Raw genomic sequence first — 55,503 nt, 5'->3', positions numbered from 1 at the left:
CGTCAGCGGGACAAAAAGCGCCGTACATGGCTGCGCACCGGGGTGCAGTTGTTCTTCTTTGTGTCCATGCCGGGCGCATTCGTGGCCGGGTTTTCCGGGGTAAAACAGATCTTTCTGCACATCGGTGCAGGCGAGGTGCTCTCTGTGGACAGCTTCACACTTTCCCTGCTGGGGCTGTGCGGCTTCACCCTGCTTTTCGACCGTTTTTTCTGTGGGTACGCCTGCGCCTTCGGCAGCTTGGGCGATGCCGTCTGGGCGCTTTCCGGGCTTATTCAAAAAAAGCTGTTCCACCGCAAAAAGCAGCTCCGTCTGCCGGAGCGGGCGGTGCTTTTGGGGCAGAAGGTCAAATATCTGCTGCTGGCATGGCTGGTAGCACTGTATGTGACCCGGCAGGAAAAGATGCTGACCGGCGCAAGCCCGTGGGAGGTGTTTTCCCGCCTGACGGCTCTGCATCTGCCGCCGGAGGGCTTTGGTGTGGGCATCGGGCTGCTTGTGCTCATTTTGCTGGGTATGACGGTGCAGCCCCGGTTCTTCTGTCAGTTCCTCTGCCCCATGGGAGCGGTGTTTGCCCTGCTGCCAGTGCTGCCATTTGCGCGGCTGCACCGGCAGAGCGACGGCTGCATCCCGGGCTGCAATGCCTGTAAACAGCAGTGCCCGGTGTGCCTGAAGCTGGAGGAAACCAGCCTGCGCAGCGGGGAATGCATCGCCTGTGAAGCCTGCGTTGGCACCTGCCCCAAGCAGAACATCCACCGGTGGGATACCACCTTGTGCAAGCGTCTATGGCTGCCGGTGCTGGGTAAAGCGCTGCTCTTCTTCCTGCTGGGCTGCTGGCTAGGCTTTTGCCGATTCATCTGAACTAAAAAAGGAGGCTGCTGCGCAGGCTGATGCCAAGGGTGGAAAGGTTATGCAGCATGGCGCTGGTGGCAGGGGGAAAGGACATTTTCCCACTTCTCCGCTCTTATTCGGTAACAGCCCAGACCCGCGCAGGCAGACCAGTTGCCCCTTCAATGCGGGGATAAGAAACGATGACTACCGCACCGGCAGGCTGAACTTTATCCAGATTTGCAAGCACCTCCACCTGCAGCTTGTCGTTGTCCAGAACATAGCGCTCGCAGGCAAGGTCGCCCTTTTCCTCCGCCACCGCAGAGGAATCGGTATCCAGCGTTTCGTGGCCGTTGGCGGCGGCATTGCGCACCTTGTAGATATACTCCAATGCTTCCAGCGACCAGCCGGGAGCATTTTCTTTGCCCTCTGCGTCGATGCCGGACAGCGCATCCATATCCGGCCACTTCTTATACCAGTCGCTGCGCAGAGCCACCAACGCACCATCCGGGATAGGACCGTACTTTGCTTCATAGGCCTTGATGTCCTCCACCGTCACAGCATAGCGGGGGTCTTTCTTGGCCTGCTCAGAAATATCGATGACCACCAACGGGAAAATCAGGTCGTTCACATCAAACTTTTCGGACAGCGCTTTGCCCTTGATGAAGTGACCCGGGAAGTCGATATGGGTACCGAACTGTCCGGGGAATTTGAAGGTCTGGATCAGGCATTCCAGTTCCGGCTTGCCCCAGTCCCACACGGTCTTTGCCAGCTCCACAGAGCCTTCCGGGATGCCGGACCAGTAGGGGCTTTCGTTGTTCAGCGAGTGAGAAAGTTCCACCCAGCGATATTTTTTAGCATTCTTCAGTGCGTTCCACAGTTTATAATCAGCCATTGTCGGTTCTCCTTTTATTGTGACGATGTATGTTCGGGCACTTCTCCCAGACAACGGCATCTTCCTGTTTTTTCTCAGTCTGTCTGCCGGGAATTTGTCTGGGAGCAGCGCATTCGCCCGGGTAGTCTGTGCCGGGCATCTGCTGTATGTTTCATCTGTCTGCGCTCCCTTCCTTGTGTTGGGGATAGTATAAACCCATTTTCGCACCATGTCAATAGGTTTATTCTTTCAAAGACTTCCCGGGCAAACGACAGGTCAGCAAACCGTTCGCCCTTGCAATAACGTTTCGTCATCCCCTTTCCCTTTTATCGCAGCTCTTCCAGCAGGGCGGTGCACCCCTCCAGCACATCCTGCCATGGCAAACAAACAAGATCTTCTTCATCTTACTCTCCCAGCACCTCGCCCAGTGCCAGAACAGCGTTGCGGACGCACTCCGGGCACGGGCACAGCGGTGCGCCGTTCTCTATCCCCTTCAGATCCTTGCAGATGGTAGCACCGCACTTTTCCTGAAAGTTTTGCAGCAGTTCCTTAGAAATGCGGGGTGTGCGCTTGCCGTCGGTGACGATGCCCGCCACCATCACAGCGCCGATCAGTGCGCCGCAGGTGCTCTCCATGCAGCCCATGCCGGCGGCATAGCCTGCGCCCAGCTTCATCAGGGTGTCGGCATCCACCGGCAGCTTGTCCTCAAATGCCTTCAGCACCGCCTGTGCACAGTTGCACTGTCCAGTAGCTTTCCATGCGGCAGCCTGTGCTGCCCGTTCTTCGATGTTCATTTTAAAGTCCTCTTTCTTTGATGAATCGTAGTTTATTCGACATTATCATAAAATTCCTGTAACACTGTTGCCAATTCCTCCGGAGATTCTATGTTTGCTTCATGACCTGCTTTCAGAAGTTCATGGAAGTGGGAATCGCTCAAATAACTGGCAAGTTCCTTTGAGGCTTTTTTGTTTGCGTTGTCCTTTTCCCCACAAACGATCAATGCCGGACAGGACACCTTACATAATGAATCCCTGAAATCCAATTCCGTCATCGTACCGCACAAGCTAATCACATCTGCTTTCTTGAATCCAAATTGCTTGAACATTGTATTCGGCATAAAGCGAAACAGCATATTCTGGAACTTCAATAGCTTTTCAGGCATTTTATATTGTGCTGCAATTAGCACCAGTGCCTTTACTTTATTCGGATGGTCTATCGCATAATTAAGTGCCAGAACAGCACCCAAGGAAAGCCCGCACAAGACGATTTCATCATGTTCCTTATCACACTCTCCTGAGAATGCAGCATACAGTTCCCCATAAGTGGCCGCTTTGTCCTCCAGCATCTCTGCCAAACTCAAGCAGACGCTGCTGTCCGAGACCTTCGTTTCTTTTATTACTCTGTCCCAACTGTCTGGTTTTTGTCCCAACCCATGTAAGTACAAAAACTTCATCTAATTTCCGCTCTCCTTCACACGTCCTGCTGCTTCCTTTCCAGTGCTTCAAAGTGATACCGGGGCTTGCCTTTGCTCTTTTTGCCGTACTCGATGGCTTCTTTGGGGCAGTGGCAGATGCACGCCATGCAATGGGTGCAGTTTTTGCCCCAGACCGGCTTTCCGTTTTCCAAACGGATGTTGTTCAAGGGGCACAACTCCACGCACTTACCGCAGCCGATGCAGGCGTCCGTTGCCCGGAAGGCATCGGCTTTTACAAAGAAGCGATAGAACACCGGGTTCACCGGGCCGCTCATAAAGCGGTCGTAGAGGTTCTCTCTCGGCGGAGGAAATTCCTGCCCGGCCTTGAGCTGCGCCAGCACCTTCTGAAGCGCAGGCTCTGCCTGCTCCACGATGCTCCGTGCCTGCTCCTTTTGAGGTGCATTGAACATGGCAATATAGTTTTCCGGCATGATGATCTGGGCTGTGCCCATATACTGCAGCTGCTTTTGCGCTGCAAGCTGCCGGTTATAGCCTGCCGCATTGCCAATTTCGCTGCCGCAATCCATCACAAACCAGATACGCTCTGCCCTGGTCAGCGCGGTCTTGCCCAGCCACTCCGACACCACCCGGGGGATACGCCATGCGTAGGTAGGCGTGACCAGCACCACGTCACGCCCGGTCTGCACCGGGGCGGTATTCCCTGCCTTGATGCAGGCGTTCAGGTCGTAAAGCGGCATCTCCAACCCTTCGGCAATGCGCCGCGCCAGATACCGGCTGTTGCCGGTTCCCGTAAAATAAAGTACCATGGCTGCTCCCTCATTTTGTGTTTTTCAGTTACCTGTCTGCCCAGCAAGCTGGAACTTATCGGGGCGAGGCCCCTCCATCTTGCTGCCGCAAGACCGTTCGGTCGCTTGAAAGCCCCACTGGGGCTTTCATTGTTCTGCTTCGCTCCACAAACGCGAACTTGTCGGGGCGAGGCCCCTCCATCTTGCTACGCAAGACTGTTCTGTCACTTAAAAGCCCCACTGGGGCTTTCATTGTTCCGCTTCGCTCCACAAACGCGAATTGTTTACTTCTTCGTCTTAGGCGCAATAAGCAACATGACTGTCACAAGAATATATAAACCATACAGTAACCAAGTAATGGTATTGTTCCAAGGAAAACTCATTTCTGGATGGTTCAATGCAAACACTATAAATGCAATAGCTATAATCAGCATTATTAAACCGAGAATCCTTGATATACGCTTTTTCATGCAAAGCACTTCCTTGTCAAACTGGAATTGTTAATCTTGAACTGGTCCTATAATGCCAAATGCTATTGCATCAATAAAAAGCACGAACGCTATCACACAAACAATTAAAATAGTTGCAATGACTTTAATAACAAGTTGTTGATATTGTCTTAAATTACTCTTACTAACAATCCTTAAGACAAAAATCAAAGCAACGAGGATGATAAAAGAAATAATATTATAAAGAACCACTGTTTTCATCTATGTGTCCTTCTTTTTTATATCAATTCCGAGTTGCCGCTCTCCGTATGCCATAGTCTCCGCACGCAAAAAGCCCTTTGCGGCAAGGTGTGTGCTTACACCTCACCCGCAAACTTCATGCCCCAGCTCATGCGGGTGTCGTACATCAGGCGGGTCAAGGCAAGGCTGTCCTGCGGGGTGTAGCGGTCGCTGCCGGTGCGCCCCAGTTTGACGCAGCGGCTTGCTTCCCGGATCTCGTACTCAAAGCCGTTGATGTCCACCGGGCAGCGGATGACCTCCGGCTCTTTGCCCTCCACTTCCAGCGTCATGGTCTCGGCGTGCTGGAAATCCGGCAGGAAAATACTGCCCTTGGTGCCAACGATGCGGGCGTTGCGCTCCAGCTCCTGCCCGATGGTCTGGACAGACTCCGCCTTGCAGCCGCCGGGATAGGTCAGCACAAGGCGGCTGTAATCGTCGGTGCCGTACTCGTTGATGTGCACCTCTTTGGTTTCCACCTTCTCCGGGTCCTGTCCGGTCAGGATGCGCAGAAAGCCCAGATTGTAGATGCCGATATCCAGCAGCGCACCGCCGCCCAGACCGGAATCAAACTTGCGATCCTTCCGGGCACCGGAGGCAACAAAGCCGTACTGACAGGTGATCTGCTTCAGCTCCCCGATGGTGCCCGCCGCAAGAATCTCGCGCAGGCGGTCGTACAGCGGCAGCAGCCAGATCCAGAATGCCTCCATGAGAAAGAGGTGCTTTTCCTCTGCCAGACGGTACAGCTCCCGTGCCTGCTCCGGGCTGATGGTAAAGGGCTTTTCGCACAAAACATGCTTGCCCTGCTCCAAGCAGAGCTTGCAGTTTTCGTAGTGCAGGGTGTTGGGGGTGGCGATATAGATGGCCTCCACCTCCGGGTCGGCGGCAAGGGCTTCGTAGGAGTCATAGCAGCGGGGGATGCCGTACTGCTGCGCAAACGCCTGTGCGCTTTCCATGTGCCGTGACCCCACGGCAACAATCTGCTCCCCCTCTGCGCCCATCTGTTCCACCGTAGACGCAAACTTTTTGGCAATGGTGCCGGTCGCTAAAATTCCCCACTTCATAACGGTACCTCCCATTTTATGGCTTTGGGTCCAGTATACCATGATTTTCCCTTGTGGAAAAGCTTCCGAAAAACAAAAATGCCCCCGGAGGGCTTGTTCCAACTCTCCGGGGACGATTCTATTCACCGGTATCATCCCTCTGGCTGCACGCCAAAACAGGCTCCTGCAAGCGTTTAACCACTGGCAGGAGCCTGTTTATTTCTTAAAGTTTCGTCATCCACAGACCATGCAGGTTGCAGTAGGCGTAGACCGCCACCGGCTTTTCGCTGCCCAGCTCAAACACCGCCTTGGGTGCCTGCCCGGGGGTAAGATAGCGGAGCTGTCCGCCGTTTTCGGTCTCCACAAAGAGCCACTGGATGTGGTGCACATCCACCATGGGGTGCTCCACCGCACCCACCGTAACCGTGAGGGTGCTGCCGGAAAGCTCTGCCACCGGCAGATGCTTTTCGCCGCTGGCTTCCACCGTGTTGGGGAGCAGTTCCTTCATCTTTTCGCCGCAGCAGACCAGCGGAACGCCTGCGTTGTGGATGGTGGTGACCAGGTTGCCACAGTGCTCACAGATATAAAACTTTGCCTTCATATTCAAATCCTCCATCGGAATGTTGTTGGTGTTTCCTGTGGCTATATGATAACATTTCCTAGTTATATTTTCTGTGACTGGATCACGTAAGACAGCCTTGTGCTATGGGAATGCCCCTCAGCTTCCCATGCCGAGGAGCACCAGCACGACCACCACCGCAATGGCGATGAGGCAGCCGCAGCCGCTTCCGTCTCCACCACTGCCGCCACCATTGTTGTGGCCGCCGCCACCGCCACCAGACGAACCGCCGAAGTTGCGGTTGAAAGCCGTCATGTATTGGGCATAGCCCGTGTCGCCTTTGCCGAAATAGCCGTAATCACCGTTTGCCATGGTGTTTTCCTCCGTCTGAAGTGTGTTTTGCTTCTTCTGAGGTCATTTTACCGGAAGAGGTATCCAATAAACCTCTCTTTCAGTATTTTTTGCCGTCTCATTCTTCCCCGATGCCCAGATACGCATCAATGTCCATGATACCCTCCCCGCTGACCTCCACCAGATCTTCAAAGGGCACCACGGTGTCGCCCACCTGCAGGGTGCGGAACACCGGATCGATGCGGTCTGCTTTTCCGGTCAGGGTGAGGTAGCTGCCCACTGCGGGAACCTCCGGGTGAGCGGTATCCTCCTTGAAGTACCGCACCGTGATGGTTATGCCCTTGGTGACCTGCATCAGCCGATCGGACAGAGCTGACATTTCTTCCTCGGTCAAAATGCGCTTGGTCACCCGCTCGGTGCGCTGCTTTTCTGCGGCAAGCTGCTCGTCATAGCCCCGCAGCGGAGAGAAGGGCGAGAAGATCTTAGCCCGGTTCTGTAAAGTCATGCGGGGGTGCTTGCGGAGGGATTCTTCGGTCCGGGGGCGCTCCATCTCTAGGATGTCCCCGTACTTTTTGGCAGTCTCCAGTCCGATCTTACTATTTTTGTAGTTTTCCATCCGAACCTCCTGCGCTGTGCCCACCGATCTGTGCGTTGCGCTGGCGCATGGTGGCACCCTCTTCGTAGCTGCTGGCTTTCAGCACGGCGTTTTTGCCGTACTTGTTCTTGATGCCCAGCATGGCTTGCTGGAGTTTTTTCTCCTTTTCCAGCTTCTTGGTGTCGGTGAAAAAGTCCACCTGATAGATGCCCTCGTCCGGCGTGACCTTGTTGGCGTTGATGGTAATGCGCCGCACCGTCAGCGCCGGGTCGGTGATGCGCTCAAACAGCTTTGCGCTTTCGTTGATGAGGGTGCTGCCCAGATTGGTGGGCGCATCAAACCGGATAGTGCCGTGAGCTGCCTTGGGGATGGTTCTGCCGTAGCGGTCGGTCTGGGTCAGACCACGATAACCGCCCTTGTCCACGTTCTCCCGGTCGTAGCCTATCTCCAAGGTGATGGATTCCGTCACCAGCTTCTTTTCGGTGAGCCGGAACATCAAGATTTCTGCCATTTCCCGGACAATGAGTTTTGCTTTATCATACGGATAAGGAGTGGAAAGCACCTGTCCCTCGCTGATGCTGTTGGTGCTGGGCTTGTAGCTTTTGATTTGCTCTATGCCGCAGGGCTCGTAGCCCCATGCGTGGTCAATAAGGATTTCTGCATCTACGCCGAAAATCTCGTACAGACGATCCTCTCCGTGGATGGAAAACCGTGCCAAATCCCCCATGGTGTAGATGCCGTGGGCTTCCAGCCGTTTGACGGTGCCGGGGCCAGTCATCCAGAAATCCGTCAGCGGGCGGTGGTTCCACAGCAGATACCGATAGGACTGCTCGTCCAGCTCCGCAATGCGAACACCATCCTTGTCCGCCGGGATATGCTTTGCCACAATATCCATGGCCAGCTTTGCAAGGTAGAGGTTGGTGCCGATGCCTGCCGTTGCGGTGATACCGGTGTTGTACAGCACCTCCCGCACCATGGTCATGGCAAGCTCGTGGGCGCTCATGTGATAATAGGGCAGATAGCCCGTCACATCAATGAAAACCTCGTCGATGGAGTAGGGGTAGATATCCGCCGGGGACACATATTTGAGGTAGGTCTTGTAGATTTGAGTGGAAACGTCCAGATACCGCTGCATCCGGGGCGGCGCAACGATGTAGCTCAGCCCCAGCGCCGGGTCTGCGTTCAGGGCACTGGCATCAAAAGAGGTGCTGGCAAAGTGGTATCTGCCGTCCTCTCCCCGGACCGCCTTTTTCTGCCGGATGGCAGTCTGCAGCCGCTGGGCGTTGACCTCTTTCACCCGCTGAACGGCTTCAAACAGCCGTGCTCTGCCGGGTATCTTGTAGGCCTTCAGGGAGGGCGACACCGCAAGGCAGATGGTCTTTTCGGTGCGGGATGCGTCTGCCACCACGAGATTGGTGGTCAGAGGGTCCAGATGGCGGTCTACGCACTCCACCGAGGCATAGAAGCTTTTCAGGTCGATTGCCAGATAGGTGCGCGGCGCTGCCATACTTCAGCCCTCCTTTGCAAAAGCAACAACTATTTATCTTATTATAATAAATCTTTACGCTGTTTTCAAGATGGAATGGCTATTTTATCTGTGATATAGACAACAAAAAAGAGTGGCAGCATTTCAAGCTGAAACGCTGTCACTCTGTAGGAACTGCGTAATGACTGACGATTATCCTTCTACTTTGACCGTAGCACGATCGCACTTTGCGTTTTCATCCGCATCCAGCGTGATATGCACAAAATGTTCCGGCTTATCATAATCCTTTGTCTCGCCGTCATCGGTATAGTATTCATAGGATGCACCATCGGGAGCATAGGCAAGCAGGCGCAGATCTGCAAAGTCCACATCGGCAACGCTCTGGATCTTTTTGCCGTCCTTGGCAAGGGGCAGAAGGTGTCCCTTGCGCATAAAGAACACCACTTCATCCAGCTCCACCGGAATGTAATGATGGCCTGCCGGCAGCACGCTGGTTTCCATGCGGTTGCTTTCGCTGCACTTTACCCGCACCTGCAGCATCTCCTCCGGCAGATAAACATACCGACCTCGGGCATTTTGCTCATATACCGGGGCGATCAACAGGCTTTCACCGATCATCACCTCATCCTCTACCCGGCGGGCAAAGTCGTCCTCCGGGAAGGCGAACGCCAACGGCATACAGTACATGCCGTCGTGCAGGGCAGCTTTCATGTACTCGCTGTAAATGTAGGGCAGCAGCAGGTAGCGCAGTTGTAAAATACCGGCAAAGGCAGCCTTGTTCTTAAAGCGGTAGGGCTCCTGCCGGCGGGTGCCGTCGGCAGAGTGGTTCCGCAGCAGCGGAGAGAAGATGCCCAAGCCGTACCAGCGCAGCACCAGATCCTCCGTGGTATTGCTGCCAAAGCCGCCAATGTCGGGGCCTTCGTACAGGAAGCCGCACATATTCAGGGAGGGCATCATGTGCAGCGCAAGCAGAATGTGGCTCCACCAAGAATGGTTGTCGCCAGTCCAGATGCCGCCATACCGGTGCATCCCGATGCAGGCCGAACGGGAGTATATCAAAATGCGCTTGTCCGGCTCCAGCCGCTCGAAAGCCTCACCTGCCGCACGGGTCATGTTATAACCAAAAAGATTATGTACCTTGTCGTGCCGCATACGCCCCTGTTTGGTGTTGTGGTAGAACAGCTTATAATCGTTTTCGTTGTTGGAAAGCCCTGCCACCATGCCGGTAAAAGCACCAAAGCTGGAAATATCCAGGTTTTGCTTGCTGTATTTCTCAATTTGAGCAAAGGTCTTTTTCAGTCTTTCTTCTGCGTAGAAGATAGCAGGCTCGTTCATATCATTCCAGAAGCCCTCGATCCCCTGATCCAGCAGAACTTTATATTGACTGCCAAACCAAGCACGGGCTTCCGGGTTGAGCATATCAGGGAAGTGTACCCGTCCCGGCCACACACCGGCTACAAAGGGGGTGCCATCCTGATTCGTGCAGAAGTAGCCGTTTTTCACGCCCTCCTCGTACACATCATATCCATCTTCGACCTTGACTGCTGCATCGATGATGGGGACAAGATGAATGCCCTGCGCTTTCATCTCGGCGGCAAAGTCCGCAAAGCGCGGGAAGCGCTGCGCATCCACCGTAAAGTCCTTGTAACGCTCCATGTAATCGATATCCAGAACCACAGCGTCCAGCGGCATATGATTGGCACGGTAATTTGCCACCACCTCGCGGACCTCGTCCTCGTTCATGTAGCTCCAGCGGCTCTGGGCGTTGCCAAAAGCCCATTTGGGCGGAATATAACTGCGCCCCACCAACTGGCGGAACTGGCGCACAATATCGGTCAGGCTCTCGCCCTCAATGATGTAGAGATCGTAATTTTCCTCGGCCACCGTGATGCGTAAGGTATCCAGGTCGGTGTAGCCGCAGTCAAAGGTGACCTTGCCCGGGTAGTCAATAAAAAAGCCAAATGTATCCTTGCCGGACACGATCATAAAATTATAAGCACCGTACAGCGAGGATTTGCCCTCGGTATGGTTGCCGTCATCGGAGCATTTGCTTTCGTACACCCACCCGCGCTTGTTGATACCACGGACGTTTTCGCCAAGACCATACAGGACATCCTGCGGTTCCATGGCATAGGAGAAGCCATCCGGCTCCTTGGTCAGATAGGGTATCGTTTCCATCATGGGCAAAAAAGAACCCACTACACTTTCGGTATCAAACGGTTGACCGTATTGCTTTTTGTAGATCATAGTAAAATATCTCTCCTTTGTTTTTTGAATCGCATGCTGATCCTGTCGAGATAAAAATTTTCTTTAAATCCAAACGATGCAAAATCATCTCGCCCGATGCACCGCGAAACGAAACACCACCATTATGATAGATCGTCTCCCGTATGGCCTGAAATGCATTTTTTCCCAGCCTTACCGTATCGGAAGTGTAGATTTCATCTGTAAGCCTTCTATCGAATTTCCTTTTCATCCTCGTAGAGTTTTGATTCTGCCGCGCACTTCAATTCTGGTATGTCTTTTATGGTCAACTGGCATACTGATTTTTGATCAAGCTTGTACAGCATAGCTAGTATAGTATACTTGCGCAGCATTTCGATTTCAAGCGCTAATTGGCATTGGCTGTGTAAAAAAGAGAGGCCAATCTGCGTAAAAATTTGCGCAAGTTGATCCCTGTGCTTTTTCACAATCCGGCTATCAGTATAGACAGTCATCTTGCGATGCGGTATACTCGAACCAGATCAACATTTTCAGGAGGAAAATCATGGCGGGAGAAAACAACAAGGTCGTTATTGTTACCGGCGGAAGCTCCGGCATCGGACGGTGCACGGCATCCGCTCTGAAAGAGAATGGCTGCATCGTCTATGAGTTCAGCCGCAGAAATATCCCTATGGAGGGTGTTACCCATCTGTCTGTCGATGTGACCGATGAAGATGCGGTCAACGCCGCTGTGCAGCAGGTCATCCAAAAAGAGACCAAAATTGATGCAGTGATCAACTGTGCAGGCTTTGGCATTTCCGGTGCGGTGGAGTTTACGTCCATGGAGCAAGCCAAAGCGCAGTTTGATGTGAACTTTTTCGGGACAGTCACTGTAAATAAAGCAGTTCTCCCCTTCATGCGCCATCAAGGGAAGGGGCATATTGTGAACATCAGCTCTGTTGCTGCCGTAGCGCACATTCCGTTCCAGACCTTCTACTCTGCAAGCAAAGCCGCCGTTTCTTCTTACTCTTACGCTCTGGCAAACGAAGTCAAGCCCTACGGCATCCATGTTACCGTCGTAGAATTGGGTGACATCTGCACCGGATTTACAAAAGCACGTCAGAAAAGCATTCTCGGCGATGAAGAATACGGCGGGCGCATCTCCCGGAGCGTCAGTCAGATGGAGCACGACGAACAAAACGGCATGGACCCGGCACGCATTGGACGGTACATCGCCGGTATTGTGGAGAAAAAGAACCCGGCAGTCGTTTATGTTGCCGGTGCACAGTATAAATTCCTGAGCCTTTTGTGCAAGCTCCTGCCTGCCGCAGCACGAGGAAAGATCGTGGGGAAAATATATGGGTAACAGGCGCATTGCTCCGCAAAGCTGCTATATCCGTATTTTGTAAACAACGAAGCAGAGCTGCTCTCCCCGGAGTCCGGAAAAAAGGCAAGCCCTCCTTCATAAATTACAGTAACCGTTTATGATACTATGGGGAGGGGTCGGCATGTTTTTATCTCTTCTGCAATTTTTTGCCACAAAGTTTCTGGTTTTGGCGCTTCATCTGGAAAGCGGCAGCTTTCCGCGGCCCCTCTCTGCCCGGGAGGAAACCGAAGCCTTTTCCGCACTGCGTGCCGGTGACCTTGCCGCACGGGAAAAACTGATCCGGCACAATCTGCGTCTGGTGGCACACATCGTAAAAAAATACTACGCCCTGCCCGGCGATCAGGACGACCTTATTTCCATCGGCACCATCGGCCTGATGAAAGCAGTGGATACTTTCGACTCTGCCCGTCGGGCACGCTTTTCCACCTACGCCAGCCGGTGCATTGAAAATGCTATCCTCTCCCCGGCGCACTTTCAGATGGAAAAGAGAACCCACTCATTTTTCAAAGCAGCGCAAATGCGTCAAAATGGGTTTTCTGGGCTCAGGAAAGCGGTCACCTTTTTCTACTTCAAAAGGTATCATGTGAGGGTTGTGGTCTAACCCCTCTATACATCTTGCAGGTAACTTTGGCAGGCCCCCGCACTACCGTAGAGGCGCAGGCGTTCTACCGTATGTACCACTCTTACGCCGGCATCCCGGACCCCTGGGACCGTCTGCGTTGGTGCCGCTATGGTCTTGACCTGCTGCAAAAAGAGGTTGCTGCCATGGTGGGCATGGAGGAATGGCTCTATCGGGATCTGGAAAGCGGCGCATTTCACCGCAGCTTCACGCCCGAACTTGCGGACAAGCTCGCCGCCCTTTACGGCATCCCGGTGGAGGATATTCTGGACGACTACACCCTGTTTCTGCACCGGGGCGGAGGAGCCTTCCTCCGCAGATACCGGGAGGCAAAAGGCTGGAACCGTCAGCAACTTGCCGACCACGCAAAGGTCAGCCGGACAAGCATCCGCTGCTGGGAGAGTGGACAAAAGACCATCAGTCAGAAGTGCTTTTGCCATCTGGTGGAAAACCTTGGTTCCGATTTTCCATCTATGCTTCGCATGTGAGGTATGGTAATTTTTCTCCGGTCAAACGAAAAAGCTCGTCTGCAAGCCACGATATGTGGCAGCGCAGACGGGCTTTCGTTATGGAATCATTCTGTTTCAATTATTCTGATATTTGCTCTGACTTACATGGCGTTCCGTAAAACACGCAGTCGTTCTTCAAACGTTGCTTTCCATGCCGGATGCTCGGAGAATACGGTGTGCTCCACCTGACGGACTTGGTTCAGTCCGATGTTCCGCACCGCTTCCACTGCAGCATCTTTTTGGCTCAGATGGCGTTTTCCCACGGTCAGACAGTTTGCGCCTTCTGGCGTGTCGTACTGCTGAAACGCCCGGTTGAAGTCCATCAGGTCATGCAGACGGATGGGCTGATTGGTTTCGTTGTCTACCAGCAGACCCCAATTTTCCCAATGACGGTCAGTATTGCCCACCAGATAATCCAGAATGTTCATCATATAGTAGCCGGGAGCATCCAGCTCTAAGATCTTATCCAGCGTATTCCAATCACGGTTCGTGCAGTAGACGTCATAGGCTGCATAGGTCACAAGACTGTATCGCTGAGATGTCATGATTTTGCTGATAGAAACCGGCTCATTTTCAAACATTCCCTGCTCATACAGTATCTGATGGCAGTCAAAGCACCGGCAGATTTTGCTTGCCAGCACTTCACGTTCCACCGCATCCCTGCCGCCATCCTTGTAAAGATAGAATCCATCCTCTTTGCGCACCCATGCTTTGGGGTACAAGCCGCCCGTAGACAGGTCATTTGCCAGAAGATGGGCGTTTGTCACCGTCATTTGGTGCCCCCGCAGCGCAATATCCACAAGCGCATTGCTTAAGGAGTGTGCAAAAAGGTTGATATCCTCGAATCGAATCTTCTCGTTTTCTTCTTTCACCCAGAACACATCCAGCAAAGACAGACAATGGTAGGATAACGCAATCTGTGCTCGTTCCCTGTCCGTAACGCTCTGAGATGCACCGATACTGTTCAGGATTTCCTTGGCGTAGGTGCGATCCAACGTCAACATCCGGGAGGCGCACCAATAGTAAAAGTTCGTTACATTATTGATGCGCTCGTCAAAATCATCCGATTCCACCAGAACCAGATCATAGGGCATGAAATCCTCGAGGCAGATCCTGCATTCCCCTGTCGTGCTGAGTTGTGCCACACAGCTTTCCCGGTGCATGATCTCGTAAAACATGGTTTTCATCCCTCCCTGCGTTCTGTGTCTTGCTCTGTATTTATATTACCTTCTTTTTTCACGGGACGCAAGAGCTTTTACTTTTCAAAAAGCTTTTTCTGCTGCTCCATCAGGACGGTTTCGATACGCTCTTTCAGCAAAAAGTGAAACTGTTTTGAGTGTTATGCAATGCCATAGGATACCATATTGGCTGCCAGCAATCAACAGCTTTGTTGTGTCAGCCGCATTTCAAAAGACTTATGTAGCACAAAAAGCCCCACGCTCAACACTGCCTCTGAATCTGACCGTCTCTGGTCAGAGCAGAAAAGCATATGTTGAGCGTGGGGCTTTGTTTATCGGCTCGGCTGCCAGCCGGGCTTTTGGTGTTCCTTGGGTTTGTAAGTTCCTTTGGTAGTATCGATCACCGCCTGCAGCAATTCGAGCTTCTGCCATGTGGGGCAGTTCAGACGGTCGATTTTTTCGATCACATAGTTGGCGTGGGCGGTTGCGACCCGTTTTCCGAGTTCGTCCCATCCCTCTTTCGTTTTGGGGTAATGTACCACCACTTCAATGGGGGCACTCTTTCGCATGGCTCACTCACCTCCGATTACATCACTATCACCTCATTTTTACGGGTTACTGGTTGTCCGCTATTCGCTGCGGTTTCCGCTCAGAACATTCAGAGCCAGACTGACCAGCAAAGCCATATCAATGCGGAGCATTTCAGCCTTGCTGGCATAGCCCATAAAGCGTTCGATGCGGGATTTATCGATCGTGAAGATCTGCTCCAGAAGAATCATGGACGGTTCTTCAAAGGCCGGGTTGAAATCCACCAGCACATGGGTGGGCTGGTTTTTCTTCTTTTCCGTCCGGGTGGTAACAGTTGCAACGATCAATGTAGGCGAATGACGGTTTCCAATGTTGTTCTGCAGAACTACCACAGGGCGTTTCCCGCCCTGTTCCGAGCCGATATGCGGCTCCATGTCTGCATAGTAGATGTCCCCTCTGAGATATCTCCAATTGTTCGGTAACATAAAAATCCCCGTGGAATGAAACGCCCTCATAGCCAAGAAGATTTACGAATCCTCTCAACTATGAGGGCATTGTTTTTATTCGTGCGGTTCCATGGTCAGATTATGCTGCAAAATTCAAGTGAGTCACTTTTTCTTTACCATTGAGCTTCTGATAACATCCAAAATGGTCCGATCCGCCGGGAGCCACGGAACGGAATCAATGTCATCTTTTGTCAGCCATCGTGCAGCTTCCGCTTCTTTCAGCACAAGCTCGCCGGAAACCACTTCACACCAGAAGCAGTCCATGGAAAGACGAAACGCCGGATAATCGTACTCGATTGTACCAATTAAATCCTCCACGGCGATTTCCGTGTCCAGTTCTTCTTCGATTTCCCGCTTCAGAGCCTTCTGCGGGGTTTCGCCCGGCTCGATTTTGCCGCCCGGAAACTCCCACTGGCCTTTATAGTCGCCATAACCGCGGGCAGTGGCGTAGATTTTGCGCTTTTCCTGCATGGAGTCGCAGATCACAGCGGCCACAACACGAATCGTTTTCATAACGTTCTCCTTTTGGATTCATTAGGCCGACCGTCAGAAGTCCCACCGACACGATAGAACACCCTGTTTCCTGCTTTTCTTGCAGTAACCAGCCCCATCTCATGGAATTTCATCACAAACGTCCGAATGGTTGCATACGCAGCGTTTCGGAAATCCTTTTCCAGCTGCTTTGTGGTAAACTCCTCTGCACCATAAGCAGACAGAACATACTCCCAGAGCAGCCGTTCTTTTTCTGTGATTTTTCCTTCCGCAAGAGCAGTTTGATATACCTCAAGATCAGTTTTCGGCGGGACTGCATCCACCTGCAGGCGGTTATAGACCTCATTGCAGAAGTAGAACAGAAAGGGAGTCACATCCGTATAGCCGGAAATCAGAGCATTTCTCTCCACGCGTTCGTAGGCTTTGTAATATGCCTCCTTGTTTTCAGCGATGTATCGGGAAAACGGCGTGAACAGTGCCGCAGGATAGCCCTGCTGAACAAGATACCAGAGGTGGAATAGCCGTGCAGTGCGTCCATTCCCGTCAAAATAGGGGTGGTAGTATGCAAAAGCAAAGTGCAGAATGGCAGCCTTATGCAGCTCATTGATGCCGTCATTGGCATTCGCAAAATCGACAAGACATTTCATGGCACCGGGAAGCCGCTCTGCTGGAAGTCCCGGTCTGGGTTCTTCACCGCCCACAATAAAAACCTCGCCATGCCGATAAAAGTGGTTTGGCAGTAATCGCTCTTCATCCGGGAGATAATCCCCTGTGCTGATCTGATATAGGTGATGCAGATTCTCCTCGGTGATCCTATTCTGACGATTCGCGATAAACTCCAGTCCGCGCTTCATACCATAGATGCGGGCTTCTTGTTCATCACGAGGGGCATAACCATCGAGGATATAACGGATACTGCTGCGGGTCGAGCGGATACTTTCAATTTGAAAAGTAGCATAAATTTCCTCGGTCATCGCCGACAAACCGAAGTTTTGTCCACTGACAGGGACAGAGAGCAACTGCTTCATACCATTTGTTGAAATTTGCGCGAGGTTCGGCAGGTAAAACAGCTTATTTCCAGAAAAATCAGTCAACGGCAGAGGCTGCGCAAAGTTTTGCCGCAGCAATTCGGCAAATTCTTTGACGCTGACAGTCGAGTACTTGTATTCCATCCGATTGAGTTCAAACAAATGCTTATCTGAAAGCATTTTGGCAAACTGTGCCCCATCCATTCTGTCCACCTCGCAGTTGATACTTATTGATACTATATAGTATCAATATATCGATTCTTTATAAAAAAGTCAACCGAAACAGGCCGAACCAACTTTTTTCCATACTCTCCGTCAAAATTCCCGTGGTTCCGTCACGGATCACATCTCCATCGGCTTATTCCCCACTTCGTCCAGATACGCATTCAAAAATTCCGCTGCAAGGCTGTTGGGACGGATGTTTTCTCTGGCTTCCTGTGGGGTGAACCACTTGCAGCGGTCCACTTCGTGGTTGATATGCAGCGCCTTTGCGGTTCTGACGAAAGCCGTAAAGTTGCACATCAGCGTGTTAGACGGCTCAAAAAACTTGGTACGGTTGAATCGGAGGTGCTCTACTTCCAACCCGGTTTCTTCCCGGACTTCCCGTACCACGGCGTGTTCTTCTGCCTCACCGCGGTTCACATATCCAGCCACCAGAATATAAGAGGGCTTGCCGTACTGCTGGATGAGCAGAATTTTCCCGGTCTCCTCATCCACAACAATCATGCTGACTGCCACATTGTACATCGGGAACCGGTATTGCTGGCATTTCGGGCAATAAGGCACAATGCCCTCTTCTTCCAGTTCTTTTTCAATCAATGCCGTACCGCATTCAAAGCAATGCTTCTGAATCATTTTTACACTCCAAACACTGTTTTCGTCAGCCGGATACCTGCTGCCGTCTTCATCGTATGTTCCATAAAGGTTCGGATTTCCTGCTGGTCGTACCCGCTTTCGGACGCATTGACGATATAATCTGCCTCAATCAGAATCTGATAGTCAATGCCGTCGATCTGCGCCGGACTATGGTGGTGCCCTACCAGATAGGCCACCCGGTCGATCTGTGCCGCTGTCATGCCGGTATCCGCCAAGAACTCCCGCACCAGCGGGGCACCCTCCTGCTCCTGATATTTACCATTGGTGTTGCCGTACTTTTTGCGGCAGAGCGGGCAGGCGATATCGTGGGTGATGGCCGCCACCTCCAGAATAAACTTCGTGTCTGCGTCCAGCCCCTCCAGCTCACCAATGGTTTTGGCATAGGTCCACACACAGCTCAGGTGCGTGATGTCATGGATATTCCCTTCGGAAAAGGCGATCATCTTTTCCATGATCTGTGCAATGGTCATCATTTGTTTTCACTCCCGTTTTTAATACTTAAATGTTCACCTTGATAAACGCGAATTTATTCTTCAAATTTTTTATGACACTTTGGACATTCTTTAGGGATCGGCCTATAACCAACAAGCGAGCAACCGCAATAAGGACATTTCATCATGGTGAGATGATATACAATACCACCAACAACAACCATTGCACCGATTAGCAGGCATAGGTTTACTCTGTACTCCTTTGCCGTCATTGCTCCTATTACTGCGAGCAATATTCCTATCATCAAAATGATCCAAGAAATGGCAGCCTGCTTTTGTGGGCTATTGTTTTTCATATAATCACACCCCTCGTCAAGTTCCGATTCATAAAATCCCCGTCAGCGCCACTGCAACCAGAAGGGACGGCAGCAGGTTTGCCACCTTGATGGTTCTTGGCCATACCAGATTGATGCCCACACAAAAAATCAGAATATTTCCTACCAGCGATAGATTGTTCAGCACAGCGTCCGTCATAAAGCCGGACAGCACTACCGCAAGAGCCGTCATGGCACCTTGCAGCACTGCCACCGGAATAAATGAAAACACGCAGCCCTTGCCCATGGAGGATGCCATGATGAGCACAATGATAAAGTCCAGAATCGCTTTTGCTACCAGCGTGGAATGGTCGCCGTAGATGCCATCCTGAATGGAGCCGATGACGGCCATGGCCCCGATGCTCACCGTCAGGGATGCCGACACGAAGCCGTTGACGAACTGGTTGTCGCCGTCACTGCCAGTCTTGTGTTTGAGCCACTCGCCAAAGCGTTCAAACTGTGCATCCAGATCAATAAGTTCACCCAGCAGCGCACCCAACGCCAGCGATAGAATCATGACCATAGAGCCACCGGTGCTCAAAGTTCCGTCTGGCCTAACCGTTAGTATCTTGGAGAGCGTTCCCGCCGCTCCCAGAAACACCACGGAAAAGCCCGTGGCTTTGATGATTGTATCCTGATAGCGCTCTTTCAGAAAGCGTTTGAACAGAATACCCAGCACACCGCCTATCACAATGGCCAGCGCATTGATGATCGTTCCCAATCCCCGCATTTTCGTTTTTCCCTTGCTTACTGATTCCTGTATTTGTTTAAGACTTCATCCGGGATATGACAGTAGCTGCAGTCTTCCGGGTACCGCTCCAGATGGTGCTGATGCTCCTCTGCACTCCGGACGTAATTCGTCAGCGGCAGCACTTCCACAACGATTTTATCCCGGTCCTTCCGGCTGTCAATAAAGGCTCTTGCTTCTTCCAGATGTCCGGGATTTGTGCTGTAAAGCCCCGTGCGATACTTTTTTCCAACATCAACGCCCTGTTTGTTCAGGCTGTACGGGTCGATGATTTCAAACAGATGCTCCATAAGCTCTGTAACACTGGTACATTTCTCATCAAAGACCACTTTAACGCACTCTGCGTATCCATCATACGGGCCGTCCAGCGTGTTTGTTGTTCCGTTGGCTCTCCCGGCTTCGGTCGTCCGTACACCGGGCACCGTGTCAAAAAAATGCTGGACGCCCCAAAGGCACCCGCCTGCAATGTATACCGTTTCCATACTCTTGACTTTCCTTTTTTTACTGGTACAGTTTGCATCCATGCTCTGTACTCCTTACGGTTTCCTTGCTAGCTGCAAATCGATCCATCATACCAACTCACAAAAAGTGCTTCCGCACCATTGCAGAGTAATTATCATATTGTTGAAAGCCATATCGCTCATAAAATGGGATCATTTTAGGATCAGACGGCATAACTTTCACATACAGAAGATTTTGATAGAAACTCATGATCCGTTTCATCAGCTCATCTCCAATGTACTGTCCCTGATAAGCAGGGTCCACCAAAAGATAATGCAAAAATGCGACTGTTTCTCCATCATCAAGCGCGCGAACCAGCCCGACCAGCTTATCACCATCCCACGCAGAAATAACTTGTGTGGAATTGTGCATCGCACGGACAAGTTTTTCGGGATAATTGCCGGATTCCCAGTGAACGGATAAAAACAGTTTCTGCAATTCATCGGCCGTGAAATCTTTTGTTTATTTATACTCGATTTCCATGATGCACCCCTTTATAACTTCCACAAATGCGAAGTTGTCTTACTTCTTGTCATTGAAGTAGATGATAAAAGCACCCATTACTGCAATAGCAATGAGCAATCCAAACTCAACCCAATTACCTAAAAGTTCAAGTCCTACGACCGTACCTAAATAACCAACAATCAATGTAACGATTGCTGCCAAAATCGCTTTACCCATATAATCACACTCCTTTGTCAAATTCCGATTTATCAAATAAGAATTTCCGTCAATTTTTCTCTTGATGCGGCTCGCTTCTAAGAGTAGGAACGAACTGTTCTGTTGCCGGAGACGGACCATTCAGGTCGATCTCCGGCAGTATTTTTGTTATCGCCTATTAAAAAACAGCCGGAACGACTTTCTGCTGCGCTACATCGATGATGCCGTATGTATTCAGTCTGAGTTTGGGAATGACCGGAAGGCTGACGAAGGCGAGGGTCATAAAGATGCCGATATCTTCCGCTACACCATGTGCCTTGAGGGCATCGTTCAGCGTCTGCATTTTCGCCGCAACGCTCTCTGCGCTTTCGGTGCTCATCAATCCGGCCACCGGAAGCGCAAGTTCTGCCACGACCTGTCCATCTGCCACAAACGCAAGTCCGCCTTTGTTTTTCCGCACAGTGTTGCCGGCCAGCATCATATCGGTATCGTTGTCCCCTGCCACGATCAGGTTATGGGAATCATGTGCGATGCTCGATGCAACGGCTCCGCATTTCAGGCTGAAGTTTCCTAAAAAGCCAATGCCCACATGGCCGGAGTGATGATGCCGCTCAAAAACGGCGAGTTTTACGATGTTGTGTTCCGGGTCCACACCGGGAGCTTTGCCCGGATGCCGTTGGAACGGGATGATTTTTTCCTCCGTAAGCAGCTCGCCCCGGTTCAGGCAGATGACACGCTCCTGCTCCCCGCTTTCCCGAAGTTCCAGGTCCTGCAGTGTGATCTCATCCAGATCAAAGGAATCCATAACGTGGGAAAATCTCACACGGTCGATGTCAAGCGGTGCGGGTTTCAGCGTTTTTCCGTGCTCGGCCACCAGCGTGCCATTCTTGTAAACCTGTTCGACCGTAAAGGATTCAAAATCCGATACTACAATGAGGTCGGCAGCATACCCCGGTGCCACGGCACCGTGCTGCTTGAATCCAAAATACTGTGCCGGAACCAGCGTCGCCATTTTGACAGCCACTGCCGGGTCCGCCCCCAGCCGGATCGCTTTACGGATGTTGGAATCGATGTGTCCGCTGTCCAGCAGGTCACCGGGGTGCTTATCATCCGTCACCAGCATGCAACGGCTGCAATAGGGCTCCCGGAACAGCGGCATCAGGGCCTCCATATTTTGGGCAGCCGTTCCTTCCCGGATCATGATATATTGTCCGAGCCGGAATTTTTCCATGGCTTCCTCAATGTTGGAGCACTCGTGATCGGACTGAACGCCTGCCGCAATATAAGCATTCAGGTCCTTAGCGCTCAAGAGCGGTGCGTGTCCATCCACAATCTTTCCTGCTTCGGTACAGTCGCTGATTTTCTGCAGGATCTTCGGGTCACAGCGCACCGTTCCATAGGCGTTCATCAGTTCCGCAAGCCCCAGCACGCGGGGATCGCCGTAGTAAGGCCGGAGCTGTTCTGCGTTCAGCACCGCGCCGGATTCATCCAGATCCGTAGCCGGAACACAGGAGGGCAGCATGAAATAAACCGAAAGGGTCAGATTTTTTGTCGTTTCCAGCATAAAATCCAAGCCTTCCAGCCCCGCAACGTTCGAGATCTCGTGTGGGTCTGTGACCACCGCAGTGGTACCGTGGGGCAGCACCGCCTGCTCGAAAGCCGGACCACAGAGCATGGAGCTTTCGATGTGGATATGCCCATCGATCAGGCCCGGGCAGACATATTTGCCGTGCAGATCAACTTCTTTCCGGCCATGATACGTGCCCACGCCCACGATTGAATTTCCGCTGATGGCAATATCAGCGGTGTCGATCTCATCGGTAAACACATTGACAATTCTGGCATTTTTCAAAACCAGATCGGCCAAAGCATCTCCTCTGCCTGCCGAGATCCGGCGTTTCAGTTCATCGGACTGCATAGAAACATCTCCTCTCTCTGAAGTTCGATTTTCTCACCTGTGGATTGGTTCTGACCTTATTCTACCACGCCTTGCCGCTGCGGAAAAGATGTCGGGAAACAAAAATGGCCCCGGAGGGCTTGTTACAACTCTCCGGGGCCACCTTATGTGCGTTGTGCCTTGGCGCAGACCGTCAGCACTCCACTGCCACCTTGATCACGCCGTCCCGTTTCTTTTCAAACAGCTCGTAGCCCTCTGCGATCCGGCGCAGGGGGTAGGTGTGGGTGATGAGCGGTTCGGTATCGATCTTGCCTTCTGCGATGAGACGCAGCGTTTCTTCACAATCGCAGCCGTCCACGCCGCCGGTCTTAAAGGTGAGGTTTTTGCCGTACATTTCCGGCAGCGGCAGGGTCTGTGCCTTATCGTACAGCGCCACCACCGTCACAACGGCGTTGGGCCGTGCACACTCCCATGCCAGCCGGAAGGTGGAGTCTGCCCCTGCCACCTCCAGCACCACATCGGCCCCGCCGTGGTCGCTGTGGGCACGCACAAAGGCGGCGCAGTCCTCCGGCTGCACGGTGAGCACCTGCGGGTAGTGCCGACGGATGAACTGCAGGCGGCTTGCGTCCTTTTCACAAACGATGATGCGCTTGGGGCTGTGCAGCATGACGCACAGCAGCGTGCAGATGCCGGTCGGCCCTGCACCGAGGATCAGCACGGTATCCTCGGGGGTGATTTCCGAGATGCGTGCCGCCCAAAAGCCGGTGGCCAGCACATCGCCCACCAGCAGCGCCTGCCGATCGGTAACGCCGTCCGGGATCTTGTTCAGTCCCTGATCCGCAAAGGGCACCCGGACATACTCGGCCTGCCCACCATCGATGCGGCAGCCCAGCGCCCAGCCGCCGTTTTGATCGGTGCAGTTGTTCACGAAGCCTTTTTTGCAGAAAAAGCACTCTCCGCAGAAGGTTTCCACGTTCACCGTCACCCGGTCGCCGGGTTTCACATTGGTCACCGCACTGCCCACTTCTTCTACGATGCCCACCATCTCATGCCCTACCGTGATGCCGGGCACCGCCCGGGGCACGCTGCCGTGCTTGATGTGCAGGTCGCTGGAGCAGATGCTGGCAAGCGTCACCTTTACAATGGCGTCCCGCTCGTGCTGCAGCACCGGCTTTGGTTTTTCCATCAGTTCAAATTTGCCCTCGGAAACATAGGTATAGGTCAGCATCCTTTTTCCTCCATGCACTTTGATCTTTCCGGACTTGAGTATACCACGCAGCTATGGCAAAGAGCAAGCCGCAAAAGGCCCGCCCTTTGCGGCAGCTCTCCGCCGATCAGATCTTGGGCTGATACTGCATGCTGGATACATTGTAAATGGTAACAAAAGCCTTGGGGTCTTCCCGGTTGATAAAGTTCATCAGCTTCTGATATTCGCTCTTGTCCACGATGGTAATGATCTCGTTGTGCTTTTCCAGATTGTATGCACCGATGGCCTCGTACATGGTCGCACCGCTGTGCAGGTCATGGAGGATGAACTGACGCAGCGCCTCCTCTTTTTCGGTGATGATGCAGACGCGGCGTTTGATGCTGTTATCAAAGATGAAATGGTCCAGCACGATGCCGTTGAAGTAAGTACCGAGGATACTCAGCACCACGGTCTTTTTATCGTAGACCAGGGCCGCGGAAAGCGCCACACACATTCCCGACAGAGACATGGCTTTTCCCAATTCCATGTGCAGGTACTTGTTCATGATCTTTGCCACGATATCCAGCCCGCCGGAGGATGCATTGCGGTTGAACAAAATACTCAGCCCGATGCTGACCACCAGAATATAGCACAGCACGTCCAGCTCCTGACTGCCGGTCATCGAGCTGAACTCCGGGAACAGCTTTTCAAACAGCCCCAGAAACACCGGCAGCAGCACACTGGTGTATACGGTCTTTGCGCCAAATTCTCTGCCGCAGGTAAAGAACCCGATGATGAGAAGCACGACGTTCAGGATCATCGTAATGACCGACAAGGGCAGCGGCACAAAATTGGACAGCACGATGCCAAGGCCGGAAATGCTGCTGACAGATGTATGGCTCGGCACCAGAAAAAAGAAAACGCCCGCCGCAATGATCGCCACCGCCCCGGTCAGGACTGCCGTCTCCCTCAAGACTGCGCCGGTCTTTCCTTTTACATCACTCATCTTTGTCCCCCTAAAATCAAATTTGTTTCACCGATCTCCTCATCTTTGTCGATGCGGACAAGGAGCTTACCGCCAAAGCGTTTGTATTCCATAGTGAAGTACCTCCATAAATTCCGAGTTGCTGTTCTCAGTATACCATGATTTTCCCTTGCGGAAAAGATAGCGAAACAAAAATGCCCCCGGAGGGCTTGTTGCGGCTCTCCGGGGGCATCTTATGTGCGTTGTGCCTTGGCGCACACGGTCGGCATTTACTCGATCTCAATCAGGTTCGGGTTCTCAGGCAAAGCCTTCGTCTGCTGAGGAGCAGGCAGCTCGATGTGCAGGACACCATCCTCGAACTTTGCGTGGATGTCTTCCTTCTTCACATCGCCCACGTAGAAACTGCGCGCGCAGGTGCCGGAGAAGGATTCGCGCCGCAGATAGCGGCCCTTCTTATCCTTTTCGTCGTTGCTGTGGCTGCGCACTGCCTGAATGGTCAGGTAGCCGTCGTTCAGATCCATCTGAACGTCTTCCTTCTTGCAGCCCGGCAGGTCAACCGCTACTTCGTAGCCGTTGTCCGTCTGTTTGACATCGGTCTTCATCATGTTTGCACCACGCTTACCAAAGGTATCACGAGCCTCACGGTTCATCATACGTTCCAGTGCAGCGTCATTCCAGAACGGATCGAAGAAATCATCGAACAGGTTTTCATGGAAAACAGTCGGCATAAGCATAAATCATTCCTCCAATCCCGGCGTTCGGGTCGGGGCAAAAAATCTGAAGCGTCCATTCAGAAGGGCTTTCCGGGGAGCCTAGCGGCTCTCCTTTTGCCCTTCCTCCTGAGCACGCCACTGTTATAGCACCGTTAATTAGCAGTGTCAATAGAAGAGCGCTAAAATTCATAAAAGAATAATACTTTTATAAAATCCTATGCAATCTTTTCAAAATTCAGTCGCATCATCGCATTTTATATCATCTTGGCAATCATGAAGCACAACAGTTCATATGCTTCCCGGATATCCTCCGGCAGACGTTTCAAAGTCTCGTCCCGCAGTTCCTGCGGCATCCCGTAAAAAGCTTCGGCAATGCCGCCGGTGATGCAGGCAAGGGTGTCGCTGTCGCCGCCCAGAGAGACCGCATTGCGAAGTGCATCCTCAAAACTGACGCTTTCCAGAAAAGCATTGATTGCTTCCGGCACAGTTTCCTGACAGGTCTCCACATGATGATAAGTCGGCCGAATTTCATCGCAGGTACGGTTCAGGTCATAACCGAAGGTCTGCTCCACATATTGTTTGATTTCCGGCTTGCCGTGGCCGGTACGGGCCAGAAAAATCACTGCCGCCGTGGCCTGCGCGCCTTTGATGCCCTCCGGGTGGTTGTGGGTGACTTCAGCGGTCACTTTTGCCATTTCCAGCGTTTTGTCCAGCGTATCGAACAGCCAGCCCGCTGCCGACACCCGCATAGCCGAGCCGTTGCCGAAACTACCATAGGGCTTCGGATTTTCTGCGTGCAGCCACCGGCGGAACATCCCGCCGTAACCGGCATGGGGATATTCACGGCCCCAGAACCGCATTTCATGCTGCACTGCACAAAATGTTCTCTCCGGCAGACCCTTTCCGTCAATCAGACCAACTGCCACCGCAACGGTCATGACCGTATCATCGGTGAAGTGCGATTTCTCGCTCAGCAGCGGAAAATCCTTGTGCTTGTAATTGTTGTGGTCAAATTCATAGGGACTGCCCACGATGTCACCCAAGATTGCTCCTAACATGGCTGTTTCCTCCCTTACCTATGATCGCTTTCGTTGGCAAAAGGATACCACAAACCGGAGGGCAAAAGGTCAACGGGCAGGCGACAAATCACGCACCCAACAACTCCTGATCCCATTGGAACAAAAGGGTGTTGACCTGATTGATATTATAAATTTTCTGTTCCAGACAGTACCGCACGATCCAGTCCCGTTTGGAGCCGTCGGAGAAGGCATAGCCTGCGCTTTTGAGCAGGTCGATGGTTTCATCTTCGGACAGGTGCAGCCCAACCGCAAAGGCCAGCACCGTTTTCTTTTTGGGGTTGTAGTCGCGATTGCACTGAATTTTGGAGAAATGCTGCCGGGAGATGTTGGACTGCTTGTACACGGTGGAGTCTTTCAGCCCCCGCTCATCAATGAGCCGCAGCAGTCGGGTGGTGAAGCTCTCGCCAAGGTTGTCCATCAGGCTTTCCAGACTGCGGGCTGTCCTGGGTGCCGCGGCGGGTGCCGGAACTGCACCCAGCATTGGCAGTGCGGTATCTTCTTCCAGAAGCCTCCGCCGCTCTGACAATTCCCTGCGCCGACGGCCAAATCCGTAGCTTTCATCGTTCTGTGCTACATAGTGGTCGTCAATGTACTCCTCCACCGAGGCGAACAGCTTCCTGCTCACGGCCAGCGAGCCCCGGTCGTAAAGCACCAGATACACGGTCAGGTCGTGCTCCATGACGTACTGTGTGATGGTGTCCACCGCAATGCGGAAGGCCTGTTCTTTGGGGTAGCCATAGTTTCCGCTGGACAGCAGCGGGAAAGCCACGCTCTCGCAGTGGTACTCTGCGGCTAATTTCAGTGCCGAGTGGTAGGCACTGGCTAATTGTTCTGCTTCGCCGAACCCGCCGCCGTGCCACGCCGGGCAGACTGCATGGAAAACATATTTTGCGGGCAGACCGAACGCCGGGGTACACACGGCTCTGCCCAAATCGCAGCGGCCGATGGCTTCACAGGCGGCGGTCAGCTCCTGCTCCCCTGCCGCCTGATAGATGGCGCGGCTGGTGCCGCTGCCCTGCAAAAGGTTCCGGTTGGCCGGGTTGACAATGGCATCCGCCGCCACTTTGGTGATGTCATTGCGGATCATCAGAAACGGCATATCATCCATCCCTTTACATCAAGTTTCGCCTTTGAAATCAGAGAGAATCATAGTATTGATGTATTTTCTCGGCCATCAGTTCCCGACGCCTTTGTAGAAAATCCTGATAGTCGCCAATCTCCATGCTTTCAAATCCGTCTGGAATACAATTCTGTTTAAGATTTTCAGCCAGCCTATCTTGTTCTATGATTCCACCATAAACAGGCTTTTTCGTATTGCATTGCCCTATCACTTCAGTCATATAGTGGGCTGGCGAACTATCTTTAATTTTAATGTTGATTTCCTGTTGAATAAAAGCATAATTCGCAATTTGATTGTATTGTGCTTGCACAATTCCATTTTTTATCAAGTAATTTTTCGGGAACAAATGGTGAATATCGCCTCTGTTTTCCAACATGGACTCAATATCAATTTCCATCGACAAAAAGCCTTTATCGTGTGCCTTGACCTGTGCCACAAGGAACATATTAAAATATGGACTGCTCGCAACCGATGTGTTCAGCCGTTGAACAAGATTTACCTTCCAGTACGCCTCAGATAATTCGCCTGCCTCTGTGATATTCAGGTACTGCATCGGATCATCATAAGCAAAGAATTTCTTAATGTCGTAATCAAATGCAGACTCTGGCGAGCCAGAAGAATATCTTCCCGTCAAAATAGACAAAGCCAGCCACTTGCGTACAATCTTTTCAATTTGATTACTATCCACTTTTCGTTCACGAAGTGCAAGAAAAAGCGCATAGCCAAAGTTCAAAACATTTTGTGAACGAATCAGCGATTTTTTCACAATTCCCGCTGAGCGCACAATCATCAAATACCGTTCGTAATTTGTCTGATTCACCGCTTGCAGAACTGCCTCATGTAATTGATTGAACGACCTTTCTTCTATTTCGATCTTAAATTCACGCGTTTCAAAATCTCGACCTGAAAGCAAGCTAACCAAATCTGCTAGCTTTCCTCGCTTGAATTTATATGTAAATGCAACACGAAGAATATCCGTATAACATGTGCGATAAATCGGTGCATTCTTTGCAGCTGCCCACTTTATAGCTTCAAATTCCGGTCTCGCCGCAAATTCAGCATCATTTTTCTTGATTTCTTTCAAATCCTCCGGAGACTCCAACAAATGACAGAAGTAATCAATTGTTTTTCGGGTCACATTTCCATTATATATTTCATTCGAAGAAATCTTAGACATTGCAAAATCTGCTTGCGACAGAACCACACCCTTAGAATTGATTCGAATAAAAATTTCCGTTACACTGTCAATATCCAAATCTTCTGCCAGCGTAATAACACCAATGCTATTATTTTGTATTGCCCTCAACCGATTGATTGTGTCATTGATTTCCTGTGCTTTGTCCATAATTCCGTTTTTCTGGCAATATTCCATCACAAAAGAAAAAGAACCAAAGGACACATCCAGCACTTTTGCAATATCCGGAATCCATTTACTGCTTTTTTGATTTGCGGAATTTGCCACTTCAAATATTTCGTCAATGGGGTTAAACGCAATACAGACCCGTTTCCATTTATAGTGGCTGTCTAAAACCTCCTGTCCCACAATTGCAGCCGCCATAGCAGTAATACGCTGTTGCCCGTCGATCAGAACTTTTTTCCCTATTGCAACTGTTCCGTCTTTCAACTTTACACTTGGATTTTGCCATACGATAATATATCCGACCGGAAAGCCCTTATAGAGCGAATCCATCAAATCACGCACTTGCGTTGCGTCCCATACAAATGGACGTTGCATTTCCGGAATCGCAATATTACCGGATTTTATATCCGCCAAAAGCACATCCACCGTATAATTATTCACGCTATATCGTGCCATAGTCAAATTCCCTTCTATTGTATCATCCTGGAATTCTATCTAAAGTTGTTTTCATACAAAGCGTTATTAAATTTTATTTAATCTTATCACATCCGATGGGGCGGTGCAAGGGGTGCTCTTGTTTCCTGTCCGCGCAGCTATTATAATAGGTACAGAAAGAAGGTGAGCTTCCTGCACGACATCTGGAATCCATGGCACGGCTGCGTCAAGTGCAGTGAGGGCTGCCAGAACTGCTACATGTATTTTCTCGACCGGATGCGGGACCAGAACGGAGCCGAGATCTACAAAACCAAAAACGGCTTTTCTTATCCACTCCAGAAAGACCGCACCGGACACTACAAAATCCAGAGTGGTGAGCAGATCCGGGTCTGCATGACCTCGGATTTCTTCTTGGAAGAAGCCGACCCGTGGCGGGTTGAGGCGTGGGACATCATGCGCCAGCGCAGCGATGTGGTGTTTTTTCTGCTCACCAAACGGCCGCAGCGGGTACGGGAGTGCCTGCCGCCGGACTGGGGCAGCGGTTGGGACAACATCTTTTTCAACGTCACCTGCGAGAATCAGCGCCGCGCCGATGAGCGCATTCCCATCCTGTTTGACCTGCCCTTCAAGCACAAGGGCATCATGTGCGCGCCCTTCATCGGGCCAGTAAGCATCCGGCAGTACCTTACCGCCGGGCAAATCGAGCAGGTCATCTGCGGCGGCGAAAACTACGATGGTGCCCGCCCCTGCAATTTTGATTGGGTCAAGTCTCTCCGGCAGGAATGCGTGGATGCCAATGTGACCTTCTGCTTTATCGAGACCGGCACCGTGTTCATCAAGGACGGCAGGCGCTACCACCTGCCAAACAAGCAGCTGCAAAGCCGAATGGCCTGTAAATCCGGCATGAATTTTCAGGGCAGGCCCATTCATTTTGACCTCGTGGACGACTGGGGTTACCCCATCCCGCAGGAAGATCTCTATGTGCCTCATTTCCGCGCAAACTGCGAGACCTGCGGCAGCAAGTTGATCTGCAACGGCTGCAGCGATTGCGGAAAATGCTTATAAAATAAAGGAGTTCTATGAAGAACCAGAAGAAAAAATCGTTTCCCCTCAGAGTGTTCCTCTGCCTGCTGGCTGTTTTACTGGCCGTCTGAATCGCATTCGGCATTTACGTCAGCGACTACTACCACGCAGACCCCGCCGCCGAGGACGCGCTGGCGGCATGGATGAATCTTCAATAAAAAGCAAAAATATCCCGACCATTTTCCTGTATGTCACAGGAGAATGGCCGGGACTATTTTTATTATTCCGCGAACCAGCACTCAATACAAATGGAACTTATGGCTGATCTGGTGTGCAATTTCATCCGGCAGCGGGCGGAAACCGATGCAGGTCAGGGTCATGCCCTCGCCGTTTTCATCAAATTCTTCCGGTTCCAGCTCGGTGTGGCAGGCATCCCGGATGAGGAAAAAATCACGGTTTTCCACAAGCCCCAATTCCTCGGCAATTGTCTTTGCTTTCAGCAGTTGATTGCGGTTCTTTGCCCCGCAGATAGTTTTGGTAAAAGAGCCATCGAACCATTCTTCATAGGTTGCTTTCTCCAACATGATTTCTGCCCGATAGCCGGTAATTTCTCCGTCTTTCTCAATGGGTTCCACGCCCTGTCCCATGCCGATGGGGTCGGTGAGGAACGCCAGCGAAGCGTGGCAGCACTGCGCCGCCAGCTTACCGGGAGACATCTGCAGGTCTTTTCGGGCAATGATGAGTTGACGCATTTTCTCTCCTTCTTACGACAGCTTGATCTTCAAATCTGCCAACAGATTCACCGCTTCCGGCAGCGAAAATTTCGCATCCTTCAGGCGGCTGCCCAGAATGTCCACCTTATAGCCTGTAGCATCCCGGAAATCCGCCTTGCGCAGATCACACTGGTAGAACTCCGTTTCGTGAAGTTCTACACCCTTGAAATTCGCCAGCTGCATCTCGCATTTGGCAAACATGGAGCCGACAATTTCGTTGCCGTCCGAAAAGTCGAAGCGGTTAAAGTTCATTTCGGTGAAAGTGTTATATTTCAGACTGCACTCTTTCAGCGTGTGGATAGGGTCCGGGAAGGCACCGTTGGACATCAGCGGTGCCCACTCAATTTCATTCAGGCGGCAGTCCTCAAAATCCAGCGACTGCACCGAAGAATGCGTGCTGCGCAGACCTGTGATCTCACACCGCACGAATTTGCACTCGTTCAGCGTGGTATGATCCAGTTCGCACTTGGTAAAAGAGCAATCCGCAAATACGCAATCGGTAAAGTCGCAATCCTCAAAAGCCTCCTCGGTGAACGACAGGTCAGCAAACCGTTCACCCTCACAATAACGCTCTGTCATAAAATTCTCCTGTCAGCGTAGTTCTTCCAGCAGAGCCGTGCAACCTTCCAGCACATCCTGCCAGGTAGCCTCAAAATCCCCGGTATACCACGGGTCGGCCACATCGCCGGGGCGACGGGTATGATCCATCAGCAGAGACACTTTATGCTCCGGGTCGCCGCCCACAAAGCGCGCCATATTGCGCAGGTTGTTGTGATCCATGGCGATCAGGTAATCGTAGGTTTCGTAATCTCTCCGGGTCATCTGTCGGGCGGTTTTACCCTCGCAGGAGATGCCGTGCTCGGCCAGCTTCCGCCGGGTGGGCGGATAGACCGGGTTGCCGATCTCCTCGGTGCTGGTGGCGGCGGATGCGATTTCAAACTGGTCGGAAAGCCCGGCTTTGGCCACCAAGTCTTTCATTACAAATTCGGCCATTGGGCTGCGGCAAATGTTCCCATGGCAGATGAAAAGCACTTTCGTCATGTCAAAATATTTCCTTATATCGTATCATTTTGAATTTTGCACACATGCGCGCAAAATTCAGTTCTGCTTCAAGAACTCCCGCAGCACATCCTCTGGGCGGGGTGTATGGTTCGGGTACTTTTCCCGCAGCGGTGCGGCGGCACCATCCATAATGTAGGGCACACCCACAATGTCCAGCATCGACACATCGTTATAATTGTCACCAAAAGCCATCACATCGGCAAGGGCGATGTCCAGAGTCTTGCAGATGCTGCGCACACCGATGCCCTTGTTGGCAAAGGTGGTGTCGATCCAGTACGGCCCTGCCACAGCGCAGTTCGCCTCTTTCCATCGTGGGACAAACCGTTCCGTGTAAGATTCTACGCCTTCGTGCAGATACACCGATACTTTTGTGATCTCCTCCGGCACCTCGGAAGGGTCATGGATGATTTGATAATTGTTCCCGATGAACTGAATACGCTTGAGCATTCCCAGACCCCGCTCCATCAGGTATGCAGTATTCTGGCCGGAAAGCATCACTTCGCCCTGCCCGTCGCTGCGGGTCCACAGGTCGTTGGCGATTTCTTCGGCCAGCGCGCGCGGCATCGGGTTCTTGGCGATGCACTGTTCGTCTTTATAGATCACGCCGCCGTTCTCACAAAGAAACACACAGCAGTCTGCCACCGGTGCAAAGAGCTTGCGCAGGCTGGTATACTGCCGGCCGGATGCCGGGCAGAACAAAATACCGCGCCGATGCAGCTCCCGTATCTGTTCAAAGATCTCGCCTTCCAGCCCTTTCCTGCCGTATTGCAGCAGCGTACCGTCAATATCGCTGCAAATCAGTCTGATTGACATTTTCCGTCCTCATTTTTCAAGATAATTTTAGGCAATTCACCGGCATCCAGAACACGGATGCCTTCGTCCATCAGCATCTTGGCAAAAACACCCTGTCCGGGAATCTTTGTCCCGGAAAACGTTCCGTCGTAGATTTCCTTCACGCCGCAGCTGGGACTGCGGGATTGCAGGATGGCAAGCTCCACCCCATTTTCTTTTGCGATGGCAAGGGCTTTCGCTGCACCTGCCCGGAACTCCCGGTCCACATTGATGCCCTCTTTGTTCGTGACAACACCCTGCACGATTTCCGCCGGGCACCGCGGTGTGGGCAGGCCGCCCAAAACCTCCGGGCAGACCGGAACCACCTGATGCCCCCGCGCAAAATCACAGACCGCCTGATTGTAATTGTTTCCGCCGCTGTATTTGCAGTTTTCGCCCAGCAGGCAGGCGCTGACCAGAATCTTCATTGTTGCGCGCTCCGTTTTTTCAGATACTGAATCTTTTCCCTATTCTACCACGCTTTTGGGCATTGAAAAAGAGGATTTTGCTTTTCCTATCCCCATACCGGGAGGTCCGCCGTAATCTTTTCTAATTCCTGTGCAAGAAACGTCAGTCTTTCCCTCAGATGGTTGTTATGCGGTGCATCTCCGTTCAGCAGATAGTCCATTCTGACATTCAGGCAGGACGAAAGATCCTGCAGCAACTCAATCGAGCAGCAGCGGCTTCCCGTTTCAACTTTTGCAAGATAACCAGCCGGTTTTGGTTTCTCTTAACACCAAATATTCGCCAATCCTTATATCTCCAGAGCAAAGATTTGAGATCGTTGGAAAAGTTTTGAACTAAAAAGATGGGAGGAGTTTTCGTGGATACGATCAAGCGTGTTCAGGATTTGATGCAAGTGCGTGATATGACTCTATGTGTGTTGGCAAAGAAATGCGGAATATCGTACTCCACGATTCAAACCACCGCCCGTCGGGGGAGGGCAGTTAAGCGTAGAGACGATTGAAAGAATTTGTCAGGGTTTAGGAATTACATTAAAAGACTTCTTCGATTCCTCTTACCTGTAAATATGACAGCAAAAAAACTCCCCGGCATCCTTCTTGGAAGGAATGCCGGGGAGGCATTCAATGTTTTATGGGCTCAGTTGTCCGGTATCAGCCGCTGACGAAGTACTTATCAGTGCAGCTCCGGCCAGTAAGCCTTGTTGGCAACGATCATATCGTCCAAGATCTTCTTGGCGACCAGCAGGCTGGGCACGGTCTTGGACAGAGTAAAGGCCATCAGTGCCTTCTCGTAGGAGTGCTCCACAGCGGCATCCACGATCAGCTTCTCCACAGCCTCCTGCTGCTCGATCAGACCCTTGTAGAAGGTGGGAATCTCGCCCACACGCACGGGTTCCGGGCCGCGGTCGGTGATGTAAGCGGGAATCTCCACCATGGCGTCGGAGGGCAGGTTCTCCACAGCGCCGTTGTTCTCCACCATGACCAGATAGCGCTTGCGCAGGTCGAAGGCAAGGCTCATGGCAACGTCCACGATGAACTCGCCGTGCACACCGCCGAAGAACTTGGTCAGGTCTACGTCCTTACCGGCACGATAATCTGCCACAGCATCAAAGATGCGCTTCTCGCGGCCTTCCATGACCTCGTTGGCACGGGTGTGGTTGGGATCGCTGCTCTTTACAACTTCATCGCCCAGCAGGTAGTACTGCATATAGGTGTTGGGCAGATAGTCATGGAAAGCAGAGCAGATGTTCTTGGCGTTTGCGTAGGTGTGCAGCCAGGACGGATCGCTGTGCAGCACATCGCTCTTGGCGTTCTGGGGCATATAGCCGTGCTCTGCTACATAGCTCTTGAGCTTCTCGGTCACATCCTCGCCGTTCAGGCGCACCTTGGTGAACCAGCCGAAGTGGTTCAGACCAAAGTAGTCCACTTCCAGATCATGACGGTCGCACTCCAGAATCTCGGCCATGTTGCGCTCGATGGCAACCGGCATATCGCAGATGTTCAGGATACGAGCCTTCGGGCGCAGACGGAAGGTTGCCTTTGCCACGATGGCAGCGGGGTTGGAGTAGTTGACGATCCAGTAGGTGGGCTTTGCGTACTTTTCGCAGTAATCGATCAGCTCCACCATGGGGTAGATAGTACGCAGGCCGTAAGCCAGACCGCCGGGGCCGCAGGTCTCCTGACCCACAACGCCGTACTTCAGCGGGATCTTCTCGTCCTGCTCACGCATAGCGTACAGGCCGACACGCATCTGTGCAAAGATGAAGTCGGCATCGGTCATGGCAACTTCCGGGTCGGTGGTCAGGGTCAGCTTCAGTTCCGGGTCGAACATTTCCACCACATGGCGGACGATGACACCCACAGCCTCCTGACGCTCTGCGTTGTTATCGTAGAGCACCAGCTCATTCAGCTTGAAGCGATCCTTCTGCACCAGCAGGCTCTTGACGATGCCGGGGGTATAAGTGCTGCCGCCGCCGGCGATGACCAGTTTGAACGTTTTCATAAGGCAAGCCTCCTATTATAATGTTTTTTGTATGATGAATAAAAGCGGATATCTTATTCTGCGCGACCAAGGTAGCTGTCCACGATGGCACGCATCTTTCCCACTTTGGGGCCGTAAATGATCTGGATGTTGTTGCCCTTTACCACAAGACCTGCGGAGCCGGTGGGCTTGAACCACTCCTTGTCCTTGACCAGAGCGGCATCCTTGACCTGCACTCGCAGACGGGTCATGCAGTTATCGGTGTTCAGGATGTTCTCTGCACCGCCCAGTCCTTCCACGATATGGGCTGCGGTCTGTGCATCGTTTGCGCTGGCAGCAGTCTTTTCGGCTGCGCCGCTGCGGATCTGTTGCTTGACAGCAGCTGCGTTTGCAGCAAGGTCGGTGACTTCTTCGCCGTCCTCACGGCCGGGGGTTTTGAGGTTCATCTTCACGATGAGGAAGCGGAAAACGAGGTACATTACCACGATCTCCACCAGACCCACCAGCACATACAGCGGCCAGCGGGTGCGACCGATACCGGCAGGCAGGTTCAACACCAGAAAATCAATGATGCCGTTGGTGGCGCAGACCCGGATGCCCACAAGGTAAACGATCATCTGGAACAGACCGTCCAGAACCGAGTACACCAGCCACAGCGCGGGAGCTGCAAACAGGAAGGTGAATTCCAGCGGCTCGGTCACGCCCACCAGACAGGCGGTAAGGGTAGCCGGGATGATCTGTGCCTTGGTGGCGGCCTTCTTCTCCTTTTTGGCGGTGGAGATGAAAGCCATTGCCACGCCGATCACGCCGAAGGTCTTCATCAGACCGTAGGTCAGAAAACGTGCGGAATCCCGCATCATTGCCACGCTGGGGTCACTGAGCAGGGCAAGGAACACAGGCTTTGCGCCAACGATCTGCTCACCGCCGATGATCATGCTGTCGCCCAGTGCGGAGTAGAGGAAGGGCGACCAGACCAGATGATGCAGACCCGTGGGGATCAGCACGCGGTTCAAGAAGCCGTACAGGAACACACCGAACGCGCCTGCACTTGCCATGACACCGGTCAGGGCGTTGATACCCGCCGCAGCCACAGGCCAGACGTAGCTGGCAACCACCGCCATGACCAGAACGATGGGCAGCAGCACCACAAAGACGAACTTGCTGTTGCCGTACATGGCCATGGCACCTTCAAACTCGGTGTCGATGAAGCGGTTGTGGACCAGCGCCACCACCACGCCAAGGATCATGCCCAGAAATACGCCCATGTCAGTAACGTGATAGCCGAGGCAGATGGTCTGACCGGTGCCGTACAAAGCGCTTGCCGTATCACCGGCGATGGTCAGTCCTGCCACATCCAGCCAGCGGGAATTGGCTGCCAGCCAGACCAGATAGCTGACCAGTGCCAGAAATGCCGCATCTGCCTTGCGCTTTTTGGCAAGGCTCATTGCGATGCCCACGCAGAACAGGATACCCAGATTGCCAATGACTGCTCCAACGCCGCCATTGATGAATTTGCCGAGGGTCCAGACAACACCGCCCTCTGTCACCAGTGCCGTGTTGCTCATGACCGAAGAAATCGCCTGCAGCATACCCGCAATGGGCAGGAACAGAACGGGGCCCATCAGAGCTCTGGAAAAGCTCTGCATAGCATCCATAACTTTTTGTTTCATTGGTGTTCTCCTAACGTTCCATGAATCTCTCTTTTCAAATTGTCTCTTCGTTTCGGGGGTGCACCTTACCGTTTCGATGGCTTGATTATATCACTCTGCACAAAAAAATCTACCGAATTGGACTTTTTTTGAACTTGTTTGCAAAAGCTGAAACATGTTTCGCTTTCATGTTGGATACATCGAAATGTTTATTGACAAAACACTCGATTCAGCGTATACTTTATGGAATCAAGCTGTTCTTTGATTCGAAAATCGGAGTAAAATATGAAACACGACCTTTACAAACTGGCAGATCAGCACCATCTGAATGCCAACGAGCAGCAGCTTTTGCAGGCGGTGCTGGAAACCGCAAAAAACGGCGGTCAGTGCAGCGTGCGAGAGTTTGCAGCGCAGAATTATACCTCCCCGGCGGCCGTGATCCGGCTGAGCAAAAAGATGGGCTATACCGGCTACACCGATATGGTCTACCGCATCGGTTTTCTGATCCAGAACGAGATCGATAACAAAAACCACGCCTCCGACATTACCGCCTTTATCGGGGATATCCCCGAAGAAAAAATGCACAGCTTTGTGGAGCTGCTCCACGAAAACCGGCAAAAGCCCATTCTTGTGACCGGCACCGGGTTCTGTGCCCCTTTGCAGGAATTTATGGTGCGGAAGCTGCTGGTTCTGGGCTACTGCGCCATCGGCTCCAACAGCTATGAGGTCTACGAAAGCGGTGCACTGAATGCCGGGCTGGTCATTGCCATCAGCAAGAGTGGAAAGACTGGCACCATCCTGAAGCCGGTACAGGATTCCTTTGCACAGCACCGGAGCATCATTGCCTTTGTGGGTGCCGACAATTCTCCCATCGCCCGCTGTGCAGACCCTGCCTTTGTGCTGCTGGACGACAAGATGCTGGACGACCGGAACCTTACCGCCAACTATTTCTATGCGCGCGTGCTTATCACCTTTGAATACCTCATGGATCTTGTTCTGGAGAAGGACGAGCATCCGAACGGAAAAGAAGGGCAGTGAGCGGTTTTCACGCCTGAGAATACGGTCTCTCCTTTCCAATGCCATCAGAAAAGCCGCCCCGGCTAAACCCGGAGCGGCTTTTCTGGTGCAGATATAAAAAGCTAATTATTCAATTTTGACCCGGTGTCCAGAAAACTGGGTACACATTATTTCAAGCTGAAACGCTGTCACTCTGTAGGAACTGCGTAATGTCTGACGATTATCCTTCTACTTTGACCGTAGCACGATTGCTCTTTGCGTTTCCATCCGCATCCAGCGTGATCTGCACAAAATGTTCCGGCTTGTCGTAATCCTTTGTCTCGCCGTCATCGGTAAGAAACTCTGACATTGGCTGGAGCAATTGGGGCTTCAGCCTTATTTTCAATCCAATAGCTGCGGTTGTGCAGCTATTTCAATACAAAATCCTTGAAACGTGATGTTCCTGCTTGCCCAGATACAGCTCCACGATCATTCGTCCGTTTTCGGTGTTGCAGAGGTCCTCTTTGCAATAGCCGCAGAGCTTTCCGTCCGCCTGTGCCACATAGCGGCGCAGCGGCTGCTGAAGCTCCTGCGGGATGCTGCTCCATGGAATGACATAGCTCATGCCCGTATCCCCCACATCCACGATACAGGCCCGTTCACTGTCCTCATCGGACAAAATCAGGTTCACCAGAAACACATCCGCAAACGGTGCCCCCTGATACTCTGCCTTTTGCCGTCTGCGCTCCGTCCGAAGCTCATCCAGCGCTTGATTCAGGTCATTCTCAGGCAGTGTGGATTTATACAGCAGGATATGCAGTTTCTGCTCCGCCGCTTCACTGTCATTCTGACCGTTGGCCGAGAGTTCTACATCTGCATGGATGGCGCAAATTTGTTTCTGCATCGCAGTGCGCAGAGTTTCCAGTTTCTGCTGCCGTTCTGCTTCCAATTGCTGTGCGGACTTTTGATGTACTTCTTTGGCTTCTGACTGTTGCGCAGCATGCTCCTGCTTGGGCTCTGGCTTAGGCTTTGACCATTCGCTGTGCTTTTCTGCGTCAGCCTCCGAAACGTTTTGCCCTAGTACAGTCGGCACCGACACGCTTTTGGCACCGCTTTGTGCTGCCGATGCTTTCTGTGCCGCAGAAGGACGCTCCGTTCTCTTTGGTTTTACCGACCACATTGCACCTGTGCCCGTGTTTTTCGCTTCCGGCCTTGGTGTTTTCACTTCAGGAGCAGAATTCTTGACACTTGCCGGTCGAGCCTGTGTCTGCATCTGCCAGAAATCGCCGCCGGTGCGCTGATAATAGGACGTCTCCGCTCGTTTCCGGCTGCTGCGCACACCTTCACAGATCCACGAAAAAATCAGGTAGCGCTCCAATGTGTTCCAAAAGCTGCTGCGCCGATGGTAGGGTTTATGCCGTCCACGGGACGCATACACAATCACTGACAAGCATCCGAAGAACAGAAAACCTGCCGCAAAACCGATCCCTGTAAACAGCTTTTTGAAAAAGCCCATCTCTCACACCTCTTCCGGTTACAGCCTTGCCTGATACACCCGCTCCGTCCGGGCATCAAAGCAGCAGAAAATCACCTGCATGGCGTAATCCGCATGATCTTCCAGCCACTGCGCCACCGTTTTAACTGCAATCGCTGTGGCATCCTCCAGCGGGTAGCCATACACACCGGTCGAAATTGCCGGGAACGCAATGCTGTGGACGTCATGCTCTTTGGCAAGGTCCAGCGAATTGCGGTAACAGTCCGCCAGCTGCGCGGCATCCTCTGCTGTGCCGGAATAAATCGGCCCCACTGTATGAATGATATACTTTGCTTTCAACCGGTAGCCCTTAGTGATTTTTGCTTCTCCGGTGCGGCAGCCGTGCAGCGTGCGACACTCCGCCAACAATTCCGGCCCTGCTGCCCGGTGGATGGCACCATCCACACCGCCGCCACCCAGCAGACTGCGATTGGCCGCATTCACGATGCCGTCACAGTCCAGTTTGGTAATATCACCCTGCACCACTTGAATCTGATTTTTTACTTTTTCAGAAATCATTGTAAACACCTCACTTTTTGAGCAGCTCCAGCGCCTTGTCCATGGGCACACAATCGGCATAGCGGTCCGGCCAGAGGAATTCATTGTAATAGTGGTAGCTCTGCTCCCCTGTCATGTACTCGTTGTCCTGCGTGGAATTTGCATAGGCAGGAACGATCATGTGCAGGCCATGCTCAAAGCCCGCCTCCACCGTTGCATTGATGCAGAAGTCGGTCATGATACCGCAGACCATCACATCTTTTTCGCCCTTTTCCGTCAGATATTCCAGCAGGCCGCTTTCTTTTTTGAACGCACTGCATACAGTCTTGACGAACCGTTTTTCAGTCAGCAGTGGCGCAAACCCGGAATAGACCTCGAATTCATCGTCCCCGATGGAGAAACCGGTGCCGGGCCCATCGTCATGCTGGACATAGACGACCTCGATTCCCTGTTCGCGGGCAGTCCGGATTAGTTTTCTGATGTTGCTGACAAACGTTTCAAACGCGTACAGGCGTTCATCCACGATACCTTTTTGTGTATCCACAATCAGTAAAACCATGTGTAAGCCCTCCTGTTTTTCTTTGATTTCATGCTATCATAGACCGCCGTTTTCTACAAGCAGATTCGAAAAATCCCCACAGGGAAAACCTGTGTTTCACCTGCAGGGATTGATTCAGCCATCCAAGACGATCAGGATCAGCACCACAACCACTGCAATAGCGATCAGGCAGCCGCATCCGCTGCCGTCCCCGCCGCCACCGCCATTGTTGTTGTGGTTTCCGCCGCCACCACCGCCGCCGGACGAACCGCCGAAGTTGCGGTTGAACGCCGTCATGTACTGGGCATAAGCTGCATCTGTCTGGCGATCCTATTCGTGATCCTTGGAATCGGCATCAACCTGTGACAGTGCATTTCTCACATCCCTATTTACTTCTTCCAAAGCCTGTCTGATGGGTTTGTTATGGCTTCCCATCGCCGCAGCAGTCCACAGGCGGTTTTGAAAGATAAATCTCCTTCATTTTCATTTTCTGCTTAACGGCAGCAATAAAAAAGACCCCCGCAGCGTATGATTTGACGCCGCGGGGTTTCTCAATTGTTCGGTTTGTATTGCAGCACCTTCTGGGAGAACGTCCGATCGAAGAACTGGATGAAGGGCCCAAGGCAGAACGCACAGATCAAGGTGCCAAGGCCCACAAGGCCACCCAGCAGCCAGCACAGCAGGGCGCTGAGCGCATCGGTGAAGATGCGACACCCGAAGTACGGGCAGGGTGTGTAGTCCCGCAGACCGAGGGAAAGGTAATCGTAGGGCGCGATGCCGAGGTCGGCGGTCTGGTAGAGCGAAGCGCCCAGCGCCGTGACCAGCACCGCCGCGATGACCCACGCCAACTGCACCGCCAGCGACGGCGCGTCGCCGAAGTGGGCGTGAATGGGGTCATAGAACGCCGTGACGATGTACCCGATGCAGATGCCGTTGACGAAGGTGCCAAGGCCGATGTACTTGCGCCCGAACCAGAATTCCAGCAGGAAAAACAGGATGTTCGTGCACAGGTTCTGGGTGCCCAGCGAGATGCCGAGCAGCTCCGCCAGCCGCATGTTCAGGGCGCTGATGGAGTCGTTGCCGAGGTGGGACTGCTTGAAAAGCGCAATGCCAAGGGCGATGATGACGATGCCCGCCACCATGCCCACCACCCGCCGGGCAGTCGGTTTGCGCAATGCGGTGCCGTTCATAGGGGATTCTCCTTTAGCGTTTCTTTTCCCCTATTATACGCCTACTTTGGGCGGGAGACAAACTATTTATGGAAAGATACAACGATATACGGGGGATCCGCCTTACCCCTTTAATCTCACCTCAATCCGTTCTTTCTCCAGCCCCTCCCCGATCACGATGAGCACTTCCTGCCCCTTGGGGATAGCGTTTGCCGTCAGGCCGTCGGCGGTGGCGTTCAGCTCCACCCAGCCGTTCTCGTCCTGTACGAAGCCTTTCGCCCGCAGCACATGGCCGCACGCGGGGTCGGTGAAGAGGGCCGGGATATTCTGTTCGAGCTGCTGGCACGAGAGGCCCAGCTCCAAAAAGTAGGCCGAACCAAAGGCCCTATGCGGTTGGCGTTACAATAGCCGCATCTACGGCCACCGGACAACAGGAAAGGAGTATCTTATGGCCAAAACTGCCGACACCATTGCCATCTATTCCCGCAAATCCCGCTACACCGGCAAGGGCGAAAGTATCGGAAATCAGATTGACCTCTGCCGCGAATATATCCACACTCACTACGGCGATGCCGCCGCGGAACATGCCGTTGTCTTTGAGGACGAGGGCTTTTCCGGCGGCAACCTGAACCGCCCGGATTTCAAAAAGATGATGACTGCGGCCAAGGACCGGAAATTCAAGGCCATTGTGGTCTACCGTCTGGACCGCATCAGCCGCAACATCAGCGACTTTTCCAGTCTGATTGAAGAACTGGGACGGCTGGGCATCAAAACAAAAACCGGGCGTTCGTTCACCCGGTTTTCCATCAAGTTTATTTTGCAGAATCCTGTCCACCTGATTGCATACAAGGACGCTTATCAGCATTTTGTGGACAACGAAGCAGCGTTGTTCTCCCCGGAGTCCGGAAAAAAGGCAAGCCCTCCTTCATAAATTACAGTAACCGTTTATGATACTATGGGGAGGGGTCGGCATGTTTTTATCTCTTCTGCAATTTTTTGCCACAAAGTTTCTGGTTCTGGCGCTTCATCTGGAAAGCGGCAGCTTTCCGCGGCCCCTCTCTGCCCGGGAAGAAACCGAAGCCTTTTCCGCACTGCGTGCCGGTGACCCTGCCGCACGGGAAAAACTGATCCGGCACAATCTGCGTCTGGTGGCACACATCGTAAAAAAATACTATGCCCTGCCCGGCGATCAGGACGACCTTATTTCCATCGGCACCATCGGCCTGATGAAAGCAGTGGATACTTTCGACTCTGCCCGTCGGGCACGCTTTTCCACCTACGCCAGCCGGTGCATTGAAAATGAGATCCGGATGCAGTTCCGCCGGAACCGCAAAACCGGCGGGACCGTCTCGCTGCAGGAAGCGCTGGAATCAGATGGTGACTCTGCGCTGACGCTGGCCGATGTGCTGCAGGACAGCTTCTGCATGGAGGACACCTGCGAAACGCAGGACGATATCCGCCGGATGCGGCAGCTGCTGGACGGCCTGCCCGCCAGGGAGCGACAGATCATTCTGCTGCGGTATGGTCTTTCCGGCCAGCCGCCGCTGACCCAGCTGGAAACTGCAAAACTGCTGGACATCAGCCGCAGCTATGTTTCCCGTCTGGAAACTCATGCGCTGGAACTTCTGCGCCAGCGGTGGGATGTTCCGGGTACAAAAACAGCGCAGAGGTGAGCGGTGCGCTCGCCCCTGCGCCATGCAGTCAGCTATCCAGAATTTTCAACTGCAGTTCGTCCAATTGTTCAAAAGTATACAGTCGATTCAGCGCTTCCACCAGCTCCTTTTTGGAAAGACGCGGCGGCAGGCCCAGCGCGTTCAGAAGCTTTGCCTTGCGCTCGGCGCTGCCCGGCCTGCCGGAAAGCCCCCACTCGTAGAGGTCGGTATAGGTGATCTGCCGTCCTTCCGGGCGGGCCGCTGCGGCACCCGCCTCAGCGCCAAGGGCATCCCGCAGCGCCTGTAGAACAATGGCATCGTCCACGCCCTCGACCCCCAGCAGGCCCTCCTTGCCGGGCTGCTCCTTGCGCTTTTCCTTGCCGTGGATCGCGGGCACGTAAGCCTGCACCACATTCTTTTCTCCCACCAGATTGGTGATGTAGGTGCGGATGCGGAAGCCTGCTGCGTCCGAATCCGTGAGCAGGATCAGGCCGTTTTTCTGCGCCAGCGCTTTGAACAGCTGCTGGCGCTTTTTGTCGCTGTAAATGCCAAAGCCATCCGTCAGCAGGATCATGGCATCGGTCAGATGGGAGAGCCGGGCCGCATCGTACTTGCCCTCCACAATGAGCACCCGGCCTGTATGGATCATTTCGTTTTCCTTCATCGTCCGCTCCCCGCCATTGCCAACCGGCACAGCGCTGTTTCCAGCAGGATCTGGTCATCGGTAGGCTGGCTTTTCAGGCTCTGGTCCAGTTCCAGCAGCACCTGCATACAGTTTTCAATCTGGCCCAGCGTGTAATGCGAGGCTGTTTCGGCCGACCGCTTGAGCCGGTAATCACTGCCCTTATAGCCAAAATCCTTGAATACCGTGCTGTAATTTTTCCGTTTTGCTGCCCCCAGCTTGACCCGGTACAGATCCACATAGCTGCCGATCATGGCCGCTGTAATGGCAATGGGCTCCTGCTGCAGGCGCAGCAAAGTCTGCAGCTTTTTGCAGGCACCTGTGGCGTTTTTGGCCGTGATCATGCGGATCATCTCGAACACGTCTGCTTCCAGACTGACCGTGCCCATTTCCGCCACCATCGCTGCCGTGACCGTCTGATACCCGGACAATGCACAGAGCTTGTCCACCTCATTTTCCAAAAGGAACGGATCCTCGCCGCAGCGCTCCAGCAGCGCCGCCGCTGCGCCGTCCGGCAGGGTGGTTTTCTGCTCCTTTGCGCGATCGATCATCATCATTTTCAGTTCAAAGGGCTTGGGCTTAGCCAATTCTTCGGTGTAGCCAAGCGCCTTGCACTGCGCGATCAGCTTCTGTGCGCGCTTGCCTGTTTTGAGCTTGCTGCGCTCCAGTTCAAACACGCTGCCCAGCACCACCACAGCATTTTCCAGACTGGAAAGGGTGCTGTTCAACTCTTCCAGATCCTTGTCACTGTAAGCTGCAGGGTCGATCTCCGGCAACACCACCACACGCCGGGTACCAAAAAATGAGATGGTGCCCGCCGCCATGATGAGCTGTTCGATCTCCGGCGCAGCTCCATCCAGAACCGTGGCATCCTCGTCGCTGTCTGCGGTCAGGATGCGGGTGATGGCCGTGACCGCCTGCCGCACCAGATACCGTTCACTGGAATAAAAATAGTAGACCGGACAGCCCTTGTCCGCCAACTGCCGGAGTTTTGTCTCGGTCGCCATGCAGGCACCTCCCTTCTCTTATGGTGTTGTTCTATTGTACCACACTCTGCACGGATTGCAAAGCATCACTCCGTTTTCAGCCCGCCGTGCCGCCGCAGGCTGATGGATGCCGCCAATTCTTTTCTGTTGTCCATCCAGTCATAGCTGCGCAGGGCCAGAACATTTTTATACTGCACAGCATCCGGCTTTGCAGGGGATGCCAGCAGCCACTGCACTGTGACCTGTTTTGCCAGTTCTACAGTTCCATTGACCACGGCAAACTGCCGGTTGCCCACAGTCAGCCGCACAAGACAGCCATTCCGGGTGCGCAGCATTTCCACCAGAGCCGGTGTGCACCGCAGCTTTTGTGCTGTGTTCACCGCCATTTCTGCTGCCGGAAGTGTCCGCTCTGCTTCCAGTGTACAGGCCGTTTTAGGGTTTGTGCGCAGGTCTGCCACAAGCTCCACAGTCTGCACGCCCCGCCGGGCAAGCTGGTTTTCCACTGCGTTCTGGGCAGAAGCTCCGCCCCGGAACAGCACCATGGCGGTATCGTTCTGGGTGACGACCACTGCCGGCGCGTTGGCGCTGCCTACAAGGTCGATGTGCACCACATCCTGGCTGAGAGCATTGCCCAGCCCGATGGAAACAGCTGCCGCCAGCAGGATGCATGGCCCTGCCACCCGCAGCCGTACCCGCCAGTGGAACGCCAGCCAGCACAACAGGATCAGCACCAGACACACGATGGCTGCATAGGCCGTATCGAAGTAGATTCCCGCGCCCGGTTTTGCAGAGATCCAGACGGCCCAGCGGTCGAGCAGGCCGGTCAACGCCGCAGACGCTGCGGACAGCACCCCATACAGCGGAGCAAGAGCGGGCACCAGGCCGGCAAAGGCCGTGCCAAGGCCCAGCAGCATCATGGGCTGGATGAGCCACAGCACCGCCACACTGGATGCCACCGCATAAATGCTCACACTCAGCCCGCGCAGCACCAGCACCGGGAATGTGGCCACCGAAGCACAAAACGAGATGCAAATGCTTTCCGCAAGGCCCCAAAGACGTTCCGGCAGTTTGAAATACCATGGGCGCTTCACCGGATTTTTCGCGTTTTTCCAGAACTGGCGGTACCACGCATCCCGGGCGCGGCGGATGCACACACCGCCTGCCACCGTGCCCATCACCGCCGCAAACGAAAGTTCAAAGCCGATATCGCACACTGCGTAGCTGTTGCCTGCGGTCATAACGATACCTGCCACCGCCAGAGAGGTAAGGGTATCCGGCGGGCCGTACAGCCACACACCCAGTGCACCGACCCAGACCGCCACTGCGGCGCGGCATACCGAGGGTGTGAAGCCTGTCACGCCCATCAGCAAAAAGGCCAGCAGACTTCGGAATACCGCCCGGCGTCTGCGCCTGCGGTAGCTCTGCTCCCACTCGTAGGGCAGGAGTGTGCTGAGGATATCACCGCACAAAATGGACACATGCATTCCGCTTACCACCAGCACATGGGCAAGACCCGCGCCCCGGTAGGCGCTGCGCATGGCCGAAGACAGATAACTCCGGTCGCCGGTAGTCATGGCAGCCAGCACACCGCCGGTCTTGCCGTCCATACGGCGGCGCAGCGACGCACTGAGCCTTTGCTGCAGGCGGTGGGTGCGGGCGCGGAAGCTGCCGCTTTCGCCCAGAACTGTAAGCTCCGGCCCGTCCTCGTCCATTTCCGCCTGCAGAGCGATGCCGTCCGCGTACAGGCTGACCCGGCTTCCGGATGCCGGGGCCGACAGTATAAATCTTCCCTGCACCCTTTCCCCGGCTTTGCACTCCGGCAAAGCACTGCACTCCACCCGGAAGGATGCCGCGCTGCCGTTCACTTTCTCTACATGCAAAACCGCATCCACGATACCGGGATCGTAGGAATCCGCCGTGCTTTCCACCTCTGCGGTCAGCACCAGTGGACGGCCTGCATATTGCACCCGGATGCGCTCCAGCCGGTTTGCCGTGTGCAGCACCGATGCCATACCCACAGCAGCACCCAGCAGGATGCAGAGCGCTGCTTTGCGGGCAGCATCAAAGATGCACAGCACCAGACAAACGGCAACAAAAAATGCCGCAAACGGCACAAAAAGTTCCGTTTGCGGCAAAAAAACGCACACTAACTCCACACCCAGCATTCCAGCGCAGAAAACGCAGAGCGGGCGTCGCATTGCAGCTTAGTGGAAGAACAGAGGCAGCGGCTCCAGGAAGATGATATCCTTGCGCTCAGCTGCATCGCCCTCGGCCAGAACAGCGGCCTGGCCCACAATGGTGCACTGGGTCTGCTCAGCCAGCGCGTCCAGAGCCTTGAGCGAACCGCCAGTGGAAATGACATCGTCCACCACCAGAACGCGCTTGCCGCTCATCTTGTCCAGCTCCTTGCGGTCGATGACCAGCTTCTGCTTGCCTGCGGTGGTAATGGACTGATCCTCCACCACCACGGGGTCGGTCATATACAGCTTTTCGCCCTTGCGTGCGCAGACGTAGGGCTTGCCGCTCTGGCGGCTCATCTCGTGTGCCAGAGGGATGCCCTTGGCCTCGGCGGTCAGCAGGATATCAAAATCCGGGCACTTCTTCAGCAGTTCAGCGGCAGCAGCCACGGTCAGCTCGGCATCACCCAGCATGATAAAAGCAGCAATGTCCATGTGGTCATTCACCTTGCAGATGGTCAGCTCACGGGTCAGGCCTGCAACGTGCAGAGTATAGGTCTCAGCCATAATTCAACGCTCCCTTTTTATTGGAATCAGACAGGCAGCTTTTCGCCGCCCAGAACATGGAAATGCAGATGTTTCACGGTCTGGCCTGCGTCCTCGCCAACATTGGAGATGACGCGGTAGCCGTTGTTCAGGCCCTGCTCTGCAGCCAGCTTTGCGATCACTGCAAAGATATGGCCCAGCAGTGCGCCGTCCTCTTCGGTCAGCGCAGCGGCAGAGACAATGTGCTTTTTGGGCACCACCAGAAAGTGCACCTTGGCCTGCGGGTTGATGTCGTAAAACGCCACCACCTGCTCGTCCTCGTACAGCTTCTTGGAGGGGATTTTCCCCTCCGCGATCATACAGAACAGACAATCTTCCATGGGAAACAACTCCTTCCTGATATTTTATAAACGTCCCCGCCCTCTCAGGCCGCTTTGCGTCCAGCTCTCCCAAAGAGAGAGCCCTTGGCAAAACCATAAACTTTGGCAGCGCGTCAGCGCTGACGGAGAGGGCGAACCCGTTTTCTTATTCGCCCAGAGCCTTCTTGACGATGGCGCCGACAGCAGCCAGAGCTTCGTCGATCTTGGTCTCATCCTTCAGGCCGGCCATTGCAAAGTCCGGCTTGCCGCCGCCCTTGCCGCCGGCAATGGCAGCGATCTCCTTGACCAGAGCACCGGCCTTCAGGCCCTTTTCCTGTGCCTGTTTGGTCACAGTGACAGCCATGGTGATCTTATCCTCAGCCTTGCCCACCAGAACCGCCACAGCGGGCTTCACAGCCTTGTCGCGGACGGTATCGCACATGCCGCGCAAGGTGTCGCCGGTGGTACCGGTGAAGTATGCAGAAGCGATCTTCACGCCGCCGATCTCTTCGGCATTGTCAAACAGGCTGGTCACCTTGGAAGCGGCGACCTGTGCCTTGATCTCTTCCAGCTCCTTGGCCAGAGCCTTGTTCTCAGCCATCACGGCCTCGGCACGGACGGGCAGAGCGGTCACGTTGTTTGCCTTCAGGGTGTTTGCCACGGTATGCAGCATAGCCTCCTGCAGGTTTGCACGGATCAGCAGGTTGCGGCCGGTGACAGCCTCGATGCGGCGGATGCCCGCAGCAACGGAGGCCTCGCTCACGATCTTGAAGCCGCCGATCTGGGCGGTGTTCTTCACGTGGGTGCCGCCGCAGAACTCGGTAGACCAACCCTCGATGTCCACAACACGCACGACCTTGCCGTACTTTTCGCCGAACAGAGCCATTGCACCCAGCTTCTTGGCTTCCTCAATGGGCATTTCCCGGACGGTGACGTTCATGGACTCGTAGATTTTATCGTTCACGATCTTCTGCACGCGGGCCAGCTCCTCGGGAGTGACAGCGCTGAAGTGGGTAAAGTCGAAGTGAGTGATCTCTGCATCCTGATAGGAGCCTGCCTGATGGACGTGGTCGCCCAGCACTTCACGCAGCGCTGCCTGCAGCAGATGGGTGGCGGTGTGGTTGCGGGCAATGGCCATGCGGTATTCCTTGTCCACCTGAGCGTTCAGATGGTCGCCCACCTTCACGATGCCGCTCTCCAGCACGCAGGTGTGGACGTAGTAGCCCTTGGGGGTCTTCTTCACATCCAGCACGCGCAGGCTGCAGTCGGCGCTGTTCAGCATGCCGTGGTCCGCAGCCTGACCGCCCATCTCAGCGTAGAAGGGAGTCTTATCCAGAACCACCAGCACGCCGTCCTTTGCTTCCTCGTCGGTAGCAATGGCATCGGTCAGGGTCTCCTCGTCGCTCAGGGCCACCACAACGCCGGTGTCGTTCAGGGTCTCGTAGCCGGTAAAGACGGTGGGCTCTGCATCCAGCGCACCGAACAGATCCTCGCTCCAGCCGGAGATGTTCTTCTTCAGGCGCTCTGCACGGGCACGCTCCTTCTGCTTGGTCATTTCGGCGTGGAAGCCTTCCTCGTCGATCTCAATACCCTGCTCCGCAGCGATCTCCTTGGTCAGATCCAGCGGGAAACCGAAGGTATCGTTCAGCTTGAACACATCCAGACCCTTCAGCAGGTGCTCATGTGCCTTTTCCAGACCGTCGATCATGTTGTTCAGGATGTTCATGCCGGCATCAATGGTGCGGGCAAAGTTTGCCTCCTCGGTGCCGATGACCTTCTTGATATAAGCATCGTGCTCGCGCAGCTCGGGGTATGCGCTCTCGCTGGACTGGATGACAGTCTCCACCAGCTCCACCAGGAACGGGCGGGTGATGCCCAGCATACGGCCATGGCGGGCAGCACGGCGCAGCAGGCGGCGCAGCACATAGCCGCGGCCCTCGTTGGAAGGCAGGATGCCATCGGACACCATGAAGGTGCAGCTGCGGATGTGGTCGGTGATGACACGGATGGAGATATCGGTCTTGTCGTCCTCGCCGTAGGTCTTGTTGGCAATGTGCTCTACATGGTGCAGCACGCTCTGCACGGTGTCAACCTCAAACAGGTTGCCCACGCCCTGCATCACGCAGGCCAGACGCTCCAGACCCATGCCGGTATCAATGTTGGGGCGTGCCAGACGCTCGTAGTGGCCCTTGCCGTCGGCATCGAACTGACTGAACACCAGATTCCAGATCTCCATATAGCGGTCGCAGTCGCAGCCCACGCCGCAGGTCGGCTTGCCGCAGCCGTACTCGGGGCCGCGGTCAAAGTAGATCTCGGAGCAGGGGCCGCACGGGCCGGAGCCATGCTCCCAGAAGTTGTCTTCCTTGCCCAGACGCACCATGTGGTCGGGGGCGATGCCCACCTTCTTGGTCCAGATATCGTAAGCCTCGTCGTCCTCTTCGTACACAGAGATGTGCAGGCGGTCCTTCGGAATGGCCATCCACTCGTCGGAAGTCAGGAACTCCCATGCCCAGGGAATGACCTCTTCTTTGAAGTAATCCTGGAAGGAGAAGTTGCCCAGCATTTCAAAGAAGGTGCCGTGGCGGGCAGTGATGCCAACACGCTCGATATCCGGGGTGCGGATACACTTCTGGCAGGTGGTCACGCGATGACGGGGCGGCTCTTCCTGAGCCAGAAACCACTTTTTCATGGGGGCCATGCCGCTGTTGATCAGCAGCAGGCTGGGGTCGTTCTTGGGCACCAGCGGGAAGCTGTCCAGACGCAGGTGGCCCTTGCTCTCAAAGAAGCTCAGGTACTTTTCACGCAGTTCATTCAAACCGGTCCATTGCATAGGTTTTCTCTCCTCAATCGTCTTTGGCGCTTGTGCGCCGTTTTTATGCTGTTATGGCAGAGGGGCGGCACGGTGAAAAAACAAAAAACAGCCCCATCCCAAAAGGGACGAGGCTGCCTGTAAACTGCTCCGTGGTACCACCCAAATTGCAAAGGATAAAATGTGTCCCCTGCCGCTTTCGGCGCATTAACGCTGCGCAGCGTCCGGTTTACATTCGCCGGAAGCTCCGGGGTGGCGCGAAATGATCCCGACCGGAGCACCTTACAGCCGTGGGCGCTCTCTCTGGACGGTGGTGTGTGCATTTCTGACCCCATCATTGCCATCTGTCATAATTTTACATTCCGCAAAGCAGACACAATGCCCCTTTGCGTACAGCTAAATTATAGCATACGCAAAACGTTTGTCAACGGTTTTGAGCAAAATTTACGGCACCCAGATGCGGCGCACCTCCAGCACCTTGCCGCCCTGCACCACCAGCGTGGTATTATAGGTGGTCCAGTTATCGGGGTCTGCATTGATCGCTGCTGCCACCGCATCCGCGCCCGTAGTCTCCACGGCTTCGGCCTGCGGGTCGGCAGAACTGTCCTTCAGCACTACATCCTCTGCCAGCGGCATCGTCTTTTCTCCCATCTCGTAATAGAGTGGGTAATCGTCAAAGGTCATCGTCCGGTAGGTGTCATCATCCTCCAGCTTCAAGTCCAGTCCGCCGGGCTGCTCCATGCCGCCGTTGATGCTTACAAGATGGTATTCGTCATTTTTTTCGATGCTCGTCACCGCATCGTTCACGACCTGATTCCATGCCGCACCCTCTTCGTGGAAGGCGATCTTATCGCCGACAGCAAGCTTTTCAATCTCCTCTTTCTTATAAATGTCGTAGCCGAACACCTTTGCAGTCAATTTACCGTTCTGCACACCGGAGGTAATGGAGGCAGAAACAAATGTGGTGGTCTGCGTGTCATCAAGGTCATCCAGTGTCCATGTCCGCAGATTGATCGGTTCCGTAACGCCTTCTTCTGCCACATGGGACGAGGCCGGCACTGCACTGGATGCGGGGGTGCTGGCGGGGGTGCCGGAGCCGCCGCAGGCCGTCAATGCGATGCCCGCAGCCAGAACAGCCAGAATCTTATATTTCAGGTTCATAAAAATACCTTCTTTCTTGACGCGGTAGATTTATTCCGCTACAATAAAAACGAATCAAGAACCCATTCTATTGCAACTGATTTTAAGATAGAGAGGAATTTCCCGTGAAAATTTTAAAAGTAAAATGTCTTGCCCCCACCCGGCTGGACAACTACCTGATGCAGCAGTACCCGGCACTGAACCCGGGCCGCCTGAACAAGGCCCTGCGGGAGAACAAGATCAAGCTGAACGGCAAAAAGCAGCCGCTTTCCACCCGCGTGATGGCCGGTGATGAGATCAAGCTGTTCATTCTGGATGAAGTTCTGGATGCGGACCGCCGTGTGGACGGCCCGGCGTGGAAGAACGCCCGCGGCCCGGCACAGGTAGTCTACGACTGCCCGCAGATTGTCATTGTGAACAAGCCCGCCGGTCTTGCCGTGGACGGCCCGGAGGACGACACGCTGCTGAACCGCACCCTGCTTTACCTGAACCAGCAGGGCGAGTACAAGGAGAACGACCTGTACACCCCGGCGCTGTGCCACCGGCTGGACACCGGCACCAGCGGCCTTGTCATCGTTGCCAAGACCCCGGAAGCCGAAGAGCTGTTCCTTGCAGCCATCAAGAACCGCGAAGTGAAAAAGACCTACCTCTGCGTCACCTTCGGCCGTCCGATGCCGCCGGATGCCACTCTGGGCGGCTATCTGCTCAAGGACGCGGACCGCGGCATCGTGAAGATCGTGGAAGAAAAGCAGCCCGGTGCCAAGGAAGTGGAGACCCGGTACGAGACCATCGCCGTCTCCGGCCGTCTGGCCCTGCTGAAGGTGCAGCTGATCACCGGCCGCACCCATCAGATCCGTGCACACATGGCCAGCATCGGCTGTCCCATTCTGGGCGACAGCAAATACGGCAACAACACCGCCAACCGCGAACTGAAACTCAAGTATCAGGCCCTGTGCGCATGGGAACTCACCATGCCCCGTTTCAACCAGCCGGATTTCGAGTTCCTCAGCGGCAAGACCTTCCGCGCACCAAAGCCCTGGTATTACAGTCAGGTACTGGACGGAACCCTGAAATAAGCTTTTTTTACAATAAATTACAGCAAAAAAAGAAATCCCGGAAGTGTATTCCGGGACTTCTTTTTTGTCGTTTATGATTTTACTGGAATAGACCGCCAAACCAGCCCAGAGTGGACTCAGTTGCATTTGCAAAGGCATCCTGAACTTCCTGAATACTGTCCAGCAGCTTGGTGCCCTCGGTATCCTTCACCGACCAGTAAACGCCGCTGCTTGCCGAGCCATCCGAAACCGTGAAGTCACTGGTAAAGCAGAGGTTATCGCCCTGAGAATCGGTCACGACCACCATGTAGGTGTAATTGCCTGCGGGCAGTTCACCAAAGCGGATGGAGCTGTCCAGCGACTTGAAGGAGAAGATCGCCGTATTGGGTGCTGCCTGTGCAGTGAACACCGTCTGGTCGTTCTCGTCCAGCACTGCCACCTGCACATTGGTCAGGGTGGTGCCCAGCGCAGCATTTGCAGTGCCGGTCAGTGCCATGCCCTTGCCCGCACGGACATTGATTGGGTAGCTCATGCCTTCCAGACGCAGGCCGTCAGCCTCTGCAGCAATGAAGTTGTGATCTGATGCCACATACCAGTAGCAGGAGGACCTATTGACCGAAACGCTGGAGTTTTCCAGCGGGATGCGTCCGGAAGAGATGTTGCCTGCCGGATCGGAGCAATAGAAGTTGCCGTTGGTGTAGTCGGTGAGCAGCACTGCATGGGGCTGGCTGCGGTCATACAGCACGATGCCCTCCGGGTGCTGCGAAAGCAGGGTGATCAGGGTCTGTACTTTTTCCTGTTTGCGGGAGGGCAGTGTGCCGTAGCCCACCTGCATCTCCTTATATGTAAAGCTGTGGGAAAGCCCGTTGGACCATGCTGTGGAACGGACACTGTTCTCGGTCACAGTGGACCAGTCGGTCAGGCCGTCAAAATAGGCACGGCGGCGCAGCATCATGGCTGCGGATGCCAGTGTGCAGGTGCCGCCACGGCTCTGCTTGAAGTAGAAGCCTGCGTCCACATTCAGATCAACCGCCAAGGCAGCCGGCAGGCAGGTGAGCATAAACACCAGTGTCAGCACAAAGCTCAGCAGTTTTTTACGGGACGGTGCAGCGGTATTCACGGGTAGGTTCTCCTTTCAGCTTCCATGGCTTGTTACGTTTACCACCATAAAGTATACCAACCTGTTACCCTTTTGTAAACGTTTGTGAAGCTTTTTTCTCAATATCAACACGTTTGGGCAGTTTTTGTTGGAGAGAATGCACAGTTTCCGGCAAGATATTCTACATTTTTTACAAAAATCCCGTCCTGACATTTTTTCAAGCGCACCGCATTTTGCATTCTTTTTTCATTTTCTGACCACGCTGTGGGCAAACAAAAAAGCTCCACTGGGGCTTTCGTTGCTTCGCAAACGCAAACTTTTTTCTCCGCAATCAGCCGTCAAAGCGTCCTCAAATCGGACGGTTTGGGTGCCATCCTTGTAGTTGAACGTGATCAGCATCCGGTCATCGTACAGAAAAATGGCATTGACAAAAATTCCAATCAACGCTTTTCGTTGCTTTTTCTGCGAAATATCGAACTTTCTAAATTTCATCAGCCAGAATCGGATGAAATCCTCATTGAAGCTGGGCTTCTTCAATTTTTCATCTGCGATTTTTGCAATCAGTTCATCTTTCTGGATTTCCAGCGCTTCCAGACGCTCTTTCGTTGTCCGGGTGTACAAGCCGTCCTCGATCGCCTTCATCAGGTTGTCCAGCTTTTTGTTAACCTCTCGCAGTTGCTTTTCCAGCAGCGGGATCGTGGTGTTTTCCTGATTCTGGACATCCATGACGAGCTGAACGATCTTGTCGATCACCGCTTCGTCCTGAATCAGCTTCATGGTCTCCCGGACGACTAGATCTTCCAGCCAGTCCTTCTGCACGGTCTTTTTGTTGCAGCCCTTGCGCCGCTTGACGTTGGCGCATACTTATATTTTTTCAGCAAGTGCTTCACCATCTTACGCATACTTGCGCGGGCAGTTTCTTTTTTTCTGCAGGTCTATTACGCTCGCATTACTGAATTTCTGCGTTTCCAGCCATCTCCATTGCAGCGTT

61 protein-coding genes and 1 pseudogene (1 of these 62 cut by a window edge) are annotated in these 55,503 nt (G+C 53.5%); 9 read left to right on the top strand and 53 right to left on the bottom strand.

Translation table 11 applies throughout. The annotated features are described in order from the left end of the window. Positions 1 to 855, top strand: the 3' portion of a protein-coding gene (locus tag GKG36_RS00620; RefSeq protein WP_154258578.1) for a 4Fe-4S binding protein. It extends 45 nt beyond the left edge of the window; only the last 855 of its 900 coding nucleotides appear in the window; the start codon falls outside the window, past its left edge; its stop codon occupies positions 853 to 855. A 103-nt stretch (positions 856 to 958) separates the two neighbouring features. Here GKG36_RS00620 and GKG36_RS00615 read toward each other — a convergent pair whose 3' ends face one another. The 11 genes from GKG36_RS00615 to GKG36_RS00560 all read right to left on the bottom strand — a co-directional run bounded on the left by GKG36_RS00615 (position 959) and on the right by GKG36_RS00560 (position 10,922). Continuing rightward, positions 959 to 1,717 carry a cyclase family protein gene (locus tag GKG36_RS00615; protein ID WP_097774736.1) on the bottom strand — a complete coding sequence of 253 codons (759 nt, stop codon included), beginning with the start codon at positions 1,715 to 1,717 and terminating at the stop codon, positions 959 to 961. Positions 1,718 to 2,100: 383 nt separating this feature from the next. Then, positions 2,101 to 2,490, bottom strand: a complete 390-nt coding sequence (locus GKG36_RS00610; RefSeq protein ID WP_154258576.1) for a C-GCAxxG-C-C family protein — start codon at positions 2,488 to 2,490, stop codon at positions 2,101 to 2,103. Between the two features lie 32 nt (positions 2,491 to 2,522). Continuing rightward, positions 2,523 to 3,149 carry an alpha/beta hydrolase gene (locus GKG36_RS00605; protein WP_154258574.1) on the bottom strand — a complete coding sequence of 209 codons (627 nt, stop codon included), beginning with the start codon at positions 3,147 to 3,149 and terminating at the stop codon, positions 2,523 to 2,525. A gap of 17 nt (positions 3,150 to 3,166) precedes the next feature. Beyond that, on the bottom strand, positions 3,167 to 3,937 hold the full coding sequence (locus GKG36_RS00600; RefSeq protein WP_154258572.1) for an EFR1 family ferrodoxin: 771 nt from the start codon (positions 3,935 to 3,937) through the stop codon (positions 3,167 to 3,169). Positions 3,938 to 4,416: 479 nt separating this feature from the next. Further along, positions 4,417 to 4,626 (bottom strand): hypothetical protein, encoded by a 210-nt coding sequence (locus GKG36_RS00590; protein ID WP_154258571.1) that lies wholly within the window; start codon positions 4,624 to 4,626, stop codon positions 4,417 to 4,419. Between the two features lie 95 nt (positions 4,627 to 4,721). Continuing rightward, positions 4,722 to 5,705, bottom strand: coding sequence for a Gfo/Idh/MocA family oxidoreductase (locus tag GKG36_RS00585; RefSeq protein ID WP_154258569.1), 984 nt, complete (start codon positions 5,703 to 5,705; stop codon positions 4,722 to 4,724). A 202-nt stretch (positions 5,706 to 5,907) separates the two neighbouring features. Continuing rightward, positions 5,908 to 6,285, bottom strand: coding sequence for a desulfoferrodoxin family protein (locus GKG36_RS00580; RefSeq protein WP_097782544.1), 378 nt, complete (start codon positions 6,283 to 6,285; stop codon positions 5,908 to 5,910). Positions 6,286 to 6,402: 117 nt separating this feature from the next. Then, on the bottom strand, positions 6,403 to 6,615 hold the full coding sequence (locus GKG36_RS00575; protein WP_154258567.1) for an HFLK protein: 213 nt from the start codon (positions 6,613 to 6,615) through the stop codon (positions 6,403 to 6,405). A gap of 97 nt (positions 6,616 to 6,712) precedes the next feature. Continuing rightward, a complete protein-coding gene (locus tag GKG36_RS00570; protein ID WP_154258565.1) occupies positions 6,713 to 7,210 on the bottom strand; it encodes a hypothetical protein in 498 nt (165 codons plus the stop codon). Next, entirely contained in the window at positions 7,191 to 8,696 is a 1,506-nt protein-coding gene (locus tag GKG36_RS00565) for a DNA methylase (RefSeq protein ID WP_154258563.1), read from the bottom strand. The genes GKG36_RS00570 and GKG36_RS00565 overlap by 20 nt, the downstream gene beginning before the upstream one ends. Positions 8,697 to 8,867: 171 nt before the next feature. Next, positions 8,868 to 10,922 (bottom strand): TIM-barrel domain-containing protein, encoded by a 2,055-nt coding sequence (locus tag GKG36_RS00560; RefSeq protein WP_154258561.1) that lies wholly within the window; start codon positions 10,920 to 10,922, stop codon positions 8,868 to 8,870. Between the two features lie 520 nt (positions 10,923 to 11,442). On the opposite strand from GKG36_RS00560, the gene GKG36_RS00555 reads away from it, so the two are divergent. The 3 genes from GKG36_RS00555 (at position 11,443) to GKG36_RS00545 (ending at position 13,371) form a co-directional block, all read left to right on the top strand. Continuing rightward, the gene (locus GKG36_RS00555; protein ID WP_154258559.1) at positions 11,443 to 12,243 is read left to right on the top strand and encodes an SDR family oxidoreductase; all 801 of its coding nucleotides are present in this window, start codon (positions 11,443 to 11,445) and stop codon (positions 12,241 to 12,243) included. Between the two features lie 142 nt (positions 12,244 to 12,385). Beyond that, positions 12,386 to 12,865: a sigma-70 family RNA polymerase sigma factor gene (locus GKG36_RS00550; protein ID WP_243145065.1), complete on the top strand. Its 480-nt coding sequence runs from the start codon at positions 12,386 to 12,388 to the stop codon at positions 12,863 to 12,865. Positions 12,866 to 12,936: 71 nt separating this feature from the next. Then, positions 12,937 to 13,371: a helix-turn-helix transcriptional regulator gene (locus GKG36_RS00545; protein WP_097774722.1), complete on the top strand. Its 435-nt coding sequence runs from the start codon at positions 12,937 to 12,939 to the stop codon at positions 13,369 to 13,371. A gap of 122 nt (positions 13,372 to 13,493) precedes the next feature. On the opposite strand, the gene GKG36_RS00540 is transcribed toward GKG36_RS00545, so the two are convergent. From GKG36_RS00540 to GKG36_RS00450, 19 genes are all read right to left on the bottom strand, one after another. Then, positions 13,494 to 14,570, bottom strand: coding sequence for a hypothetical protein (locus GKG36_RS00540; protein ID WP_347563244.1), 1,077 nt, complete (start codon positions 14,568 to 14,570; stop codon positions 13,494 to 13,496). Between the two features lie 332 nt (positions 14,571 to 14,902). After that, positions 14,903 to 15,139: a hypothetical protein gene (locus GKG36_RS00535; RefSeq protein WP_005922522.1), complete on the bottom strand. Its 237-nt coding sequence runs from the start codon at positions 15,137 to 15,139 to the stop codon at positions 14,903 to 14,905. A gap of 60 nt (positions 15,140 to 15,199) precedes the next feature. Next, a complete protein-coding gene (locus tag GKG36_RS00530; RefSeq protein WP_097782050.1) occupies positions 15,200 to 15,583 on the bottom strand; it encodes a type II toxin-antitoxin system PemK/MazF family toxin in 384 nt (127 codons plus the stop codon). Positions 15,584 to 15,706: 123 nt separating this feature from the next. Further along, the gene (locus GKG36_RS00525; RefSeq protein WP_154258554.1) at positions 15,707 to 16,117 is read right to left on the bottom strand and encodes a (deoxy)nucleoside triphosphate pyrophosphohydrolase; all 411 of its coding nucleotides are present in this window, start codon (positions 16,115 to 16,117) and stop codon (positions 15,707 to 15,709) included. After that, positions 16,114 to 17,328 (bottom strand): Fic family protein, encoded by a 1,215-nt coding sequence (locus GKG36_RS00520; RefSeq protein WP_154258552.1) that lies wholly within the window; start codon positions 17,326 to 17,328, stop codon positions 16,114 to 16,116. Before GKG36_RS00520 ends, GKG36_RS00525 begins: the two co-directional genes overlap by 4 nt. Positions 17,329 to 17,466: 138 nt before the next feature. Next, positions 17,467 to 17,979 carry an NUDIX domain-containing protein gene (locus tag GKG36_RS00515; RefSeq protein ID WP_005922551.1) on the bottom strand — a complete coding sequence of 171 codons (513 nt, stop codon included), beginning with the start codon at positions 17,977 to 17,979 and terminating at the stop codon, positions 17,467 to 17,469. A 2-nt stretch (positions 17,980 to 17,981) separates the two neighbouring features. Beyond that, positions 17,982 to 18,473: an HD domain-containing protein gene (locus tag GKG36_RS00510; RefSeq protein ID WP_154258550.1), complete on the bottom strand. Its 492-nt coding sequence runs from the start codon at positions 18,471 to 18,473 to the stop codon at positions 17,982 to 17,984. A 53-nt stretch (positions 18,474 to 18,526) separates the two neighbouring features. Further along, entirely contained in the window at positions 18,527 to 18,787 is a 261-nt protein-coding gene (locus GKG36_RS00505) for a hypothetical protein (RefSeq protein ID WP_015536939.1), read from the bottom strand. A gap of 28 nt (positions 18,788 to 18,815) precedes the next feature. Continuing rightward, the gene (locus GKG36_RS00500) at positions 18,816 to 19,535 is read right to left on the bottom strand and encodes a DUF554 domain-containing protein (RefSeq protein ID WP_097774715.1); all 720 of its coding nucleotides are present in this window, start codon (positions 19,533 to 19,535) and stop codon (positions 18,816 to 18,818) included. Positions 19,536 to 19,552: 17 nt separating this feature from the next. Next, complete coding sequence (locus tag GKG36_RS00495; RefSeq protein WP_097774964.1) at positions 19,553 to 20,035, bottom strand: peptide-methionine (S)-S-oxide reductase; 483 nt, start codon at positions 20,033 to 20,035, stop codon at positions 19,553 to 19,555. A 97-nt stretch (positions 20,036 to 20,132) separates the two neighbouring features. After that, entirely contained in the window at positions 20,133 to 20,492 is a 360-nt protein-coding gene (locus tag GKG36_RS00490) for a GNAT family N-acetyltransferase (RefSeq protein ID WP_243139134.1), read from the bottom strand. A gap of 84 nt (positions 20,493 to 20,576) precedes the next feature. Beyond that, positions 20,577 to 20,735 carry a binding-protein-dependent transport permease gene (locus GKG36_RS00485; RefSeq protein WP_097774963.1) on the bottom strand — a complete coding sequence of 53 codons (159 nt, stop codon included), beginning with the start codon at positions 20,733 to 20,735 and terminating at the stop codon, positions 20,577 to 20,579. 157 nt (positions 20,736 to 20,892) lie between these two features. Next, positions 20,893 to 22,632, bottom strand: coding sequence for an adenine deaminase (gene ade, locus GKG36_RS00480; protein ID WP_154258548.1), 1,740 nt, complete (start codon positions 22,630 to 22,632; stop codon positions 20,893 to 20,895). A 172-nt stretch (positions 22,633 to 22,804) separates the two neighbouring features. Continuing rightward, positions 22,805 to 23,839, bottom strand: coding sequence for an alcohol dehydrogenase (locus GKG36_RS00475; RefSeq protein ID WP_154258546.1), 1,035 nt, complete (start codon positions 23,837 to 23,839; stop codon positions 22,805 to 22,807). Between the two features lie 106 nt (positions 23,840 to 23,945). Further along, positions 23,946 to 24,803: a YitT family protein gene (locus GKG36_RS00470; protein WP_154255802.1), complete on the bottom strand. Its 858-nt coding sequence runs from the start codon at positions 24,801 to 24,803 to the stop codon at positions 23,946 to 23,948. Positions 24,804 to 25,051: 248 nt separating this feature from the next. Then, positions 25,052 to 25,516, bottom strand: coding sequence for an Hsp20/alpha crystallin family protein (locus GKG36_RS00465; protein ID WP_055191187.1), 465 nt, complete (start codon positions 25,514 to 25,516; stop codon positions 25,052 to 25,054). 233 nt (positions 25,517 to 25,749) lie between these two features. Then, positions 25,750 to 26,553 (bottom strand): ADP-ribosylglycohydrolase family protein, encoded by an 804-nt coding sequence (locus GKG36_RS00460; protein WP_154258544.1) that lies wholly within the window; start codon positions 26,551 to 26,553, stop codon positions 25,750 to 25,752. 88 nt (positions 26,554 to 26,641) lie between these two features. Further along, the gene (locus GKG36_RS00455; RefSeq protein WP_154258542.1) at positions 26,642 to 27,673 is read right to left on the bottom strand and encodes a macro domain-containing protein; all 1,032 of its coding nucleotides are present in this window, start codon (positions 27,671 to 27,673) and stop codon (positions 26,642 to 26,644) included. A 37-nt stretch (positions 27,674 to 27,710) separates the two neighbouring features. Continuing rightward, positions 27,711 to 29,510 carry a DUF262 domain-containing protein gene (locus GKG36_RS00450; protein ID WP_154258540.1) on the bottom strand — a complete coding sequence of 600 codons (1,800 nt, stop codon included), beginning with the start codon at positions 29,508 to 29,510 and terminating at the stop codon, positions 27,711 to 27,713. A 162-nt stretch (positions 29,511 to 29,672) separates the two neighbouring features. Here GKG36_RS00450 and GKG36_RS00445 point away from each other — a divergent pair, with 162 nt between their 5' ends. Next, on the top strand, positions 29,673 to 30,554 hold the full coding sequence (locus GKG36_RS00445) for a DUF5131 family protein (protein ID WP_347563052.1): 882 nt from the start codon (positions 29,673 to 29,675) through the stop codon (positions 30,552 to 30,554). A 257-nt stretch (positions 30,555 to 30,811) separates the two neighbouring features. On the opposite strand, the gene GKG36_RS00440 is transcribed toward GKG36_RS00445, so the two are convergent. The 7 genes from GKG36_RS00440 to GKG36_RS00405 all read right to left on the bottom strand — a co-directional run bounded on the left by GKG36_RS00440 (position 30,812) and on the right by GKG36_RS00405 (position 37,293). Further along, positions 30,812 to 31,264 carry an aminoacyl-tRNA hydrolase gene (locus tag GKG36_RS00440; RefSeq protein WP_112144650.1) on the bottom strand — a complete coding sequence of 151 codons (453 nt, stop codon included), beginning with the start codon at positions 31,262 to 31,264 and terminating at the stop codon, positions 30,812 to 30,814. 12 nt (positions 31,265 to 31,276) lie between these two features. Further along, the gene (locus GKG36_RS00435; RefSeq protein ID WP_154258538.1) at positions 31,277 to 31,864 is read right to left on the bottom strand and encodes a pentapeptide repeat-containing protein; all 588 of its coding nucleotides are present in this window, start codon (positions 31,862 to 31,864) and stop codon (positions 31,277 to 31,279) included. Between the two features lie 12 nt (positions 31,865 to 31,876). After that, a complete protein-coding gene (locus GKG36_RS00430; RefSeq protein ID WP_097782062.1) occupies positions 31,877 to 32,326 on the bottom strand; it encodes a low molecular weight protein-tyrosine-phosphatase in 450 nt (149 codons plus the stop codon). A gap of 57 nt (positions 32,327 to 32,383) precedes the next feature. After that, positions 32,384 to 33,160: an HAD family hydrolase gene (locus tag GKG36_RS00425; protein ID WP_154258536.1), complete on the bottom strand. Its 777-nt coding sequence runs from the start codon at positions 33,158 to 33,160 to the stop codon at positions 32,384 to 32,386. Further along, positions 33,145 to 33,606 (bottom strand): DUF523 domain-containing protein, encoded by a 462-nt coding sequence (locus GKG36_RS00420; protein ID WP_005921352.1) that lies wholly within the window; start codon positions 33,604 to 33,606, stop codon positions 33,145 to 33,147. Before GKG36_RS00420 ends, GKG36_RS00425 begins: the two co-directional genes overlap by 16 nt. A gap of 709 nt (positions 33,607 to 34,315) precedes the next feature. Then, positions 34,316 to 35,644: a 6-phospho-alpha-glucosidase gene (locus GKG36_RS00410; protein WP_120080779.1), complete on the bottom strand. Its 1,329-nt coding sequence runs from the start codon at positions 35,642 to 35,644 to the stop codon at positions 34,316 to 34,318. A gap of 53 nt (positions 35,645 to 35,697) precedes the next feature. Further along, positions 35,698 to 37,293 carry a PTS transporter subunit EIIC gene (locus tag GKG36_RS00405; protein ID WP_120080781.1) on the bottom strand — a complete coding sequence of 532 codons (1,596 nt, stop codon included), beginning with the start codon at positions 37,291 to 37,293 and terminating at the stop codon, positions 35,698 to 35,700. A gap of 264 nt (positions 37,294 to 37,557) precedes the next feature. Here GKG36_RS00405 and GKG36_RS00400 point away from each other — a divergent pair, with 264 nt between their 5' ends. Next, positions 37,558 to 38,310 (top strand): MurR/RpiR family transcriptional regulator, encoded by a 753-nt coding sequence (locus GKG36_RS00400; RefSeq protein WP_154258534.1) that lies wholly within the window; start codon positions 37,558 to 37,560, stop codon positions 38,308 to 38,310. 199 nt (positions 38,311 to 38,509) lie between these two features. Here GKG36_RS00400 and GKG36_RS14905 read toward each other — a convergent pair whose 3' ends face one another. The 7 genes from GKG36_RS14905 to GKG36_RS00370 all read right to left on the bottom strand — a co-directional run bounded on the left by GKG36_RS14905 (position 38,510) and on the right by GKG36_RS00370 (position 42,295). Further along, positions 38,510 to 38,638: a hypothetical protein gene (locus GKG36_RS14905; RefSeq protein ID WP_256372185.1), complete on the bottom strand. Its 129-nt coding sequence runs from the start codon at positions 38,636 to 38,638 to the stop codon at positions 38,510 to 38,512. A 63-nt stretch (positions 38,639 to 38,701) separates the two neighbouring features. Continuing rightward, a complete protein-coding gene (locus tag GKG36_RS14730; RefSeq protein WP_243139133.1) occupies positions 38,702 to 39,172 on the bottom strand; it encodes a hypothetical protein in 471 nt (156 codons plus the stop codon). Positions 39,173 to 39,802: 630 nt separating this feature from the next. Then, positions 39,803 to 40,321: an O-acetyl-ADP-ribose deacetylase gene (locus GKG36_RS00390; protein WP_154258529.1), complete on the bottom strand. Its 519-nt coding sequence runs from the start codon at positions 40,319 to 40,321 to the stop codon at positions 39,803 to 39,805. Between the two features lie 10 nt (positions 40,322 to 40,331). Next, the gene (locus GKG36_RS00385; RefSeq protein WP_154258527.1) at positions 40,332 to 40,859 is read right to left on the bottom strand and encodes an isochorismatase family protein; all 528 of its coding nucleotides are present in this window, start codon (positions 40,857 to 40,859) and stop codon (positions 40,332 to 40,334) included. A gap of 114 nt (positions 40,860 to 40,973) precedes the next feature. Then, positions 40,974 to 41,135 carry an HFLK protein gene (locus GKG36_RS00380; RefSeq protein WP_154258525.1) on the bottom strand — a complete coding sequence of 54 codons (162 nt, stop codon included), beginning with the start codon at positions 41,133 to 41,135 and terminating at the stop codon, positions 40,974 to 40,976. A 254-nt stretch (positions 41,136 to 41,389) separates the two neighbouring features. Beyond that, positions 41,390 to 42,028 (bottom strand): DUF6198 family protein, encoded by a 639-nt coding sequence (locus tag GKG36_RS00375; RefSeq protein ID WP_097771470.1) that lies wholly within the window; start codon positions 42,026 to 42,028, stop codon positions 41,390 to 41,392. Between the two features lie 102 nt (positions 42,029 to 42,130). Then, on the bottom strand, positions 42,131 to 42,295 hold the full coding sequence (locus tag GKG36_RS00370; RefSeq protein WP_223451049.1) for a GTP-binding protein: 165 nt from the start codon (positions 42,293 to 42,295) through the stop codon (positions 42,131 to 42,133). Between the two features lie 160 nt (positions 42,296 to 42,455). Here GKG36_RS00370 and GKG36_RS00365 point away from each other — a divergent pair. Together GKG36_RS00365 and GKG36_RS00360 are read left to right on the top strand one after the other, a co-directional pair. Beyond that, a pseudogene (locus tag GKG36_RS00365) lies at positions 42,456 to 42,776 on the top strand (recombinase family protein); the annotation flags it as partial. Positions 42,777 to 42,978: 202 nt separating this feature from the next. Continuing rightward, the gene (locus GKG36_RS00360; protein ID WP_243145064.1) at positions 42,979 to 43,680 is read left to right on the top strand and encodes a sigma-70 family RNA polymerase sigma factor; all 702 of its coding nucleotides are present in this window, start codon (positions 42,979 to 42,981) and stop codon (positions 43,678 to 43,680) included. A 28-nt stretch (positions 43,681 to 43,708) separates the two neighbouring features. On the opposite strand, the gene GKG36_RS00355 is transcribed toward GKG36_RS00360, so the two are convergent. The 7 genes from GKG36_RS00355 to GKG36_RS00325 all read right to left on the bottom strand — a co-directional run bounded on the left by GKG36_RS00355 (position 43,709) and on the right by GKG36_RS00325 (position 52,379). After that, positions 43,709 to 44,323, bottom strand: a complete 615-nt coding sequence (locus GKG36_RS00355; RefSeq protein ID WP_097774702.1) for a DUF4093 domain-containing protein — start codon at positions 44,321 to 44,323, stop codon at positions 43,709 to 43,711. Then, positions 44,320 to 45,348 (bottom strand): DNA polymerase III subunit delta, encoded by a 1,029-nt coding sequence (gene holA, locus GKG36_RS00350; RefSeq protein WP_005946275.1) that lies wholly within the window; start codon positions 45,346 to 45,348, stop codon positions 44,320 to 44,322. The genes GKG36_RS00355 and holA overlap by 4 nt, the downstream gene beginning before the upstream one ends. A gap of 65 nt (positions 45,349 to 45,413) precedes the next feature. Next, entirely contained in the window at positions 45,414 to 47,462 is a 2,049-nt protein-coding gene (locus GKG36_RS00345; protein ID WP_243139096.1) for a ComEC/Rec2 family competence protein, read from the bottom strand. 69 nt (positions 47,463 to 47,531) lie between these two features. After that, entirely contained in the window at positions 47,532 to 48,071 is a 540-nt protein-coding gene (locus GKG36_RS00340) for a phosphoribosyltransferase family protein (RefSeq protein ID WP_005946272.1), read from the bottom strand. A gap of 26 nt (positions 48,072 to 48,097) precedes the next feature. Continuing rightward, positions 48,098 to 48,430, bottom strand: a complete 333-nt coding sequence (locus GKG36_RS00335) for a histidine triad nucleotide-binding protein (protein ID WP_005946271.1) — start codon at positions 48,428 to 48,430, stop codon at positions 48,098 to 48,100. Between the two features lie 145 nt (positions 48,431 to 48,575). Beyond that, a complete protein-coding gene (gene alaS / locus GKG36_RS00330; protein WP_154258521.1) occupies positions 48,576 to 51,239 on the bottom strand; it encodes an alanine--tRNA ligase in 2,664 nt (887 codons plus the stop codon). Positions 51,240 to 51,662: 423 nt separating this feature from the next. Beyond that, complete coding sequence (locus GKG36_RS00325; RefSeq protein ID WP_154258519.1) at positions 51,663 to 52,379, bottom strand: hypothetical protein; 717 nt, start codon at positions 52,377 to 52,379, stop codon at positions 51,663 to 51,665. A 104-nt stretch (positions 52,380 to 52,483) separates the two neighbouring features. Between GKG36_RS00325 and GKG36_RS00320 the strand changes: the two genes are divergently transcribed. Further along, the gene (locus GKG36_RS00320) at positions 52,484 to 53,434 is read left to right on the top strand and encodes an RluA family pseudouridine synthase (protein ID WP_097774696.1); all 951 of its coding nucleotides are present in this window, start codon (positions 52,484 to 52,486) and stop codon (positions 53,432 to 53,434) included. Between the two features lie 79 nt (positions 53,435 to 53,513). On the opposite strand, the gene GKG36_RS00315 is transcribed toward GKG36_RS00320, so the two are convergent. Both GKG36_RS00315 and GKG36_RS00310 read right to left on the bottom strand, forming a co-directional pair. Then, a complete protein-coding gene (locus GKG36_RS00315) occupies positions 53,514 to 54,533 on the bottom strand; it encodes a hypothetical protein (RefSeq protein WP_243145063.1) in 1,020 nt (339 codons plus the stop codon). Between the two features lie 225 nt (positions 54,534 to 54,758). After that, positions 54,759 to 55,289, bottom strand: coding sequence for a hypothetical protein (locus GKG36_RS00310; RefSeq protein WP_243139095.1), 531 nt, complete (start codon positions 55,287 to 55,289; stop codon positions 54,759 to 54,761). Positions 55,290 to 55,503: the final 214 nt, after the last annotated feature.

It is taken from the genome of Faecalibacterium sp. BIOML-A1 (assembly GCF_009679715.1).
Classification (GTDB): Bacteria; Bacillota; Clostridia; order Oscillospirales; family Ruminococcaceae; genus Faecalibacterium; species Faecalibacterium taiwanense.
Note: the sequence above shows the minus strand (reverse complement) of the source record. Positions and strands in the feature narration are given on the sequence as shown.

Coding starts and splice junctions, on each gene's coding strand:
- GKG36_RS00615 (WP_097774736.1), bottom strand. CDS start 1,717: ATGGCTGATTATAAACTGTGGAACGCACTGAAGAATGCTAAAAAATAT.
- GKG36_RS00610 (WP_154258576.1), bottom strand. CDS start 2,490: ATGAACATCGAAGAACGGGCAGCACAGGCTGCCGCATGGAAAGCTACT.
- GKG36_RS00605 (WP_154258574.1), bottom strand. CDS start 3,149: ATGAAGTTTTTGTACTTACATGGGTTGGGACAAAAACCAGACAGTTGG.
- GKG36_RS00600 (WP_154258572.1), bottom strand. CDS start 3,937: ATGGTACTTTATTTTACGGGAACCGGCAACAGCCGGTATCTGGCGCGG.
- GKG36_RS00590 (WP_154258571.1), bottom strand. CDS start 4,626: ATGAAAACAGTGGTTCTTTATAATATTATTTCTTTTATCATCCTCGTT.
- GKG36_RS00585 (WP_154258569.1), bottom strand. CDS start 5,705: ATGAAGTGGGGAATTTTAGCGACCGGCACCATTGCCAAAAAGTTTGCG.
- GKG36_RS00580 (WP_097782544.1), bottom strand. CDS start 6,285: ATGAAGGCAAAGTTTTATATCTGTGAGCACTGTGGCAACCTGGTCACC.
- GKG36_RS00575 (WP_154258567.1), bottom strand. CDS start 6,615: ATGGCAAACGGTGATTACGGCTATTTCGGCAAAGGCGACACGGGCTAT.
- GKG36_RS00570 (WP_154258565.1), bottom strand. CDS start 7,210: ATGGAAAACTACAAAAATAGTAAGATCGGACTGGAGACTGCCAAAAAG.
- GKG36_RS00565 (WP_154258563.1), bottom strand. CDS start 8,696: ATGGCAGCGCCGCGCACCTATCTGGCAATCGACCTGAAAAGCTTCTAT.
- GKG36_RS00560 (WP_154258561.1), bottom strand. CDS start 10,922: ATGATCTACAAAAAGCAATACGGTCAACCGTTTGATACCGAAAGTGTA.
- GKG36_RS00555 (WP_154258559.1), top strand. CDS start 11,443: ATGGCGGGAGAAAACAACAAGGTCGTTATTGTTACCGGCGGAAGCTCC.
- GKG36_RS00550 (WP_243145065.1), top strand. CDS start 12,386: ATGTTTTTATCTCTTCTGCAATTTTTTGCCACAAAGTTTCTGGTTTTG.
- GKG36_RS00545 (WP_097774722.1), top strand. CDS start 12,937: ATGTACCACTCTTACGCCGGCATCCCGGACCCCTGGGACCGTCTGCGT.
- GKG36_RS00540 (WP_347563244.1), bottom strand. CDS start 14,570: ATGTTTTACGAGATCATGCACCGGGAAAGCTGTGTGGCACAACTCAGC.
- GKG36_RS00535 (WP_005922522.1), bottom strand. CDS start 15,139: ATGCGAAAGAGTGCCCCCATTGAAGTGGTGGTACATTACCCCAAAACG.
- GKG36_RS00530 (WP_097782050.1), bottom strand. CDS start 15,583: ATGTTACCGAACAATTGGAGATATCTCAGAGGGGACATCTACTATGCA.
- GKG36_RS00525 (WP_154258554.1), bottom strand. CDS start 16,117: ATGAAAACGATTCGTGTTGTGGCCGCTGTGATCTGCGACTCCATGCAG.
- GKG36_RS00520 (WP_154258552.1), bottom strand. CDS start 17,328: ATGGATGGGGCACAGTTTGCCAAAATGCTTTCAGATAAGCATTTGTTT.
- GKG36_RS00515 (WP_005922551.1), bottom strand. CDS start 17,979: ATGATTCAGAAGCATTGCTTTGAATGCGGTACGGCATTGATTGAAAAA.
- GKG36_RS00510 (WP_154258550.1), bottom strand. CDS start 18,473: ATGATGACCATTGCACAGATCATGGAAAAGATGATCGCCTTTTCCGAA.
- GKG36_RS00505 (WP_015536939.1), bottom strand. CDS start 18,787: ATGAAAAACAATAGCCCACAAAAGCAGGCTGCCATTTCTTGGATCATT.
- GKG36_RS00500 (WP_097774715.1), bottom strand. CDS start 19,535: ATGCGGGGATTGGGAACGATCATCAATGCGCTGGCCATTGTGATAGGC.
- GKG36_RS00495 (WP_097774964.1), bottom strand. CDS start 20,035: ATGGAAACGGTATACATTGCAGGCGGGTGCCTTTGGGGCGTCCAGCAT.
- GKG36_RS00485 (WP_097774963.1), bottom strand. CDS start 20,735: ATGGGTAAAGCGATTTTGGCAGCAATCGTTACATTGATTGTTGGTTAT.
- ade (WP_154258548.1), bottom strand. CDS start 22,632: ATGCAGTCCGATGAACTGAAACGCCGGATCTCGGCAGGCAGAGGAGAT.
- GKG36_RS00475 (WP_154258546.1), bottom strand. CDS start 23,839: ATGCTGACCTATACCTATGTTTCCGAGGGCAAATTTGAACTGATGGAA.
- GKG36_RS00470 (WP_154255802.1), bottom strand. CDS start 24,803: ATGAGTGATGTAAAAGGAAAGACCGGCGCAGTCTTGAGGGAGACGGCA.
- GKG36_RS00465 (WP_055191187.1), bottom strand. CDS start 25,516: ATGCTTATGCCGACTGTTTTCCATGAAAACCTGTTCGATGATTTCTTC.
- GKG36_RS00460 (WP_154258544.1), bottom strand. CDS start 26,553: ATGTTAGGAGCAATCTTGGGTGACATCGTGGGCAGTCCCTATGAATTT.
- GKG36_RS00455 (WP_154258542.1), bottom strand. CDS start 27,673: ATGCCGTTTCTGATGATCCGCAATGACATCACCAAAGTGGCGGCGGAT.
- GKG36_RS00450 (WP_154258540.1), bottom strand. CDS start 29,510: ATGGCACGATATAGCGTGAATAATTATACGGTGGATGTGCTTTTGGCG.
- GKG36_RS00440 (WP_112144650.1), bottom strand. CDS start 31,264: ATGCGTCAACTCATCATTGCCCGAAAAGACCTGCAGATGTCTCCCGGT.
- GKG36_RS00435 (WP_154258538.1), bottom strand. CDS start 31,864: ATGACAGAGCGTTATTGTGAGGGTGAACGGTTTGCTGACCTGTCGTTC.
- GKG36_RS00430 (WP_097782062.1), bottom strand. CDS start 32,326: ATGACGAAAGTGCTTTTCATCTGCCATGGGAACATTTGCCGCAGCCCA.
- GKG36_RS00425 (WP_154258536.1), bottom strand. CDS start 33,160: ATGTCAATCAGACTGATTTGCAGCGATATTGACGGTACGCTGCTGCAA.
- GKG36_RS00420 (WP_005921352.1), bottom strand. CDS start 33,606: ATGAAGATTCTGGTCAGCGCCTGCCTGCTGGGCGAAAACTGCAAATAC.
- GKG36_RS00410 (WP_120080779.1), bottom strand. CDS start 35,644: ATGAAAACGTTCAAACTGGTCATCGCCGGCGGCGGCAGCACTTATACC.
- GKG36_RS00405 (WP_120080781.1), bottom strand. CDS start 37,293: ATGAAACAAAAAGTTATGGATGCTATGCAGAGCTTTTCCAGAGCTCTG.
- GKG36_RS00400 (WP_154258534.1), top strand. CDS start 37,558: ATGAAACACGACCTTTACAAACTGGCAGATCAGCACCATCTGAATGCC.
- GKG36_RS14905 (WP_256372185.1), bottom strand. CDS start 38,638: ATGTCAGAGTTTCTTACCGATGACGGCGAGACAAAGGATTACGACAAG.
- GKG36_RS14730 (WP_243139133.1), bottom strand. CDS start 39,172: ATGCAGAAACAAATTTGCGCCATCCATGCAGATGTAGAACTCTCGGCC.
- GKG36_RS00390 (WP_154258529.1), bottom strand. CDS start 40,321: ATGATTTCTGAAAAAGTAAAAAATCAGATTCAAGTGGTGCAGGGTGAT.
- GKG36_RS00385 (WP_154258527.1), bottom strand. CDS start 40,859: ATGGTTTTACTGATTGTGGATACACAAAAAGGTATCGTGGATGAACGC.
- GKG36_RS00380 (WP_154258525.1), bottom strand. CDS start 41,135: ATGACGGCGTTCAACCGCAACTTCGGCGGTTCGTCCGGCGGCGGTGGT.
- GKG36_RS00375 (WP_097771470.1), bottom strand. CDS start 42,028: ATGAACGGCACCGCATTGCGCAAACCGACTGCCCGGCGGGTGGTGGGC.
- GKG36_RS00360 (WP_243145064.1), top strand. CDS start 42,979: ATGTTTTTATCTCTTCTGCAATTTTTTGCCACAAAGTTTCTGGTTCTG.
- GKG36_RS00355 (WP_097774702.1), bottom strand. CDS start 44,323: ATGAAGGAAAACGAAATGATCCATACAGGCCGGGTGCTCATTGTGGAG.
- holA (WP_005946275.1), bottom strand. CDS start 45,348: ATGGCGACCGAGACAAAACTCCGGCAGTTGGCGGACAAGGGCTGTCCG.
- GKG36_RS00340 (WP_005946272.1), bottom strand. CDS start 48,071: ATGGCTGAGACCTATACTCTGCACGTTGCAGGCCTGACCCGTGAGCTG.
- GKG36_RS00335 (WP_005946271.1), bottom strand. CDS start 48,430: ATGGAAGATTGTCTGTTCTGTATGATCGCGGAGGGGAAAATCCCCTCC.
- alaS (WP_154258521.1), bottom strand. CDS start 51,239: ATGCAATGGACCGGTTTGAATGAACTGCGTGAAAAGTACCTGAGCTTC.
- GKG36_RS00325 (WP_154258519.1), bottom strand. CDS start 52,379: ATGAACCTGAAATATAAGATTCTGGCTGTTCTGGCTGCGGGCATCGCA.
- GKG36_RS00310 (WP_243139095.1), bottom strand. CDS start 55,289: ATGAAGCTGATTCAGGACGAAGCGGTGATCGACAAGATCGTTCAGCTC.